The sequence below is a fragment of the Streptomyces sp. NPDC107471 genome, from assembly GCF_055582845.1.
In genome coordinates, this window is record NZ_JBVJPC010000007.1 from 56,474 (window position 1) to 112,697 (window position 56,224).

Here is a 56,224-nt window from a genome sequence, read left to right on the forward strand (position 1 = left end):
TGACCTGGGAAGGCGTGGTTCCGCCGGCCGGGGGCGAGCCGTCACTAGACTGGCGGCGCCCTGCCCGCCCGGCCCTCAGGAACACCGTGCACGACCTCGCCTTCCGGCTCCGCCGACTGCCCCCGTCCTGCGGCCCGGTCCGTCTGATCGGTGTCGACGGGTACGCCGGTTCCGGGAAGTCCACGTTCTGCGGGCAGTTGGCCGACGCCCTCGGTGGCGCGCCGGTGCTGCACCTCGACGACATCTCCGGCCACGACGAGCTGTTCGACTGGACGGGGCGGCTGCTGGGCCAGGTGATCACCCCGCTCGGCCGCGGCGAGACCGCGCACTACGCCGTCTACGACTGGCACGCCCGCCGCTTCGGGCCGTCCCGCGCCCTGCCGCCCGCCCCGGTGGTCCTCCTGGAGGGGGTCGGCGCGGGCCGGCGCGCGCTGCGGCCGCACCTCGCACACCTGCTGTGGATGGAGCTGCCCCGTGAGGAGTCCTGGGCACGCGGCCGCTCCCGGGACGGGGCGGCACAGCGGGAGTTCTGGGAGCGATGGGTCGTGGCGGAACAGCGGCATTTCGCCGAAGACCCCTCCCGGCCCTTCGCCGACCTCCTGGTACGGCAGCGCCAGGAGGGATATGCGGCCACCAAAGGGCCTGCCGGGACCATTGGACCGGACCGCGGAGTCACCCACGGTGACGGTCCAGCGGCGATGTGTTGAACCTGTGAAGACCCGCCAGTAGGAACTTGCCTCAGTCGCCCAACTCCGCTTGACCCAGGGGCCGTACAGGTCTTACGTTCTGAATGAGCGGCCGTTCGAGACCGCCCGCAGTCGCGAAGCCCCCGGTTGTTCCCCCGTGATCGGGGGCTTCGTTCTGCCCTCACCAGGTTTTCCGGACGCTGTGAGCCGCGATTCGCTCACCCTCGGTCACCACCCCCGGTGCGCCTCATCTGCTCCCACCTCGCCAAACGGCCTGTGCGGCACCCTACGGCGGGCGACACCACCGCAGGTACGATGCCCTCGGTGCGACCTACGGACGACTGCTCTGCGCACCGTTGCAACTCCGGTCCGCGGCACAGCGGTTGGACGAAGGCGGCCACCGGGCGTCGGCCCGGTGGTGAAACCACGGGGTCACGGTTTGTGGGGGACGTGATGGATTTCGGCACGCAGGGCCCCGAGGCCCCGGCCGACCTCGCCTGGCTGCGAGGTGTGGACGCCTACACGATGGGCGCCTATCCGCAGGCCGAGGAGGAGTTCCGGGCCGCGGTGCGGATCGATCCCGGGATGGCCGACGGCTGGCTCGGACTGCACGCGCTGCGCGTCGACACGACGACCGCGCTGCTCAGGATGTTCCGGCACCGCGAACGCTTCGGCGAACAGCGCACCCGGCACCGACGCACCCTCAACTCCTGGTACTGGCTGGGCTGGTGGGTGCAACCGGTGCTGGAGAGCCCGCGTGACCTGCTGCTCGCGCACGCCTCGCACTGGCTGGACGGACGCCATGTCCCCGAGCTGGACCGGGCCCTCGCGGGACTGCCTCCGGTGGACACCGACCACCAGGTCCGCTTCCTGCACGCCTGCCGGGCCTATCTGGTCAAGGACTGGGAGCAGTTGGTCCGGCACACCGACCCGCTGATCGACGACCCCATGCTCGGCATCGAGGCCGGCCTGTTCGGCGGCATGGCCCGGGTCCGCCTGGAGATGTACGGCCAGGCCGAGCCGCTGCTCTCGGCGGCCCTGATGCGCTGCCGCAGCGAACAGCCCCAGCGCAAGGAGCTGCGCTACTGGCTGGCCCGGGCGCACGAGGGCACCGGCCGCTCCGCCGCCGCGCTCCCCCTCTACCGGGCCGTGCACCGCGTCGACCCGGCCTTCATGGACACCTCGGCCCGGCTCGCCGCGATCGCCGAGGGCGACGGGTACGACGACCCCGCCGACCTCGCGGCGATCACCCTCACCGGCTTCGGCCAGGACGTGCTGGAGGGCCCGGACGGGATCGACCCGCTCTTCGGTGTCGAGGGACGCGAGCTGAAGCTATCCGACCCGGAGCCGCCGCCCACCGGTCCGCTGCCCTCGATGACCGACCCGGCCGGACGCGAGCGGTCCGGCGTACCCGCGGGGCCGCTGCCCGCGGGGCCCACGGATCCGGTCTTACTGGAGGAGGCGCTCACCGAACTGGAGCGCATGGTGGGGCTGGAGCCCGTGAAGCGCCAGGTCAAGGCGTTGTCCGCCCAGTTGAACATGGCCCGCCTGCGTGCCGGGCAGGGCCTGCCGGTCCAGCCGCCCAAACGTCACTTCGTCTTCTCCGGTCCCTCCGGCACCGGCAAGACCACGGTGGCCCGCATCCTGGGCCGCGTCTTCTACGCCCTCGGACTGCTCGGCGGCGATCATCTCGTCGAGGCGCAGCGGGCCGACCTGGTCGGGGAGTACCTCGGCCAGACGGCGGTCAAGGCGAACGAACTGATCGACTCGGCCCTCGGCGGGGTCCTCTTCGTCGACGAGGCGTACTCGCTCTCCAACTCCGGCTACGGCAAGGGCGACGCGTACGGCGACGAGGCGCTCCAGGTGCTGCTGAAGCGGGCCGAGGACAACCGGGACCACCTGGTCGTGATCCTGGCCGGTTACCCGGAGGGCATGGACCGGCTGCTGGCCGCGAACCCCGGTCTGTCGTCCCGCTTCACGACCCGCGTGGACTTCCCGTCCTACCGCCCCCTGGAACTCACCTCCATCGGCGAGGTGCTGGCGGCGGAGAACGGCGACGTCTGGGACGAGGAGGCGCTGGACGAGCTGCGCTCCATCGCCGGGCACGTGGTGGACCAGGGCTGGATCGACGAGCTCGGCAACGGGCGGTTCCTGCGGACGCTGTACGAGAAGAGCTGCGCGTACCGGGATCTTCGGTTGTCCGTGTATCCGGGGATGCTGACCCGGGACGACTTGTCGACACTGCGACTGCCGGATCTGATGCAGGCCTACGGGGAGGTCCTGTCGGGACGGGGACCACAGGATCCCTCGGCGATGTGAAGTGTTCGGCTGCGGGCCGGTGGGGGCCGGTCGCGCGGTTCCCCGCGCCCCTGAAGGCGGTGGGTGCAGCCAGAGCATCCTTGACTGCACCCACCCAGGGCCGCGGGCACCTACGACGCCAGTGCTTCCTCGCTGCTCCGGGGCTCGGTGACCCGGACCTCCGGCAGCTCCCGGTGCGCCGGGTCCCGTACCTCGCCGACCAGCAGCTCCAGCACGTCCTCCAGCGCCACCAGCCCGAGCACCTTGCCCGAGCCGTCCGCCACCTGGGCCAGGTGCGTGGCCGCCCGCCGCATCACGGTGAGCGCGTCGTCCAGCGGCAGGTCGGAGCGGAGCTTCGTCATCGGCCGCCAGATCTGCTGGGGCACCGCCCGCTGCGAGTCCTCCAGGTCCAGTACGTCCTTCACGTGCAGATACCCCATGAAGGCGCCGTTCTCCGCGGCGATCGGGAAGCGCGAGTACCCGGTACGGCCGGTGAGCTCGATGATCTGGCCCGGGGTCACCGAGGGCCGCACCGTCACCAGGGACTCGCGCTTGAGCAGGACGTCCGTCACCGGGCGCGAGCCCAGTTCCAGCGCGTCCTCCAGGCGTTCCTGCTCCTCGGGGTCCAGCAGGCCCGCCTGGCCGGAGTCCTCCACCAGCCGGTTCAGTTGCTCGCTGGTGAACACCGCCTCGACCTCGTCCTTGGGCTCGACGTGGAAGAGCCGCAGGATGGCCCGGGCGCAGGCACCGAGGGTGATGGTGATCGGCCTGCAGAAGCGGGCGAACCAGACCAGGCCGGGGCTGAGCCACAGCGCGACCTTCTCCGGGGCCGCCATGGCGAGGTTCTTCGGGACCATCTCGCCGATGACGAGGTGGAAGAAGACGACCGCGGCCAGGGCGATGACGTAGCCCAGCGGATGGATCATGCCGTGCGGCAGGTGGATCCACTCGAAGACCGGCTCCAGCAGGTGCGCGACCGTCGGTTCGGCGACCGCGCCGAGCGTCAGCGAGCACACCGTGATGCCGAACTGGGCCGCCGCCATCATCTGGGGGAGCCGTTCGAGGCCGTACAGAACCTGGCGGGCGCGTGCCGTGCCGAGCGGTTCGATCTGGCTGCGGCGCACGGAGACCAGCGCGAACTCGGCGCCGACGAAGAAGCCGTTGGCGAGCACGAGGAGCGCGGCGAAGAGGAGTTGGAGCACGCTCATCGGGCGGCCTCCATGACGTTGACCGCGGGGACGGTGCGTACCAGGCGGACCCGCTCGGCGCGGTAGTGCCCGACCTGGCGGACGGTGAGCCGCCAGCCGGGCAGCTCGGCCCGGTCGCCGACGGCGGGGATACGGCCGAGCAGGTCGGCGACCAGCCCGGCGACGGTCTCGTACGGCCCCTCGGGCACGTCGAGTCCTATGCGCTGGAGGATGTCGACCCGGCAACTGCCGTCGGCGTCCCAGGCGAGGCGGCCGTCCTCGGGCGGGGCGGCGGCCAGTTCGGGGACGTCCTGACCGTCGTGCTCGTCGCGGACCTCGCCGACGATCTCCTCGACGATGTCCTCCAGGGTGACCACGCCGGCCGTGCCGCCGTACTCGTCGACGACGACGGCGATGGGCTGCTCGCTGCGCAGCCGGGCCAGCAGGGGCTGGACCGGGAGCGTCTCGGGCACCAGCAGCGCCGGGCGGGCGATCCGGCCGACGGGCGTGCGCAGCCGGTCCTGGACCGGGACGGCCAGGGCGTCCTTGAGGTGGACCATGCCGACGATCTCGTCGATCTTCTCCCGGTAGACCGGGAAGCGGGACAGTCCGGTGGCGCGGGTGAGGTTGACGACGTCCTCGGCGGTGGCCGAGGCCTGGAGGGAGCTGACCTTCACGCGCGGGGTCATGACGTGCTGTGCGGTGAGCTCGCCGAGCGACAGGGTGCGGACGAAGAGGTCCGCGGTGTCCTGTTCCAGGGTGCCGGCCTGGGCCGAGTGGCGGGCCAGGGAGACCAGCTCGCCGGGGGTGCGGGCGGAGGCCAGCTCCTCGGCGGGCTCGATGCCGAGCGCGCGCACGAGACGGTTGGCGACCGCGTTCAGTGCGGCGATCACCGGCCGGAACAGCCGGGCGAAGGCGTGCTGCGGGCCCGCGACGAAGCGGGCGACCTGCATCGGCTTGGACACCGCCCAGTTCTTGGGCACGAGCTCGCCGATCACCATCTGCACGGCCGAGGCCAGCAGCATGCCGACGACGACGGCGACACCGGAGACCGCGCCCTCGGGGACGCCGACGGCCGTGAACGGGCCGTGCAGCAGTTCCGCGAGGGCCGGTTCGGCGAGCATGCCGACGACGAGGGAGGTGATGGTGATGCCGAGTTGGGTGCCGGAGAGCTGGAACGACAGCTCCTTCAGCGACTCGGCGACCCGGCGGGCCCGTCGGTCGCCTTCCGCGGCGGCCTTCTCGGCGTCGGTGGCCTCGACGGTGACGAGACCGAACTCGGCCGCCACGAAGAAGCCGTTGGCGAGAATCAGCAGGAACGCCGCTCCGAGGAGCAGCAGGGGGATGGTCATGCCGCCGCCTCGATATGCCGGGAGGGGGCGGCGCAGGTACTACAGGACGATCCGTCCATCGCTGGAGGGAGTCACTCCTCGGGTAGCAGGAACAACGAGAGGCGGAGGCGCGGTGAAAACGCCTCCGCCAACAGATTAATCAAGACACGGGCGACTGCGGCAGGGTGGAAGCCCCCGAGTCAGCCCTGATCTTCGTCGGAGCGGGCTGTGGAACGGGCCTCGGCGAGCGCGCGCAGGGCCTTCGCGTCACTGATGGCCTGCTGCTTCGCGATGCCCGGCTGGATGCCGAGCGCGGGCAGGCTGGTGCCGTCGCTGAGATTGAGGAACACCCACGGGTCGCCCGGGCGGAGGTTCACCTGGATGATCTCGGCCCACTCCAGATGCCGTCGGCCGGCGATGTTCTGGACGGTGACGCCGGACTCGTCGGCGACGACCTTCACCCTCGCCAGCAGGAACAGCACACCGGCGAGCAGGGCCGCCGTGAGGATGAAGCTCAGGCGCTCGCCGGGACCGAGTTGCTCCAGGAGGAGCGCGATCACCGTGATCGTCGCGAAGATCGCGAGACCCGCCGTGATCAGCACGACCCGGGTACGGCCCGGCCGGAAGGTGACGGGGAGGGTGGGCGGTTCGGAGGACATCTGCGGCACTTCCCTCAGAGACGGCAGGCGTGGATGGCCGTCGTCAGGATGGCCCGCGCGCCGATGTCGTACAGGTCGTCCATGATCCGCTGCGCCTCCTTGGCGGGGACCATCGCGCGGACGGCTACCCAGCCCTCGTTGTGCAGCGGGGAGACGGTCGGGGACTCGAGGCCGGGGGTGAGCGCGACGGCCTTCTCGAGCTGCTCGACACGGCAGTCGTAGTCCATCATCACGTACGTCCGTGCCACCAGGACGCCCTGGAGGCGGCGCAGGAACTGCTGGACCTTCGACTCGCTCTCCGACGAGGCGTCCGCGCCGGTGCGGCGGATGACGACGGCCTCGGACTTCATGATGGGCTCGCCGAAGACCTCCAGGCCCGCGTTGCGCAGGCTGGTGCCGGTCTCGACGACGTCCGCGATGACCTCGGCGACGCCGAGCTCGATGGCGGTCTCGACCGCTCCGTCGAGGTGGACGACGGCGGCGTCGACGCCGTTGTCGGTGAGGTGTCCGGCGACGATCCCCTCGTAGGAGGTGGCGACCGTCTTGCCCTTGAGGTCCTGGACGCCGGTCGCGGTGCCCGGCTTGGACGCGAAGCGGAAGGTGGAGCGGGCGAAGCCGAGCGGGAGGATCTCCTCGGCGTCGGCGCCGGAGTCGACCAGCAGGTCCCGGCCGGTGATGCCGATGTCGAGCTGCCCCGAGGAGACGTAGATCGCGATGTCCCGGGGGCGGAGGTAGAAGAACTCGACGTCGTTGACCGGGTCGACGATCCGCAGTTCCTTGGACTCGCGGCGCTGCTGGTAGCCGGCCTCATGCAGCATGTCCGCCGCAGGTCCTGACAGGGAACCCTTGTTGGGGACGGCGATGCGCAGCATGAGGTCGGCTTCCTTTGCTCTGGGGGTGGGTGCGGCGGGTGGCTTACAGGTGGGCGTAGACGTCGTCGAGGGAGATGCCGCGCGCGACCATCATCACCTGGACGTGGTAGAGGAGCTGCGAGATCTCCTCGGCGGCCGCCTCCTTGCCCTCGTACTCGGCGGCCATCCAGACCTCGGCGGCCTCTTCGACGACCTTCTTGCCGATGGCATGGACGCCCTTGCCGACCAGCTCTGCGGTGCGGGACGTGGCGGGATCGCCGTTGGCGGCCTTGTGCTGGAGCTCGGAGAAGAGCTCCTCGAACGTCTTATTGGACATGGTGGCGCCCACTTTACGCGTAAGCCCGCACCACCTAGTGCCACGGTTCAGATACTGAGCGGAGGGTGGCCGCCGTGGCCACCGCGGCGGTCACCGCCTCGTGCCCCTTGTCCTCGTTCGAGCCCTCCAGGCCGGCCCGGTCCAGGGCCTGCTCCTCGGTGTCGCAGGTCAGCACGCCCATGCCGACGGGGACGCCGGTCTCGACGGAGACCTGGGTGAGGCCCTGGACGACGCCCTGGCACACGTACTCGAAGTGCGGGGTGCCGCCGCGGATGACGACACCGAGGGCGACGATCGCGTCGTAGCCGCGGCCCGCGAGGACCTTGGCGACGACCGGGAGCTCCCAGCTCCCGGGGACCCGCAGGAGGGTCGGCTCGTCGATGCCGAGGTCGCGCAGGGCCCGCAGGGCGCCGTCGACCAGTCCGTCCATCACCTTCTCGTGCCACTGTGCCGCGATGACGGCGACCCGCAGGTCGCCCACGTTGCGTACGGACAGCTCCGGTGCACCCTTGCCGCTCACGTTCTCGAACTCTCCTCGAAGTGCTTACTGGTTGCCGCAGGTGGACACCGGGGCGGTGTCCAGCCAGGGAAGGTCGTGGCCCATCCGGTCCCGCTTGGTGCGCAGGTAGCGGAGGTTGTGCTCGCCCGCCTGCACGGGCATCGGCTCGCGGTCCGTGACCTTGAGGCCGTGCCGCAGGAGGGCGTCGGACTTGTCGGGGTTGTTGGTCATGAGGCGCAGGCTGTGGACGCCGAGATCCTGGAGGATCTGCGCGCCGGCGCCGTAGTCCCGGGCGTCGGCGGGCAGGCCGAGCTCCAGGTTGGCGTCGAGGGTGTCGTGGCCCTGCTCCTGGAGCTCGTACGCCCGCAGCTTGGACAGCAGGCCGATGCCGCGCCCCTCGTGGCCGCGCAAATAGACCACCACTCCCCTGCCCTCGGCCTGGATGCGCTCCAGGGAGGCGTCGAGCTGGGGGCCGCAGTCGCAGCGCAGGGAGCCGAAGACGTCGCCGGTGAGGCACTCGGAGTGGACGCGGACCAGGACGTCCTCGCCGTCGCCGATCTCGCCGTGGACGAGGGCGACGTGCTCGACGCCGTCGACGGTGGAGCGGTAGCCGTACGCCGTGAAGGTGCCGTGGGCGGTGGGCAGCCGGGTCTGGGCCTCGCGGCGGACCGTGGGCTCGCTGCTGCGGCGGTAGGCGATCAGGTCCTCGATGGAGATGATCGTCAGGCCGTGCTTGCGGGCGAAGGGGATCAGCTCGGGCAGCCGCAGCATCCTGCCGTCCTCGCCGGCGATCTCGACGATCGCGCCGGCCGGGCGCAGGCCCGCGAGCCGGGCGAGGTCGACGGCGGCCTCGGTGTGGCCGTTGCGGGTGAGGACGCCGCCGTCCTTGGCGCGCAGCGGGAAGATGTGGCCGGGGCGAACGAAGTCGGTGGGCTCGGCGCCGCCGCTCGCCAGGAGCCGGAGCGTGGTCGCGCGGTCGGAGGCCGAGATGCCGGTGGTCACTCCGTGGGCGCCGGAGGCGTCCACGGAGACGGTGAACGCGGTCTTCATCGACTCGGTGTTGTCGTCGACCATCTGCGGCAGTCGGAGCCGGTCCAGTTCGTCGCCCTCCATCGGGGCGCAGATCAGGCCGCGGCACTCGCTCATCATGAAGGCGACGATCTCGGGCGTGATCTTCTCGGCGGCGACGACCAGGTCGCCCTCGTTCTCGCGGTCCTCGTCGTCGACGACCACGATGGGGCGGCCGGCCGCGATGTCGGCGACGGCCTGCTCGACGGGGTCCAGCGCGAAGTCCTCGAACCCGTCGGTGCTGTACAGAATGGGTGCGGCGGTCATGCCGGCGCTCCTTCCATGACGGGCCGCGCGGACTCGCGGGAGCGCAGCCACCAGTCGCGCATGCCCCACAGGACGAGCGCGCCGTAGATGACGTAGACGAAGCCGGAGAAGGCGTAGCCGTTGGCGAAGTTCAGCGGGACGCCGACGAGGTCGACGAGGAGCCAGGCGAACCAGAACTCGACCATGCCGCGGGCCTGGGCGTACATCGCGACGACGGTGCCGACGAAGATGTAGGCGTCCGGCCAGGGGTCCCAGGACAGGCTCGGGTAGGCCTTGAAGAGCAGGGCGACGGCGACGGTCCCGACGGCGGCGGCACCGACGAGGGCCCCGCGCTCACGCCAGGTGGCGAACCGGGGGGTGATGTGTCCGTCCCCGCCGTCCTCGGCCCGGCCCTTGTTGCGGTTCCACTGCCACCAGCCGTACAGGGCGACGACCATCACGACGGCCTGCTTGCCGGCGCTGCCGGTGAGGTGGCCGTAGAAGGCGCCGAAGAGGATGAGGCCGGAGGCGAACTGCACCGGCCAGCTCCACAGGTTGCGCCGCCAGCCGAGGGCGAGGGCTATGAGGCCCAGGATGTTGCCGATCATGTCCGACCAGAGGATGTGCTGGCCGAACAGGGTGAAGGCCTCGGTGTTGAGGGAGTTCACTTCCCCGCCCCCTGACCGCTCGCGAGCAGGCGCTCGACGTACTTGGCGACGACGTCCACCTCGAGGTTGACCGGGGCGCCGGGCTGCTTGAGGCCGAGCGTGGTCAGGGCGAGGGTGGTGGGGATCAGGCTGACGGTGAAGTAGTCCGGGTCCGCGTCCACGACGGTGAGGCTGATGCCGTCGACCGTGATGGAGCCCTTCTCGACGACGTACCGCGAGAGGTCCGCGGGCAACGAGATCTTGATGATCTCCCAGTTCTCGGAGGGCTTGCGCTCCAGGATCTCGCCGGTGCCGTCCACATGGCCCTGGACGATGTGTCCGCCGAGACGGGCGCCGACGGCGGTGGGCCGCTCCAGGTTGACGCGCGAGCCGACGCCCAGGGCGCCGAGGCTGGAGCGGTCGAGGGTCTCGGCCATGACGTCGGCGGTGAACTCGTCGCCCTCGTGGTCGACGACGGTGAGGCACACGCCGTTGACGGCGATGGAGTCCCCGTGCTTCGCGCCCTCGGTGACGACGGGGCCGCGCAGTCGGAAGCGACAGGCGTCGCCGAGGTTCTCGACGGCGGTGATCTCGCCCAGCTCTTCGACGATTCCGGTGAACACTTCCCGGGTCCTCCCTGCCTCATTCGGGCACGGACTCCGGGGCTGTCGATGACGACAGAATGGACGAACGGGAACACCGGGGGCGACGCCGGACGCACTCGTCCCTCAGGACGAACGGATACGGCGGCGCGCACGAATGCCCGCCCGCCGCGCACTGCCTCCCATCCGGACTTTAACCGTCGGTCCAGGAATTTCACCTGGTCAACCGGCCGCTGGAAGCGGTCGGGTCGCGGACTGTAACCGCCGGTTCGGACTTTCACCGACCCCGGAGTGCGCTGCTTCTGGTACAGAGCCAGTCTGCCACGCCTGATCGACGTCCATACAGGCGAAGGATGTGGGGTGGCTCACAGACGGTGCCGGTGGACTTGTGCGACGGCCCGGATTCCCAACGGGCGGATGGCGCAGATCCATTGACGTAATGGTCTAGTCCTTTTTAGGGTCGCGGTGCGTGGAAACCCGTAGAGACGGGCCCGGCGGCGGTGACGACGGCCCTTGCCCGCCGCCGGGTCTCCTTCCCTCGTGGTCGCTCGCGATGATGCTGTACACCGCCGTTGAGGGCCACCACCCGCTCGCCGCAGCAGCACCCTCGCCACCCTCGCCGCCGTCCTCAACGACGACGTGCCGCCGCCGGCGCGGGCCGGTGCCCTGGGCGACGTACTCATGAGCACACTCGTACGGGATCCGGCGGCGCGTCCGTCGGCCGCCGTGCTGGACCGGCGGCTGGCCGGGATCGAGTCGGGGCGGGGCGGTCCGACGACGGCGCGGCAGCCGCCCACCGCTCCTCCGCACGGACACCCGCGAGGACGCGCGCGGGCGGCCGGGCACCGGGCGGATGTCACAGTCCGGGAGGGTCACTCGGTCTGTGGTGTCGAAGGGTGCTCCGGCGGGGAGCGCCCGACGTCCCGAGGGGATGGACGGATGACCACGATCCTGGTGACCGGCGGCACGGGAACGCTGGGGCGGCTCGTCACCGAGCGGCTGCGGGCGGACGGGCACGAGGTGCGGGTGCTGAGCCGGCACAGCCCGGAGCACCCGGTCGACCTGCGGACGGGCGGGCCCGCGCTGGACGCGGCCGTCTCGGGGGTGTCGGCGATCGTGCACTGCGCGACCACACAGCGGGGCGGCGACGAGCGGTCCGCCCGGAACCTGCTGGACGCGGCACGACGGGCCGGGGTGGAGCACCTCGTGTACATCTCGATCGTCGGGGTCGACCGGGTGCCGTTCGCGTACTACCGCAGCAAGCTCGCCGTGGAGCGGATGGTCGAGGAGTCGGGGCTCGGCTGGACGATCCTGCGGGCGACCCAGTTCCACGACCTGCTCGTGACGATGTTCCGGGGGCTGGCGAGGCTGCCGGTGCTGTTCGTTCCGGCGGGGGTGCGGGACCAGCCCGTGGAGGTGGCCGAAGTCGCCGCGCGCCTGGCCGAGTTGGGGGCGGCGGCACCCGCGGGGCGGGTGGCCGACATGGGCGGCCCCGAGGTGCGCACGCTCGCCGATCTGGCCCGTTCCTATCTGCGGGCCACCGGGCGGAGGCGGCCGGTGGTGAGTGTGCCGCTGTTCGGGAAGGCGTACGGGGCGTTCCGGACGGGCGCGCATCTCGCTCCCGAACGAGCCGTGGGGAAGGGGACGTTCGAGGACTACGTGCGGGTCGCCGGAGGCTGATCGGGCAGCGCTCCGAGCCCCTGGAGGGGCGCGAACAACTCGTCCTGGGCCCGCTCCCTCGCCGTGAGCAGGGCTCCGCGCAGGACCGCCCCGCCGCCCAGCGCGCTCGACCGCACCTCGGTGGGCAGCGGTGACATACGGCGGACCCGTCGCTCCACCCGCGCGGCGAGGTCCGCCCCGCCCGCCTGCCCCACCTCGCCGGCCAGGACCAGGCAGCCGGGGTCGAGGATGGCGACGACCGCGGCGACTCCCACGGCCAGGCGGTCCGCGAGGGCGTCGAGGAAGTCCGTGGCGGCGCCGGCCACCGCGTCCCTGACCACGCGCGCGGCCAGGGGCTCCGGGCCCTCCGCCCCGACCACCAGCCCGTGCCGCTCGGCCAGTTCGACGATCGCCGCCGATCCCGCCAGGGAGTGGAAGCCCCCCTCGCAGTCCAGCGCCGAGGGCAGCACCGCCGTGCCCGGCACCGGCAGGAACCCGATCTCCCCCGTGCCGCCCGACGCGCCCCGGCGCAGGGTGCCCTCCAGGACGACGGCCGCGCCGGTGCCGTGACCGAGCCACAGCAGGACGAAGGTGTCCCGGTCCCGGGCCGTGCCCTCGCGCTGTTCCGCGAGGGCCGCGAGGTTGGTCTCGTTCTCGACATGGACGCGGGTCTCGGGGAGCCGCTCCTGAAGGGCCAGCACCAGCCGCCGGTGCCAGGCGGGCAGGCCGCTGGAGTCCCGGAGTTCGCCGGTGGCCGGGTCGATCAGGCCGGGGGCGCCGATGCCGACGGTGTGCAGCTCGGGCACCCCCGCCTCCTTCGCGGCCCGTTCGACCAGTGCGACGGCCTGCTCGACCGCGGGCCCGGTGCCCGTGTCCTCGCCGATGGGCACCGACGCCTCGGCGAGCACCCGGCCCAGCAGGTCGGAGACGACGACGGAGACGCCCTCGGTGCGGACGTCGAGGGCCGCGAGGTGGGCGCGGCCGGCGACAATGCCGTACAGCTTCGCGTTCGGGCCGCGGCGCTGCTCCCCCGACTCCCCGACCACGTCGATCAGTCCGGCGGCGGTCAGGCGCTCGACGAGGTCGGCGACGGTCGGCCGGGACAGTCCGGTGAGCTGCTTCAACTGCCCTGCCGTCAGCGGGCCTTCCTGCTGGAGCAGTCGCAGGGCGAGCCGGTCGTTGATGGCCCGGGCGGTGCTCGGGGATGCGGGCATGCCGGGAATCCTCTCAGATCCGCACTGCCGAATACGCGCTATCTATCAGGCAGGGTTCCTGATAGTTTACGGCGGAAGCAACGGGATGACGAGGATCCGGGAGGGGCCCGACCATGAGCGAAGTGGTGTACGCGCCGGCAGAGGTACGGCGGGCCCGGTACGCCGTGGCCGCCGTGTTCGCCGTGCACGGGGCCGTGACCGGGTCGTTCGCGACCCGGGTGCCGTGGATCCAGGACCACTCCTCGGTCAGCGCCGGGCAGTTGGGCCTCGCGCTCGCCTTCCCCGCGCTCGGCGCGTCCGTGGCCATGCCGCTGGCGGGCAGCGTCAGCCACCGCTTCGGCGCCCGGAACGCCCTGCGCGGTCTGATCGCCCTGTGGACGCTGGCCCTGGTGCTGCCCTCCCTGGCCCCGAACCTCCTCACGCTCTGCCTGGCCCTCTTCGTCTACGGCGCCACGGCCGGCATGGCGGACGTGGCGATGAACGCGCTCGGCGTGGAGGTCGAGAACCGCCTGGGCCGCTCGATCATGTCCGGGCTGCACGGCATGTGGAGCGCGGGCGCCCTGATCGGTTCGGCGGCCGGCACGCTCGCCGCGCACCTGGGCTCGGACGCCCGTCTGCACCACGCGCTCGCGTCGGCCGTCCTCACCCTGCTCGGCCTGCTGTTCTGCCGTTGGGTGCTGGACCTCCAGCCCACCGAGGACGAGGAGCCGCCGCCCCGGTTCGCGCTGCCGCCGAAGTCGGCGCTGCTGATCGGCGCGGTGGGGTTCTGCGCGGTGTTCGCGGAGGGCGCGAGCCTCGACTGGTCGGCGGTCTACCTGCGGGACCAGCTCGACACCTCGGCCGGACTCGCGGCCGCGTGCACCACCGGCTTCACGCTCACCATGGCGATCGCACGGCTCGTCGGCGACCGGGTCGTGGACCGGTTCGGCTCGGTGCGCACGGTCCGGGTGGGCGGGGTGCTCGCCGTCCTCGGCGGGCTGCTCATCGTCGCCGGGGGCCATCCGGCCGTGGCGATGGGCGGGTTCGCGCTGATGGGTCTCGGCATCGCGGTGGTCGTGCCGCTGTGCTTCGCCGCGGCGGGCCGCACCGGCTCCAACCCCAGTCTCGCGATCGCCGGGGTCGCGACGATCACCTACACCTCGGGGCTGGTCGCCCCGAGCGCGATCGGCACGCTGGCCCAGGCCACCAGCCTGATGGTGTCGTTCGCCCTGGTGACCGTCCTGGCCGGCGGTCTCGTCGCCTTCGCGGGCGTGCTGCGCGCAGGCGACCGCGACCGGCCGAAGATCAGCCCGCCGGCCGCAGCAGTTCCCGACCGGCGCTCCTGAAGCCCTCGCTCCAGGGGGCCGGGCGCAGGGTCGCCGCGTCCAGCCTGACCAGCACCCGGGTGCCGCGCGCGTACGTCGTGCCCCCGTCCGCGGAACAGAACCGGAAGCCGTAGGTCAGACCGGTGCGGCCGAGGCGCTCCAGCCACAGGTGGACGGCGTAGGCGCCGCTCCGGGTGACGGGGGCGTCGTAGGAGATCTGCAGTTCCCTGACGACGTTGCAGGCGTCCCCGGCGCTCGCCCAGTCGCCGTCGAAGCGGATGCCGCGCTCCTCCCAGAACTCGGTCCAGGCCCGCTCGACGAGCAGCGGGTAGCGGGCGTTGTGGAGCATGCCCAGCGCGTCCAGGTCGTCGAAGTGGACGGTGACCGGGATCAGTCGGCCACAGGAGAGGGCGGGGGCGAGGGCGGCTTCGGCGGTCACGGGCGGAACTCCTGGATGTATAGGACAACGACCCCTATCCTAAGCGGTCGCTCACCCTCATGTCGGGGTGGCTCTAGGGGGCGGCCAGCTCGTAGGCGTACGACGGGCTGAAGGTGCCCGGTGTGCCCTTGCAGCCGTCCGACTCCCCCGGCAGCTTCACCCACAGGTAGGCGTCGATCCTCGGCTCACCGGTGTCCAGGGTCGGCGCCCGGCCGATCCTCCGGCCCGCCGGGTCGCACCACTCGCCGTCGGGCGGGGCGCCGTTGCCGTTGCGGCTGGTGTCGATGACGGCGCCCAGGCTCGACGGTCCGCCCAGCGCGGCGAGGACCCGACGGTCGTAGGCGATCTCGGCGGACGTGGTGTGGAAGTTGGAGACGTTGCTGAAGATCCCGTCGGAGGAGGCGGCCGACGCGGCGCCCGCCTGCCTCAGCAGGGCCGCCTGCTCGGCCGCCGGACGCCAGCCCGAGTGTCCGGCGTCGTAGTACACCCGGGCCCTGGGGTTCGCGGCCTTGAGGACACGGCCCGCGCGGGCCAGCGAGGCGAAGCGGTCGGCGCGCCGGGCGGCCGGGAGGCAGTCGGACTGGGCGATCGCGTCGGGCTCCAGCACGACGACGACCTCGCCGGAGCCGAGCCCCGCGGCGAACCGGTCGATCCAGGCGTCGTACGCGCCGAGGTCCGGCGCGCCGCCCTGGGAGGCGCCGCCGCAGTCGCGCTCCGGGACCGCGTACGCCACGAGCACCGGGACCCGGCCCTGCGCGGCGCCGCCCGACGTGACCGCGCGCACCCGGGAGGTGATGGTCGCGGGGGTGTAGTCCGCGAACCAGACCGCGGCCGGCCGGTCGGCGATGCGGGCCGCTATGACGTCGGCGCGCCGGTCGCCGGGGTGGTCCCGCACCCAGTCGAGCACCTGGGAGGAGGGGTGGCGGTAGAGGCGGCCGGCGGCGGTGGTCCGGGCCTTCGCCGAGGCACGGGCCGCCTTCCGGGGGGACGGGGACGCGCTCGCCTTCGCGGAGGGCCGGGCGGAGGCGGAGGAAGGGGCCGGCGCGGACGCCGACGGCACGGCCGACGGCGCACTCGGGCCCGGGTACGGGGAGCTGCTCACGAGTCCCGGCCGGGCCTCGTCGGAGCCGTCGCCGTCGCCGAGCGCGGTGAGCAACCCGGTCGCCGTGCCGACGGCGACCACCACGGAGGCCGCCGCGACCGCCACCCCGCGGCCCATGGCTCGCCTGCGTGCGGCGCGGCGCGCGGCCAGCCGCTGGGCACGTAAGCCTGACACCCTGTCGCTCCCCCCCTCGCACGACGGGTGCGTTCCCCCGTTCTGGGGAAGCGTCGGGCCCGCCGGCACCCCGGCCAGCCTAGGACTGGGACCCTGCCGCTATGGCGCAATGGGAACAGTTCACCACTTCTTTGGACGCGGTCGTCTCCCGTATGCGCGCCCTGGACGAGGCCCTGCCGGAGCGGGACGGCGTGGCCGTCTTCAACCGCGTCTACCTCGCCGTCACCGAGGCGGTCGACCGGTGTGTCGACGGGGGCCGGTTCCCGGACGCGCGGGCCGCGATCACGCTGGACGTGCGGTTCGCCGAGCGCTATCTCGCGGCGGTGGAGGCGGCCGCCCGCGAGGACCGTGCGCCGGCCTGCTGGCGGCCCCTGTTCCAGTTCCGCCGCCATCCCGGCGTACGACCCCTGCAGTTCGCGCTCGCGGGCATCAACGCGCACATCGGGCACGACCTGGCGCTCGCCGTGGTGGACACCTGTCGTAGCCTCGGCTGCGAACCCGCCGACGTCGAGGACGAGTTCGACCGCGTGGGCGATCTCCTCGTCTCGCTGGAGGAGCGCATCCGCGAAGATCTGATGCCGGGCCCCGACCTCCTCCAGATCGCCGACCCGCTCACCCATCTGCTGGGCTCCTGGAGCCTGGAGCGCGCCCGCGACGCCACCTGGACCGCGGCCCGGGCGCTGTGGGCGCTGCGCGGACTGCCCGACGTGGCCGGGGAGTTCACCGAGCGGCTGGACACGGCGGTGGGGTTCGCGGGCCGCATGCTGCTCACCCCGCTGCCGGACCGGCCCGACCTCCGCGCCCTGGGGTGACGCGGGCCGCCGGGGGCTAGTCCTCCGGCAGCTCGACCGGTGCGATCTCCTCGTACAGGTCCCCGGGGCCCGGGTTGGTCGCGTCGGTCTCGCCGCCGAAGTGGTGCATGACGCCCCACACGGCGTTCAGCGCGGTCTGGATCGCGCCCTCGGCCCAGCCCGCCGTCCAGGAGATGTCGTCGCCGGCGAGGAAGATGCCCCGCTTGTCCTCGGGCAGCCGGTCCTGCATGAAGTGCGTGAACAGGCGCCGCTGGTAGCGGTAGTGGCCGGGCAGGTTGGCCTTGAACGCGCCCATGAAGTAGGGCTCGTTCTCCCAGGAGACGGTCACCGGGCTGCCGATGATGTGCTTGCGGATGTCGACCTTGGGATAGATCTCGCCCAGCGACTTCAGCATGACCTCCATCCGCTCGTTCGCGGACAGCGGCAGCCACTTCAGGCTGTCGTCGCACCAGGTGTAGGAGAGGCAGATGACGGCGGGCCGGTCCGGGCCGTCGTCGAGGAGGTAGGTGCCGCGCGTCATGCGGTCGGTGAGGGTCATCGACATGACGTCCCGGCCGGTGTCCTCGTCCTTGTCCAGCCAGAAGGGCCTGTCGACCGGGACGAAGAGCTTCGACGACTCCATGTAGTGTGTGCGCTCGATCGCGGTCCAGTGGTCGATCGGGAAGAGCGAGTCGTCACAGCCGATCTTGGACAGCAGCATCCAGGACTGCGCGGTGAAGATCGCCGCCGGGTAGGTGCGGATGTCACCGTCGGCGTCGGTCACCGTGATCCGGTTGCCGGCCGTGCGGTGCAGCCGGGTGACCGCGGGGCGGGGCCGGCCGCCCCGGTGCAGCTTCGCGAGCGAGGTGCCGTAGGCCCAGTGCACGATCTTCTCCGGCTCGCGCTCCCACAGCCTGAGCGGCAACTGCTGCGAGCCGCCGACGATCCCGCGGTGGTGGTCGTCGGCCTCGGTGTAGACGACCCGCAGGATCTCCAGGATGGAGTTGGGGAAGTCGGTGTCCCAGCCGCCGGTGCCGAAGCCGACCTGGCCGAAGATCTCCCGGTGCCGGAAGGACCGGAAGGCCTCGGAGTCGCAGAGGAAGCCGTAGAAGGTCTGGTTGTCGAGCTTCTCGACGAGCTTCGCCCAGATCTCGCGGATGCGCGGCACGTCCCGCTCGCGCATCGCGCGGTTCATGTCGGAGAAGTCGGCGCCTTCTTCGAGGCACTTGTTCCAGGCGGCGGCGACATCGCGGTAGACCTGCGGGAGGTCGTCGATCGTCTCGGCGTAGTGGGACTCGCCCTTGAGGTCGACGACCGTCGAAGGGGTGGTCTCGGCAAGGGGGTTGGGGAAGGGGCGGGTCTCCAGACCGACGAGGTCGATGTAGTGCTGGAGGGCGGTGGAGGAGGGCGGGAAGCGCATCGCGCCCATCTCCGCGGTCAGCGCGGGATCGCAGCCCTCGAAGCCCACGGTCCGCAGCCGCCCGCCGATCTGGTCGGCCTCGTACACGACCGGCTTGAGACCCATCTTCATCAGCTCGTACGCGGCCACGATCCCGGAGAGACCGCCGCCGATCACCGCGACCTCGGTGCCGTGCTCGGTCGCCGGTATCTGGCCGATGCCCGCCGGGTGGGCGAGGAAGTCGTCGTAGGCGTACGGGAAGTCCGGTCCGAACATGGTGATCGGCGGCTGCTGCTCGTCTGCGTGCTCGACGGCGTTGGGCACGGTGGACGTCATGGGGTACGGACTCCTTGGCACAAAGGGGTGGTTCAGACGAGGGACCGGTAGAGACCGGGCCGCCGGTCCGTCAGGTACGGGTTGGCCGCGCGGGAGGCGGCGAGGAACGCGGGGTCGGCGTCGGCGAACACCAGCTCCTCGGCGCGTCCGGCACGGGCGCGGGCCACCCCGTCGGGGCCGGCCAGCGTGGAGAGTCCGACGAACTCGAACTCCCCCTCCGGGCCGACTCGGTTGACGTAGGCGACGTACATCTGGCTCTCCCAGGCGCGCACCGGCACGAGGGACTCGGCGACGAACTGGAAGGGGTGCATCTGGGCCGTCGGCACGATCAGCAGGTCGGTGCCGGCGAGGGCGTGGGCGCGGACGTTCTCCGGGAACTCCACGTCGTAGCAGATCATGAGGCCGACGGTGAGGCCGCCGACCTCGGCCTGGACCACCGGCTGTTCGCCCGGCTCGAAGTGGTCGCGCTCGAAGCAGCCGAAGAGGTGGGTCTTGCGGTAGTTGGCGAGCCGGGCGCCGTCGGCGGAGATGAGCTGGGCGGAGTTGTGGACCGTGTCGGCCCGGCGCTCGGGATATCCGTACGCGACGGCGATGCGGTGCCGCTCGGCGATCTCCGCGACCGCGTCCGCCGAGTCGCCGTCGGCCGGCTCGGCGAGGCGGGCGATGTCGTCGCCGATCGCGTACCCGGTGAGGAACATCTCGGGTGCGGCCAGCAGCGCGGCGCCCGCGGCGGCGGCCCGGCCCGCGGCCTCGTCGAGGACCTTGAGGTTCCCCTCGACGGAGCCGGGGCGGCCGGAGCTCTGGAGCAGGGCGGTACGCATGCGTGATCCTCACCGGGCGGAGGTGGATGTGGGGGCCACAGAGAAGGGCCACGTAGACGGTACGGGCGGCTGAGCAGGGCGGACAAGAAGGAGCCGTTGCGCGCTCGGGCGCGGTTCATTGCGTGCGGGGGCGGTCCCGCGGCGATTCGTTGCGCGGGCGTCCGCCGCCCCGGAAGAGCACGAGCGCCGTCGCCAGATACGGCAGGGACAGCGCCACGAACACCGTGCTGTGCGCCAGGGACGCCCCGAGCAGGGTGTATACGCCGAACACGGCGACGGTGACCAGTTCCGTGCCCAGGCTCGCCACCGAGGTGAGGGTGGCCCGGCGGGCGTCGTCGATACGGTGCTGGAGACGGACGTCGGCGAGCACCTCGGCCACCTGGAAACCGGCGAAGGCGAGGCCCACGAGGGCGATGCCGGCCGGGGTGCGGACCCCGGCGCCCACCGCCAGGGCGAGCGCGGCACCCGCGAGCAGGGCGGCGAGGCCCCGGCCGCCGAGGCGCTCGGCGGCCCCGGCGAACAGGCTGCCGACGGTCACGGTCGCCCAGACCAGCAGGACCAGCCAGGGCACGGTGGTGTCGGCCACGCCCAGGTCGCGGACCAGCAGCGAGACGTACTCGTCGAGGGCGCCCCACACCGCGGCGACCGCCGGCACGAGCAGCAGGGCGCCCTGGACCCGCCGGTCCCCGCGGGCCTCGGCGAGTCCGGCCCGCAGCGTCGCGGACCAGCGGGTGTTCCCCTGCTCGGCCGGTACCCGGTGCTCCGGCAGCAGGGTCGCCGTCAGTGCGGCCAGCAGACAGGCCAGGACGCTCGCCGCGCCCACGGCCGGGTAGCCGCCGAGGGCGAGGACCGGGCCGGCGAGCGCCATCGCCGCGACCGTGGCCAGCAGCCGTGCGGCCCTCGTCCGCCCCATCACGCGCGCGTACCGCCCGGCGGCCCCGAGCCGTTCCAGCTCGTCGTAGACCAGCGCCTCCAGCGAGCCGGAGCCGAGCGCGCCGCCGGCTCCCCACAGGACGAAGCCCAGCGCGAAGGCGCCGTACGACGGCACGGTCACCCACAGGGTGAAGCCGGCGGCCGTGAGCAGCGGGCCGAGCCACAGCAACCGGCGTCGCGAGACGGTGTCGGCCCAGGCGCCGGAGGGCACCTCCAGGACGACGGCCGTGAGGGACCACAGGGCGAACAACGAGGAGATCTGCCAGAGCGGCAGACCGGTGTCGGCGAACAGCAGCGCGTACACCGGGTAGAGCAGGACGAGGTCGTCGAGGAACGCGTAGCCGTACAGCGTGGTCGTCAGCCGGCGGACGCCGGTCGCGGGCACACGTGCGGGTGAGAGTGTCATGAGGCCTTCCCGGAAGGGCGGTTCGGACGTCGTCGGTACGGCGTCCGAGGCGGCCCTCGGGAGGCACGGCTGGGGGATCAATGTCGCCAGGTCATGTGCACGATGCTAGACAGTGCGGGGCCCGCTGCCCAGTGAAATAGCGGCCTGCGACGATCTGAGGTGAGCGGCCCCTGCGGTCGCCGGCACCCGAGACGGAGGTTCCCGTGGACATCGCCGCACTCCCCCGGATCGACGAGCACGCGACGCTGGTCGCGGCCCCGGCCGGGGAGGTCTGGGACGCGCTCGGCGAGGTCCTGGAGGAGTCCTTCGGCCGCCCCCGCTCCGCCCGCTACGCACGTCTCGTCGGGGTCGCCGACCGTACGGCGTCCGGACCGCGGCCCCTGGCCCGGGGATCGGCCTTCCCCGGGTTCCGGGTGGCCGAGGCGCTACGGGGACGGGAGCTCGTCCTCGTCGGGCGGCACCACTTCTCGACGTACGCCCTGGCCTTCCGCCTGGAGGAGGCCGAGGGCGGCCGGACGCGGCTGCGGGCGGAGAGCCGGGCCCGGTTCCCCGGACCCGGCGGTGCCCTCTACCGGCTGCTGGTCGTCGGCACGGGGGCGCACGCCCTGCTCACCGGGCGGCTGGTGGCCGCGGTCCGGCGCCGAGCCGAGCGGGTCAGGTCGGCGAGCCCGAGGAGAAGCGCCTGAGCAGCGGGGAGAGCACCAGGACCGACTTGGTGCGCTCCACGAACGGCTCACCGGCGATCCGCTCCAGGACCCGTTCGAAGTGCCGCATGTCGGAGGCGAAGACCTGCACCACGGCGTCGGCGTCACCGGTCACGGTGGAGGCGGCCACGACCTCCTGGTAGCGCTCGAGGCCCCGCTGGATGGTCTCCGGGGAGGTGTTGCGCCGGCAGTAGATCTCGACGAACCCCTCGGTCTCCCAGCCGAGGGCCGCCGGGTCCACCCGTACGGTGAAGCCGGTGATGGCCCCGGTGGCCCGCAGCCGGTCCACGCGCCGTTTCACGGCGGGCGCGGACAGGCCGACGATCTGCCCGATGTCCGCGTAGGAGCGGCGGGCGTCCTCGGCGAGGGCGTGCACGATGCGTTCGTCGAGATCGTTCAGCACGGTGGGTGGATCAGCTTTCGGGTGTTGCGAGTCGGGAACGGCGATGGCCGTACACGAAGTAGAACACGAGCCCGACGGCCATCCAGACCCCGAAGACCACCCAGGTGACGGTGGACAGGCTGCCCATCATCCACACGCAAAAGCCGAAGCCCAGCGCGGGGAAGACCGGCGAGAGCGGCACCCGGAAGGTGCGGGGCATGTCGGGGCGGGTCCGGCGCAGCACCACGACGGCGATGTTGACCAGGGCGAAGGCGAAGAGCGTGCCGATGCTGGTGGCGTCGGCGAGCTGGCCGAGCGGGATCGCCGCGGCCAGCACCCCGCAGAACAGGGAGACGATCACCGTGTTGGCGCGGGGCGCGCCGGTCTTCGGGTGGACCCGGGCGAGCACCTTCGGCACGAGTCCGTCCCGGGACATCGCGAAGAGGATGCGGGTCTGGCCGTAGAGCACGGTCAGCACGACGCTCGCGATGGCGATGACCGCGCAGAACGCCAGCAGGGTGCCCCAGAAGGTCTGTCCGGTGACCTCGCGCATGATCTGGGCGAGCGCGGCCTCCGAGTCGTTGAAGTGCTGCCAGGGCTTGGCGCCGACCGCGACGGCGGCGACCAGGACGTACAGCGCGGTCACGATGACCAGCGACAGCATGATCGCCCGTGGCAGGTCGCGCTGGGCGTTCTTGGCCTCCTCGCCGGCGGTGGAGGCGGCGTCGAAGCCGATGTACGAGAAGAAGAGCGTGGCGCCGGCCGCGCTGACCCCGGCCATCCCGAGGGGCATGAAGTGCTCGTAGTTGCCCGAGCGGAAGCCCTGGACGCCGATCGCGCAGAACAGCACCAGTGCGGCGATCTTCACGACGACCATCACGGTGTTGGCGCGGGCCGACTCGCGGGCGCCGCCCAGCAGGAAGGCCATCGCGAGGAGGACGACGATCAGCGCCGGGAGGTTGAAGACGCCGCCGTCGCCGGGCGGGGCGGACAGGGCGTCCGGGATGGTGACGCCGATGGTCCCGTCGAGGAGCTCGTTGAGGTACTCGCCCCAGCCGACGGCCACGGCGGCGACCGAGACCCCGTACTCCAGGACCAGGCACCAGCCGCAGATCCACGCGATCAGTTCGCCCATGGTTGCGTACGCGTACGAGTACGAGGACCCGGAGACCGGGATGGTGCCCGCGAGCTCGGCGTAGGACAGGGCCGAGAAGAGGGCGGTGAGGCCGGCTATGACGAAGGAGAGGGTGACGGCCGGGCCGGCCTTGGGGACCGCCTCGCCGAGGACGACGAAGATGCCGGTGCCGAGGGTGGCACCGATGCTGATCATCGTGAGCTGCCAGAGCCCGAGGGAACGCCGGAGGGCTCCTCCCTCGCCCTGGCCGCCCTCCGCCACCAGGCGCTCCACCGGCTTGCGCCGCATGAGGCGCGCGCCGAGCCCCGTCGCCCGGGGTGTGCGCTGTCGTGGGGGTGCGCCTTGGTCGAGCACGCGCTGACTCCTTCGTCGTTGCAGGTGAGTACAGCGAAGCACCCTACGAGCCCGGACGTCACAGCCGTAATGCAGCAACCTTGCACGCACTCGCAAGATCATTGCGTTCCGCGCCGCTGGGCGGGCGTTCGTTGCGCACACCCCCCTCCGGCACACGTCAGCCCTCGTCAGCGCCCCTCCGGCTCCCCTGTGACGTCCTGTGCCGTCGCGTCGAAGCTCACCTGACCTGCTTGCCACAGGAGACGGCCTGGGCGCCGGTGCACGCCCCTCGCCCCCCTCGGCGAAGCTTCGCCGGTCCAGCGTGTGTGCGCCTCCCACGCGGCCTGCTTGGCGGTGCCCGGTACGGCCGGCCGGGATCCGCGACCAGGAGGCCCCGCCCTCGCGCAGGCACAGCTCGTCGTGACTCCCGGATTCCGTCAGGCAGACCTGCCGTCACGGTGGCCTGAGGGGAGTTCCCTGACGAGGAACGTGCAGGCGTCGACGCATTCCCGGATCGAGCCGTCGTGGTCCTCGTACGTGTAGCGGTCCAGATAGTCGGTTACCGGCCGGTAGCCGAGCCGTGCGTACAGCGCGGCCGCGCGCGGGTTGTCCCGCCCGACCCCGATGCCCACGGTCGTCGAACCCCGCCCCCGGGCCAGTTCCTCGGCGGCCCGGACCAGCCCGGTGCCGATCCCCCGCGAGCGGAGTTCCGCAGGCCAGACCGCGAGGCCTCCGATCTCGGGGCAGTCCAGGGTGACCTCGGGCGCGGCACATCCGATCCAGCGCACCTCCGTGTGTCCCACGGGCCGCCCGTCCAGCCAGGCGACGAGATACGTGCACTCCCCCGCCTGCTGCCGCGCGAACCTCCGGGCATGGAAGGACGTGGCTCCCGGCGAGCCCATGTACCGGTCGAGCAGCGCGACGTCGACGCTCCGGCAGACAGTGATCTCCATACCAGGACCGTACGGCCGGGGAACGCGAACGGCCCCCGCTTTTCGGCGGGGGCCGCACGCGGCAGATCTAGCTCCAGCTCGCGTGCAGCGGCTTGCCCTCCGCGTAGCCGGCCGCGCTCTGGATGCCGACGACCGCCTTCTCGGCGAACTCCTCCAGGGAGCCCGCGCCCGCGTAGGTGCAGGAGGAGCGGACGCCCGCGATGATCGAGTCGATCAGGTCCTCGACGCCCGGGCGGGCCGGGTCGAGGAACATCCGGGAGGTCGAGATGCCCTCCTCGAACAGCGCCTTGCGGGCCCGGTCGTAGGCCGACTCGTCCGACGTGCGGTTGCGCACCGCCCGCGCGGACGCCATGCCGAAGGACTCCTTGTAGAGCCGTCCGCTCGCGTCCTGCTGGAGGTCGCCCGGAGACTCGTAGGTGCCGGCGAACCAGGAGCCGATCATCACGTTGGACGCGCCGGCGGCCAGCGCCATGGCGACGTCGCGCGGGTGCCGGACACCGCCGTCGGCCCACACGTGCTTGCCGTACTTCCTGGCCTCGGCCGCGCACTCCAGGACCGCGGAGAACTGCGGCCGGCCGACACCGGTCATCATGCGGGTGGTGCACATCGCGCCGGGGCCCACCCCGACCTTGATGATGTCCGCGCCGGCCTCGATCAGGTCCCGCACACCCTCCGCGGCGACGATGTTGCCCGCCACGATCGGGACCTGCGGGTCGAGCGCCCGGACCGTCCTGATCGCGGTGATCATCGACTCCTGGTGGCCGTGCGCGGTGTCGATGACGAGCGTGTCCACGCCCGCGTCGAGCAGTTGCTTGGCCTTCTCCGCGAAGTCCCCGTTGATGCCCACGGCGGCGGCGATGCGCAGCCTGCCCTGCGCGTCGACGGCCGGCGTGTACAGCGTGGCGCGCAGGGCGCCCCTGCGGGTGAGGATGCCGGCGAGACGGCCGTCCCGGTCCACGGCGGGGGCGTAGCGCCGGTTCGCCGCGTCGAGGCGGTTGAAGGCCTCCCGCGGGTCGATGTCCGCGTCGAGCAGCAGCAGGTCGCGCGACATGACCTCGGCGAGCTGGGTGAAGCGGTCGACGCCGGACAGGTCCTGGTCGGTGACGACACCGACGGGCCGGCCCGCCTCGTCGACGACCACACCGGCGTTGTGGGCGCGCTTGGGCAGCAGGGCGAGCGCGTCGGCGACGGTCTGGTGCGGGGCCAGCACGATCGGGGTGTCCAGGACGTGGTGGCGGCTCTTCACCCAGGAGACGACCTCGGTGACGACCTCGATCGGGATGTCCTGCGGGATGACGACCAGGCCACCGCGGCGGGCCACGGTCTCGGCCATGCGGCGCCCGGCGATGGCGGTCATGTTGGCGACGACCAGCGGGATCGTGGTGCCCGTGCCGTCCGGGGAGCTGAGGTCCACCCCCTGCCGCGAACCTACGGCGCTGCGGCTCGGGACCATGAAGACGTCGTCGTACGTCAGGTCGTACGGGGGCTGGATGTCGTTGAGGAAACGCACGTGCTGCACATCCCAGTCGATCAGAGGTGGCCCCCGGACAGGTCAGCCAGGGGGAAAGAGCACGTACTTCATTCTCCCATGCCGGACGGTTCGCCACCCACGGGCGAATCGTCCAGACCGGCCGCGGGGCTCCTAGGACGAACCTCCAAGGGCGAGCGCCACGGTGAGCGCGGACGCCTGCGCGAACACCTCGCGCGCGGTCGCCCACTCGTCCGGCCGCGCCCCGGCGTACCGGTCCCAGTGCCGTACGACCACGACGGTCTCCTCTCCAGCGACCTCCCCCGACCACAGGCCCGGGTCGGACAGGACGTCGGCCAGCGCGTCCCAGTTGCGGCCGAACCAGTTCGGCAGCCGCAGGTCCCGGGCGCAGCGGTCCATCAGGCCCGCCTTGTCGGTGACCCCGGCGAGGTCCAGCGTGACCACGCGTGCCGTCATCTCAGAACCGTCCTGAACGAGTCGTAGTGATCATCGGTGTAGTAGATCTCGCCGCCCTGACCGGTGACGATCCGCCGGGCTCCGCGGTCGCGCGAGCCCGGCGTGGGCACGGTGTACTCGTGGTAGTAACCGCGCTGGTGCGCGGGCAGCAGCCCCTCGAAGTTCCCGAAGACGGCGCCGTCCTTCTGGTAGGGGAAGGGACCGCCCCTGTCGATGAGTTCGAGGGTCTGCCGGGCCTCGGCCGGCAGCCGGGCCTCCTGGACGGTGGCCAGGTCGCCGCCCCGCGCGGGGTCGGGTGCGGCCGAGCAGCCGGCCAGCACGAGGACGCAGAGCAGAATCCGGGAGACGAACCGCAGCAGCATGCGTCGATGCTGCCACGGCCGTCCCCGTATGACCCGGCGTCAGGCCCCGTCCGGGTCCGCCCTGTTCAGCGCGGGCTTCGGCGGTGTCCCCGCCGTCATCAGGTAGTCCGCCGCGGAGGTGTCCGTCACCAGGCTGGTGACGAGACCGGACCGCAGCACGGCGTCGATCGCGGCCCCCTTCCGCTGACCGCCCGCGATCGCGACGACCTCGGGGATACGGCGGAGCTGCTCGGTCTTGACGGTGATGCACCGCTCGCCCAGGTCCCGGCCGACCCTGCGGCCCTCGGCGTCGAAGAGGTGCGCGGACATCTCGGCGGCGACACCGAGCGAGGCGTAGTGCGCCCGCTCCTCGTCGCTGAGCATGTCGTGCACCGTCGAGATGCCCGGCTCCCAGGAGCCGATGGAGACACAGGCGACCGTGACCTTGTCGAAGTACTCGAAGGCCCGGGCGATCCCGGTCTGGTTGCGCAGCGCGGCCGCGGTGGCCGCGTCCGGCAGCAGCATCGGCGCGTAGATGGGGTGGGCGTCCCCGCCGGACACCTGGGCGGCCCGGCGCACCGCCTCCACCGAACCGCGCTCGGCGGTCCCGGCGTCGTACACGCCCGTCAACTGCACCACCGTGCACGGCGGGAGCCGGTCGAGCGCGGCCGCCATGTGGATGGTGGAGCGACCCCAGGCCAGGCCCAGGATGTCGCCCTCGTCGACCAGTTCGCCGAGCAGGTCGGCGGCCACCTCTCCCAGGTTCTCGGGGTCGGGCGAGTCCTGGGCCTCGGCCGGGGACTCGACCACGACTGCGTGCCGCAGGCCGTAGCGGGCGCGCAGCGCGTCCGAGCGCTCGGCGTCCAGCTCGGCCGGCACCCGGATCTCGATGCGGACGAGATCCCGCTCCAGGGCGGTCTCCAGGACCCGGGCCACCTTGAAGCGGCTGACGCCGAACTCCTCCGCGATCTGGATCTTGGACTTGCCCTCCAGGTAGAAGCGGCGGGCCATGGCCGCCGCCTGCACCAGCTCAGCGGGTCCCATCCGCATGGCTGACCGGCCCGCCGACATACCCGACACGGCGTTCTCCTCACTGCTGTTCACACTCTGGATTCGCCGTTCATCCTTGCAGATCCGGCGCACTTGATCAGCCCTGATCGGAGCCGTTCACGTTCCTGACGCTCAGTGGTCGCACGCCCACGATGCCTTCGCGGTCGCCCCCTCCGCCTGGTTGCGCAATGCACGTACCGCTTCCGCCGGGTCGGACGCCCCGTACACCGCCGATCCGGCGACGAAGACGTCGGCCCCCGCGTCCGCGCAGCGCTCGATGGTCGACGCCGAGACCCCGCCGTCGACCTGGAGCCACAGCTCCAGGCCGTGCTTGCTGATCAACTCGCGGGTCCGGCGAATCTTGGGGAGCATGATGTCGAGGAACGCCTGTCCCCCGAAACCGGGCTCGACCGTCATGATCAGCAGCATGTCGAGCTCGGGGAGCAGGTCCTCGTACGGCTCGATGGGCGTCGCGGGCTTCAGCGCCATGGAGGCGCGGGCGCCCTTGGCCCGGATCTCCCGGGCGAGCCGGACCGGAGCGGCGGCCGCCTCCACGTGGAAGGTGACGGAGGAAGCCCCCGCCTCTACGTACTGGGGCGCCCAGCGATCGGGGGCCTCGATCATCAGATGGCAGTCCAGCGGAGTGTCCGTCGCACGGGCCAGAGACTCTACGACCGGCACCCCGAGCGTGAGGTTCGGGACGAAATGGTTGTCCATGACGTCGACGTGGAGCCAGTCGGCTCCCTCCACCGCCCGCGCCTCGTCCGCGAGGCGGGCGAAGTCGGCGGACAGGATGCTGGGATTGATCTGCGCGGCCATGCCCCAAGCCTCCCATGCCGGAGCCCTAAGGGGCGCGCCGGTCCGTACCTAAGCCGTTCATCGGATGTTATGGACAGGCCGTGCGTGCCATGCTGGGCGGCCGATCGGCTCGACTGGTGGCGCCGGGGGTGGCCATGACCGGGAATCGGGGCATCGCGCACTTCGTCTGCGGACGGCGTGCCAAGTGGGTGGTACTGGCGCTGTGGCTGGTGGTGCTGTTCCTGACGGCGCCCCTCGCCTCCAAGCTCACCGACGCCCAGGACAACGACGCGGCCTCCTGGCTGCCCGGCTCCGCGGAGTCGACCCAAGTCCTCCAGATCTCCGAGGACTTCAGGCCGGAGCAGATCCCCGCGGTCGTCGTCTACGCGCGCGAGAGCGGCCTCACCGCGCAGGAGCGGGCCACGATCGCCGAGGACGCGGCCGAGATCAGGCAGCTCACCGCGCACGGCATCCGCGGTGCGGAGACCCGGGGCCCGGTGTACGACCGGCAGAGCGACCCGCGCGCGGCCCAGATCCTCGTCCCGATCACCATGGACGAGAAGGGCTGGGAGGAGATCGCGCCCGCGGTCGACTCCATCCGTGACGTCGTCGGCGAGGGCGGCGACGGGCTCGCCGTGCACATCACCGGCCCGGGCGGCACCTCCGCGGACTTCTCCGAGGCGTTCGAGGGCATCGACTCGACGCTGCTGCTGTCCGCGATGGGCGTCGTGATCGTCATGCTGCTCATCACCTACCGCAGCCCCACCCTGCTCCTGGTCCCGCTGCTCTCGGTGGTCGCCGCGCTGTTCACCGCGCAGGCCTTCATCTACCTGCTCGCCGAGCACGCGGGCCTGACGGTCAACGGCCAGAGCGCGGGGATTCTGACGGTCCTCGTCTTCGGGGCGGGGACCGACTACGCCCTGCTGCTGGTGGCCCGCTACCGGGAGGAGCTGCACCGCCACGAGGACCGTCACGAGGCGATGGCCCTCGCCCTGCACCGCGCGGGCCCGGCGGTGATCGCCTCCGGCGCGACCGTCGTCCTGAGCATGCTGGTCCTGCTGGCCGCCGAGATGAACTCGACCCGCGGTCTCGGCCCGGTCGCCGCCATCGGGGTCACGGTCGCCCTGCTGGCGATGACGACGCTGTTCCCGGCCCTGCTGGTGATCTTCGGCCGCTGGATCTTCTGGCCGGTGACCCCGCGCGTCGGCGCCCCCGACCGCATCGAGACCGGCGTCTGGGCCCGCACCGGCCGGCAGATCGCCCGGCGCCCCCGCATGACCTGGATCATCACGGCCGTGGTCCTCGCGGTGTGCTCCCTGGGCCTGATCCAGTTGCGCGCCGAGGGCATCGGCAACGCGGACGCGTTCACCGGGAAACCGGACTCGATCGTCGGCCAGGAGGTGTCCGCGAAGTACTTCCCGGCGGGCAGCGGCGATCCCCTGGTCGTCGTGAGCAACCAGGCGCAGGCACGTCAGGTCGGCGAGGCGGTCGCGGGCACGCGGGGAGTGGTGCCCGAGTCGCTCGGCCTGCCGCCGGGCACGAAACCGTCGCACGAGGGCAAGGTCCTCTTCGAGGCGACGATGACCGCCCCGGCCGACAGCGAGGCCGCGAAACAGACGGTGGAGCGGGTCCGGGACGCCGTCCACGCGGTTCCCGACGCCGACGCCCAGGTCGGCGGCGGTACGGCCGCCCTGCTGGACATGGACCGGGCGACCACGCACGACAACATCCTGATCATCCCGCTGGTGCTGGTCGTGGTGATGCTGATCCTGTGCGCCCTGCTGCGCGCCCTGATCGCCCCGCTGCTGCTGATCGGGACGGTCATCCTGTCCTTCGCGGCGGCCCTGGGCATCAGCGCCCTGGCCTTCCGCCACCTGTTCGACTACGCGGGCGAGTCCACGGACTTCCCGCTGTTCGTGTTCGTCTTCCTGGTGGCCCTCGGCATCGACTACAACATCTTCCTGACCACCCGTATCCGCGAGGAGGCCGCCCATCGGGGCACCCGCGCGGGCGTCGTCACGGGTCTGGCCGCGACCGGCGCGGTCATCACCTCCGCCGGCCTGGTCCTGGCGGGCACCTTCGCCGCCCTCGGCACCCTCCCGATGGTCGCCTTCGCGGAGATCGGCTTCGCGGTGGCCCTGGGCGTCCTGCTGGACACGTTCATCGTCCGGTCGGTGCTGGTCACGTCCCTGTTCCTGGACGTGGGCGCCAAGGTGTGGTGGCCGCACGGCCTGGCCAAGGAACGGGTGGCCGACTCAGAGGCGCGGGGAACCGCGCGGCCGGCCGGGAAGGCGCAGCAGGCACGCGACTAGCTCACCCGGTCCGGCGAATGACCGCCAGATACATCGCATCGGTCCCGTGCACATGCGGCCACAACTGCACGTCCGGCCCCTCCCCCAGGTCCGGCACACCGGGGAACAACGGCCGCGCGTCGACCAGTTCGGCAGCCGGCCACTGCTTGAGCACGTCCTCCACGACGGCCCGCGTCTCCGCGAGATGAGGCGAACAGGTCGCGTACCCAACCACCCCGCCCACCCGGACGGAGTCCAACGCGGTGCTCAACAGGCCGCGCTGCAACGGCCCGAACCCCTCCAGGTCCTCGGGCCGACGCCGCCACCGGGCCTCCGGCCGGCGCCGCAACGCCCCGAGCCCCGTGCACGGCACGTCCATCAGCACCCGGTCGAAACTCTCCGGCCGCCACGGCGGCCGGGTCCCGTCCGCGGCGATGACCTGGTACGGCCCCGGGTTCCCGGCGAGCGCCTTGGCCACGAGCCCGGCGCGGTGCGGCTGCTTCTCGGAGGCGAGCAGCACGGCACCCCGCTCGGCGGCGAGCGCGGCGAGCAGGGCGGCCTTGCCACCGGGCCCCGCGCACCCGTCGAGCCACTTCTCGTCCCGCCCGTCGAGGGGCGCGTTCGCCAGCGCCAGCGCGACGAGCTGACTGCCCTCGTCCTGCACCCCGGCCCGGCCTTCCCGTACGGCGTCGACGGCTCCGGGCTCCCCGCCCTCGGCCAGCCGCACGGCGTACGGCGACCAGCGGCCCGCCACGGCCGACTCCTCGCGCAGCAGCTCCTCGGTGGTGGCCCGCCCGGGCCGGGCGACGAGGGTCACCTCGGGCCGTTCGTTGTCGGCCTCCAGCAGCCGCTCGATGCCGGCCCTGCCGCCGCCGAGGGAGTCCCACAGCGCGGAGACGACCCAGCGGGGGTGGGAGTGCACGACGGCGAGGTGGTCCTCGGGGTCGTCGTCGTAGGGCGGCGCGACCTTGGCGACCCACCCGTCGAGGTCGTCCTGCGCGACCTTGCGCAGCACGGCGTTGACGAACTTGGCCCGGCCGTCGCCGAGCACGACCCGGGCGAGCTCGACGGAGGCGGACACCGCGGCGTGCGTCGGGATGCGGGTCCCGAGGAGCTGGTGCACCCCGAGGCTCAGCACGTCGAGCACCGGCGGATCGACCTCGCGCAGCGGCCGGTCGACACACTCGGCGATGATCGCGTCGTACGTCCCCTGCCGGCGCAGCGTGCCGTACACGAGCTCGGTGGCGAGCGCCGCGTCCCGCGCCTCGAAGCCGCCCTTCTCCCGCGCCTTCCGCAACAGCGGCGGCAGGACGAGGTTGGCGTACGCGTCACGCTCGTCCACGGCCCGCAGCGCCTCGAAGGCGAGGATGCGGACGGGGTCTTTCTGGGGCCGACGGTACGGCTTGGCGGGCTTACCGGCCCGCCGGGGCTGCTCGCTCACGAAAAAGGTGCTCCGGGTTCAAGGTCTGGATACGCCCCCAGCGTACGTCCAGCGGGGCCCACGCCACCCGCCGAGGGCCACCTGCCGCGACCCGCCCGTCATCCGCCGAGGGCCGGGGCGCAGCCATCGTGCCGGGACCCGTCATCCGCCGAGGGCCGGGGGCGCGGGCCACCCTGCCGGCTTCGTCACCCGCAGGGGGCCAGGGCGCGCGCCGCCCTGCCGAGACCGGTCACCCACCGAGGGGCCGGGGGCACAGCCACCGTGCGGCGGCCCGTCATCCGCCGAGGGCCGGGGGCACGGGCCACCCTGCCGGGACCCGTCACCCGCGGAGGGGCCGGGGCGCAGCCACCATGCCAGGGCCCGTCATCCGCCGAGGGCCGGGCCGGGGGCCACCCTGCCAGGTCCCCTCACCCACCGAGGGCCTGGGGCACGGGCCACGCTGCCAGGTCCCCTCACCCACCGAAGGCCCGGGGCGCGAGCCACCCTGCCGAGACGGTCACCCACCGAGGGGCCGGGGCGCGGTCACCCCGCCGGGAACCGTCGCACACTGAGAGGCCAGGGCGCAGCCACCTGCCGGGAACCGTCAACCGTCGAGGGCCCGGGGCGCCGGCCACCCCGCCAGGTCCCGTCACCCGCCGACGCTCTCCCCCTCCGCGATCCTGACGCCCCGCGCCCAGTCCGCGGCCTTCATCGGCTTCTTGCCCTGCGCCTGCACCCACAGCAGTTCCACGCCGTACGACCCCGTGCCCACGTGGACGCTGTTCTTGCCGACGGACAGCGCGCCGGGCGCGAGGTCCGTGCGGTCCGGAACCGGCTGGACCTGGATGAGCTTGAGCCGCTCGCCGCGGAAGGTCGTCCAGGCGCCGGGCGACGGGTGGCACCCCCGCACGAGCCGGTCCACCCGCAGCGCCGGCGCCGCCCAGTCGACCCGGGCGTCCTCGACGGTGATCTTCGGGGCCACGGTGATGCCCTCGGCCGGCTGCGGTACGGCCTTCAGCGTGCCGTCCGCGATGCCGTCCATCGTGGCGGCCAGCAGCCCCGCCCCGGCGAAGGCGAGCCGGGTCAGCAGGTCACCGCTGGTGTCGGTGTGCCGGATCTCCTCGGTGACGGTGCCGTAGACCGGCCCGGAGTCCAGCCCCTCCTCGATGAGGAAGGTCGAGGCGCCCGTGATCTCGTCCCCCGCCATGATGGAGTGCTGCACGGGAGCGGCCCCGCGCCAGGCGGGCAGCAGCGAGAAGTGCAGGTTGACCCAGCCGTGGGCAGGGATGTCGAGGGCGACGCGGGGCAGGAGCGCGCCGTAGGCCACGACGGGGCAGCAGTCCGGGGCGATCTCCCGGAGCCGCTCCAGGAAGTCCGGGTCCCGCGGCCTGACCGGCTTCAGCACCTCGATCCCGGCCTCCTCGGCCCGCTCCGCGACCGGGCTCGCGACCAGCCTGCGCCCCCGCCCGGCCGGCGCGTCGGGACGCGTGACGACGGCGGCGACCTCGTGCCGCCCGGAGGCGATGAGAGCGTCCAGAGCGGGAACGGCGACCTCGGGGGTACCGGCGAAGACGAGCTTCATGGGTGGGCAGGGCCTCTCGGACGGGTGACGACGGGCAGCACACAAGTCTATGGCGGGGCACCACGGCCGCACCGCCGGAGCGCGTCCCGCAGACCGGACCGGCCCGTCCGGCCAAGGCGTGAACCCCCCACCCCCGGCGCACGCATATGCCGGTACGCCCCCAATGCGTGACCAGCGGAGCGTAGACGCGTTGGTCAAGAAAGAGTTGACCACAACGGGCCGCTGTCGCGGCCCCGTCCTTTTCAACGCCGGTTCGAGAGGCTTGTTCATGGCCGACCACGCAACCCACGACGCCCAGGCTCGGGCCAGCCTGCAATTGCTGGTGCGGGACATCGAGCGGGTCCGCCGGCAGGTGGACGCACTGCGCACCCTGACCGCCCAGTTGGGCAACGTCTACCGCCCGCGCCGCTCCGGTCCCTCCACGGGCTTCGTCGTCTACGGGCGTGCCCCCGCCCCCACGGTCCGTCTCGCGCAGGAGCTGCGGGACAGCGTCGAGACCCTGGTGACGGCCGCGGTCGACTTCGACCGCTCGCTCGGCTTCTCGTGGGACGCGGTGGGTTCCGCCCTCGGCGTCACCAAGCAGGCGGTCCACCGTCGTTACGGCGCCCGCCGCGCCGCCGCCCAGGCGACGGCCGAGGCCGAGCGCGCCACCGAGCCGTCGGGAAGCCGCACGGTCAGCGTCAACACCGGTATCCCCACGGTGCCGTCGGTCCCCACGGTCCCCGCGGCCCGCTCCATGCCGACCCAGCCCACCGCGGGCAGCCCCGCCCTCCGCGAGGAGGCAAGACCCACAGCCTTCCCCGGCCCCCGCAACGGCTGAGCCGCCTCCACCGTCCCCCTCTCTGCCCTCCCACCCCACGACCGGGAGGGCAGACGCATGCCCGGACCCGCCCCGGTTCCACACCGAATCCGACAGCGCGGAGGCCGCCCCTCCCACGGCCGAACAATCCGGCGGCACCCCATCTCCCCACGCCCTCACCGACCCCGTCAGGGCCAGATGCACATCCGAACACGACCCCGGTCCGCAACAGAACCTGACAACGCGTGAGCCCATCCCGAGATCGGCCGATCCGGCGGCACCCCCTCAGCACACGCTCCCACCCGCATCCGTCAACGGCCGACGCACATCCGGACACGGCCCCCACCCCCCACCGAGACCCGCCAACGCGTCAGCCCATACCGAGAGATCCGGCGGCGCCCCCAGCGGCACCCCCACCCACACCCGTCAAGGGCAGACACCCATCCGGAAACGACCCACCCACCCCCCACCGGGACCTGCCAACGCGTCAGCCCATCCCGTGGCCAGAAGATCCGGCGGCTCCCCTCAGCACACGCCCCCCCACACCCGTCACCCAATGTCAGGCGGATCGATCCGTACCCAGACCGCCCCCTCGCCCCCGCTTCCCCCACTCCGAGCCATCCGCGAAGCCTGCGCGGCCTTGAGGGAAGCGGCCAACGCTGCCCCCCTCCCCGGCGGCACCCGCACCAGCATCCGCTCCCACCGCTCCCCGACCGGCGGCGCGCCCACCCGGCGAGGTCCTCCCGCCATCGTCACCGGCAACGGCACGGGCCCCAACAGCTCTGCCTCATCCGGCAGTTCCACAGCCGCGAGGAACTCGGCGAGCGCCTCCCCCGTCCCCGACACCGAGGCCATCCGCGACACCGGCGGGAACCCCAACTCGGCCCGCTCCCCCAGCTCCCGCACCGCGTGTCCCACCGGGTCCCACCGCACCAGCGCCTGCACCGGACGCAGCGTGGGCTCGGCGACCACCACCACGGTGCCTCCGGCTCCCTGCGGCCGCACCAGCGCCGACGCCGCGATCCAGCGCCGCAGCGCGTCCTCCCCGGCCCGCAGGTCGGGCCGACCGAGCATGGCCCAGCCGTCCAGCAGCAGCGCCGCCGCGTACCCGCCCTCGGCGACCGGCTCGGCACCCGGCGTGCTCACCACCAGCGCCGGCGCCCCCGGCACGGTGTCCAGCACGTGCTCACGCCCGGACGTCCGCACCGGAACGGCGGGAAACGCCCGCCCCAGCTCCTCCGCGGTCCGCCGGGCCCCCACGACCTGCGCCCGCAGCCGGAACCCCCCGCACTCCTGGCAGTGCCAGGACTCCTCCTCGCGCCCGCACCACCCGCACCGCAGCGCCGCCGCGGACTCCTGCCCCTCCAGCGGCCCGGCACAGTGCCGACAGCGCGCGGGGGCCCGGCAGTTGGCGCAGGCCATCCGCGGTACGTACCCCCGCCGCGGCACCTGCACGAGCACCGGACCGTGCCGCAGGCCCTCCCTGACGGTCTGCCAGGCGAGCGTCGGCAGCCGGGCCGCCCGCGCGGCCTCGTCCCGCGCGAGGTCCTGGTCCCCGACCGTGCGCACCAGGGGGGCCACGGCACGCACCTGCTCCCGCGAGGCCACGAGCGGCCGGGCCCACCCGCTCTCCACGAGCTGCGCCGCCTCCACCGTGCAGCTCCAACTCCCCAGCAGGAAAGCGCACTTGTCCTGAGCGGCCCGCAACAGCAACACCTCGCGCGCATGCGGCTGCGGGGCATGCGGCTCACTGTGGCTGTCGTCGCCGTCGTCCCAGAGGGCCACGAGACCGAGGTCCTGGACCGGCGCGAACATGGCGGCCCGCGTCCCGACCACGGCCCGTACGGCACCCCGCCGCACGGCCAGCCACTCCCGGTACCGCTTCTCGGGCCCGGCGTCGGCGGTGAGGACCGCGTGCCGCCCCTCCCCCAGCACCGATGTCAGCGCGGCGTCGACGCGGGCGACGGCCCGTCCGTCCGGTACGACGACGAGCGCGCCGCGTCCCGAGGCCAGGGTCGCGGCGACGGCCCGCGCCAGCTCCTCGCTCCACTGCGGCCCGGGCAGGGCGTTCCACACCGCGCGGGGCGCACCCCCCGACGCCAGCGACTCCAGGAACGCGCCCCCGCGTTCGTACCGCCCCCACGACCCCGTCTCCGGCGCGGCCGGCGGCGGCAAGGGCTCGGGCGAGGGCCGCTGTTCGGCGCGGGCGCTACGGGGCGGCACGGCGAGCTGGAGCACATCGGCGAGGCTCCCCGCATACCGGTCGGCGACGGCCCGCGCGAGCCCCAGCAGCTCCTCGCTGAGCACCGGCTCCGGCGAGACGACCTGGGCGAGCGCCGCCAGCGGCCCGGAGTAGTCCGACTCGGCGAGCCGCTCGACCAGGAACCCGTCGATCAGCCCCCCGCCCTCACGCCGCCCCTCGCGGACGCGCCCGCGCCCGGCGCCGAACCGCACCCGCACCCGCACCCCGGGCTGCGCCTGCGCGTCGAGTTCCTCGGGCACGGCGTAGTCGAAGTAGCGGTCGAGATGCAGCACGCCCTTGTCGACCAGCACCCGCGCGACCGGAAATTCCTTGGCCAGCGCGGCCCCCCGCCACGTCCGCGGCTTGGCCCGCGGCACCTTGGCCTTGCGCACGCTCTCCCGAATGAGCGCCAACTGCTCGGGCTGCGCTCCTTCGGCGCCCTCGTCCACCGAACCGTTATCGCTGCTCACAGCATCATTGGTACCAGACCCGACTGACAGCGGGCCGTGCTGTCCCCGATGCGGTGAGCCGGTCGCCGGACAAGCCCGAGGCCCGGCCCCCCGAAGGGGACCGGGCCTCGTACGGGACGGGGCGGACCTACAGGCCCGCGGCCTTCCGCAGCGCCTCCACGCGGTCCGTCTTCTCCCACGTGAACTCCGGCAGCTCACGGCCGAAGTGGCCGTACGCCGCCGTCAGGGAGTAGATCGGGCGCAGCAGGTCGAGGTCGCGGATGATGGCGGCCGGACGGAGGTCGAAGACCTCGTCGATCGCCTTCTCGATCTTGTCGGTGTCGATCTTCGCGGTGCCGAAGGTCTCGACGAACAGGCCCACGGGCTCGGCCTTGCCGATCGCGTAGGCGACCTGGACCTCGCAGCGCGAGGCGAGACCCGCGGCCACGACGTTCTTGGCGACCCAGCGCATCGCGTACGCGGCGGAGCGGTCCACCTTGGACGGGTCCTTGCCGGAGAAGGCGCCGCCGCCGTGCCGGGCCATGCCGCCGTAGGTGTCGATGATGATCTTGCGGCCGGTCAGGCCGGCGTCACCCATCGGGCCGCCGATCTCGAAGCGGCCGGTGGGGTTGACCAGGAGGCGGTAGTTCTCCGTGTCGAGCTTGATGCCCTCGTCCAGGAGCGCCTTGAGCTCCGGCTCCACCACGAACTCGCGGATGTCGGGGGCCAGCAGGGAGTCCAGGTCGATGTCGGACGCGTGCTGCGAGGAGACCACGACCGTGTCGAGGCGGACGGCCTTGTCGCCGTCGTACTCGATGGTGACCTGCGTCTTGCCGTCGGGGCGCAGGTAGGGGATGGTGCCGTTCTTGCGGACCTCGGAGAGGCGCTTGGCGAGGCGGTGCGCCAGGAAGATCGGCAGCGGCATCAGGGTGGGGGTCTCGTCCGTCGCGTACCCGAACATCAGGCCCTGGTCGCCCGCGCCCTGGCGGTCCAGCTCGTCCTCGTCGCCCTCGACCCGGTTCTCGTAGGCCGTGTCGACGCCCTGCGCGATGTCCGGGGACTGGGCACCGATCGACACCGAGACACCGCAGGAGGCGCCGTCGAAGCCCTTCTTGGAGGAGTCGTAGCCGATCTCCAGGATCTTGTCGCGGACGAGCTGCGCGATCGGCGCGTAGGTCTTGGTGGTGACCTCACCGGCCACGTGCACCAGACCGGTGGTGATCAGGGTCTCGACGGCGACCCGGGAGGTCGGGTCCTCCTTGAGGAGCGCGTCGAGGATGGTGTCACTGATCTGGTCAGCGATCTTGTCGGGGTGGCCCTCGGTGACGGACTCCGAGGTGAACAGACGACGGGACACAACGCTCCCTGGGGTTGCAGCGGCTGCTGGCTGATCATTGGCGGACGGGCTCGGGGGCTGCGCCCGGCATCGTCCGAGAACAGTTTATCGGTCGTGCTCTGCCACGGGCCCCCCTGTCTCGCCTCTCGGGAGTGCTGTGACCTGCGGCACGGGCATTGTGCCCAATTCCGAGCGGACTTGGCCAGGGGCGCCACGCCTTAGCGGCAGAGGTTCCTGGGGGCCGAGACGCGCCTGAGCACTCAGGGCAGACGCCTCACCACCAGGTCCCAGACGGTTTCGGCCAGGAACTCCTTCGGGCCGTGCGGGACCGGGGTCTCGCTGCCGTCGGCGCCCAGGACCACCGCCTCGTTCTCCTCCGACCCGAAGGTCTTGCGCTCGCCCACCTCGTTGACGACGAGGAGGTCGCAGCCCTTGCGCCGCAGCTTCGTACGGCCGTTGGCCAGCACGTCGTCGGTCTCGGCGGCGAATCCGACGATCACCTGGCCGGGGCGGGCGCGCTCGGCCGAGATCTCGGCGAGGATGTCCGGATTCCGCACCAAAACGACGGGCTCGGGCTCCTGGCCGTCCTTCTTCTTGATCTTTCCGGCCGCGTAGGTCTGCGGCCGGAAGTCCGCGACCGCCGCCGCCATGACGACGGCGTCGGCGTCGGCCGCCGCCTTCAGGACCGCTTCGCGCAGTTGTACGGCCGTCCCCACGGGGACGACGTCCACACCGGCCGGGTCCGGCATGCCGGTGTTGGCCGCGACCAGGGTGACCCGGGCACCCCGCGCGGCCGCGGTGCGGGCGAGGGCGTACCCCTGCTTGCCGGAGGAGCGGTTGCCGAGGAACCGGACCGGGTCGAGGGGCTCGCGGGTGCCGCCGGCGCTGACGACGACGTGCCGGCCCGTGAGGTCGGGCTCGGTGACGCCGCGGGCCAGCACGCGGCGGCAGACCTCGAAGATCTCGGCCGGGTCGGGCAGTCGGCCCTTGCCGGTGTCGACGCCGGTCAGCCGGCCGACGGCCGGCTCGATCACGACGGCACCGCGGCGGCGCAGGGTCGCCACGTTCTCCTGGGTGGCCGGGTGCTCCCACATCTCGGTGTGCATGGCGGGCGCGAAGACGACCGGGCAGCGGGCGGTCAGGAGCGTGTTGGTGAGCAGGTCGTCCGCGAGGCCGTGCGCCGCCTTGGCGAGCATGTCGGCGGTGGCCGGGGCAACGACCACGAGATCGGCGTGCTGCCCGATGCGGACGTGCGGGACCTCGTGGACCTCGTCCCAGACCTCGGTCGAGACCGGGTTGCCGGACAGCGCGGACCAGGTGGCGGCGCCCACGAAGTGCAGGGCGGAGGCGGTGGGGACGACGCGGACGTCGTGACCGGACTCCGTGAGCCTTCTCAGCAGCTCGCAGGCCTTGTACGCGGCGATGCCGCCACTGACCCCCAGCACGACCTTCGGCTTGTCCACCGTCTCTCCCCGGCTCGGCAACGTACGTGTGCGACGTACGGGTCCATCACACACCACAGGCCCGACAGTCGCGCTGTCGGGCCTGTGGATAAGTCAGCGAAAAGCTGAAAGTACTACTGCGATGCCTGCTACTGCGCGGGGCCCTCGACGGCCTCGGACGTCAGCAGACCCGCGTTGATCTCGCGCAGGGCGATCGAGAGCGGCTTCTCGTGGACGTGGGTGTCCACCAGCGGACCGACGTACTCGAGGAGGCCCTCGCCGAGCTGCGAGTAGTACGCGTTGATCTGGCGGGCCCGCTTGGCCGCGTAGATCACGAGGCTGTACTTCGAGTCGGTGGCCTCGAGGAGCTCGTCGATCGGCGGGTTGATGATGCCCTCGGGCGCGGAGATGGAAGAGGACACGCTCTACCTTCCGATGGATGGGAAAGAATCGGTGTGCGTGATCACGCCTCTACGAGCAGGAACGATCACACGACATCCATCAAGGCTAGCAGCTCGCGCGCCACGTCCTCGACGGAGGTGTTGACCAAGGTCTCGTCGAACTCGGGTTCAGCCGCCAGTTCGACCTTCGCCGCCTCCAGGCGGCGCTCGATCACCTCGGGCGGCTCGGTGCCACGACCGGTGAGTCTGCGCACGAGCTCCTCCCAGGAGGGCGGAGCCAGGAACACGAGCTGGGCGTCCGTCATGGACTCACGGACCTGCCGGGCACCCTGGAGGTCGATCTCCAGGAGGACGGGCTCACCCGCCTCCAGCCGCTCCAGCACGGCCGCACGCGGCGTGCCGTAGCGGTTGCCGGCGAACTCGGCCCACTCCAGCAGCTCGCCGTTGGCGATCAGCTTGTCCATCTCGTCGTCGGTGACGAAGAAGTACTGGACGCCGTGCTTCTCGCCGGGGCGGGGCCTGCGGGTCGTCGCCGACACCGAGAGCCAGACCTCGGGGTGTTCCTTGCGCATATGGGCGACGACCGTGCTCTTGCCGACCCCCGAGGGGCCGGAGAGCACGGTCAGCCGCGGACGTACGTCCGGGGGCTCGGGGGTCGTCCCCCGGAATGTTGCAGCCATGCAGCGATTATTCCAGCAATCCCGGAGTGCCCGGGACTCCCTGTCCGGAGTGACCCCGGTTCAGGAGCCGGTGCTGCCGAACTCACGCTCCAGCGAAGCGATCTGGTTGGAACCGAGGCCGCGTACACGACGGCTCTCGGAGATGCCGAGTCGCTCCATGATCTGCTTGGCGCGGACCTTGCCCACGCCCGGCAGGGACTCGAGCAGGGCGGAGACCTTCATCTTGCCGATGACGTCGTTCTCCTGGCCCTGCTTGATGACCTCGTGGAGAGAGGCGCCGGAGTGCTTGAGTCGATTCTTGACCTCGGCCCGCTCCCGGCGAGCCGCGGCGGCCTTTTCGAGCGCGGCTGCGCGCTGTTCAGGGGTAAGGGGCGGAAGAGCCACGCCTACGTCACCTCGGATGTCGAACTGTCGGATACGGACCGGTGAGGAACCTAGTCGCCCCACACCTGGGGAGCCACGAGCAACACGCTCGCCCGTTGACTCTGCGTCGGAGACTAGCGGGCAAGTCCGCCAGAGTCAGCGAGAACAGCGGAAAAGTCCTGGTCAGCCTCCGTCAGGCCGGACATTTCAGACATACTGCCCCGGATTTGAGGATGTATTCAGACTCAAGCGGGCCTCGAACCTTCCGCCGGAGGACTCGAACGGGGGTCTCGAACATCCGCTCCGACCGTCGGAAACGTCTCGTCCGGTCCTTGTCCGGTCGTCGTCCGGTCCTCCGGCACCCGACTCAGCCGGTCGGCAGTGCCGCCCGGACCTCCTCCGCGAACCGGTCGGAGGCCGTGCGCAGCGCACCGGTGTCGGGGCCGTGCCGCAGCACTCCCCGGCTGACATTGGGCACGACATTGCGGATCGCCGTCCCGAAGACCCGGGGGAGGTCCGCCGGGGTGGCCCCCTGGGCACCGACGCCGGGCGCGAGGAGCGGACCGTTGATGTCCAGGTCGTAGGTCGACAGGTCGCCCAGCGTGGCCCCCACGACGGCGCCGAAGGACCCCAGGGGCTCCTCGCCGGTGTTCTCGGCCGCCAGGTGGGCCAGCATGGTCGCGCCGACGTTCCGGCCGTCCGCGCGGACCGCGTGCTGGACCTCGCCGCCCTCCGGGTTGGAGGTCAGCGCGAGCACGAACAGGCCCGCGCCGCTCTCGCGCGCCAGCGCGAACGCCGGTGAGAGAGAGCCGTAGCCGAGGTACGGCGACACGGTCAGGGCGTCCGAGAACAGCGGGGAGTCCTTGCGCAGGAAGGCCTCGGCGTACGCGGCCATGGTCGAGCCGATGTCACCGCGCTTGGCGTCCATCAGGACCAGCGCACCGGCCGCACGGGCCTCCTGGACGGTCGTCTCCAGGACGGCGACCCCGCGCGAGCCGAAGCGCTCGAAGAACGCGCTCTGCGGCTTGAACAGGGCGACACGGTCGGACAGCGCCTCGACGACCGTGCGGCTGAAGCGCTCCAGGCCGGCCACATCGTCGTTCAGTCCCCACTCGGTGAGCAGGGAGGCGTGCGGGTCGATCCCCACGCACAGAGGGCCGCGCTCGTCCATGGCACTGCGCAGACGGGCGCCGAAGGGCTCGGTCATACCGTGGTCTTCCTCACGTCGGCGCCGACCGCGTCGGCGAGGGTGGCGTAGGGGCTCGTGCGCAGGCGCGCGGCGAGGCCCTTGTGGACGGCACGGGCCCAGAACGGCCCTTCGTAGACGAAGGCGCTGTAGCCCTGGACCAGGGTGGCACCCGCCAGGATGCGCTGCCAGGCGTCCTCGGCGTTCTCCACGCCGCCGACGCCCACCAGGGTGATCCGGTCGCCCACGCGCGCGTACAGGCGCCTGAGGACCTCCAGGGAGCGCTCCTTGAGGGGTGCCCCGGACAGGCCGCCGGTCTCCCTCACCAGGGCGGGTCCTGACTTCAGACCGAGTCCCTCGCGCGCGATGGTGGTGTTGGTGGCGATGATGCCGTCCAGGCCGAGCTCCACGGCCAGGTCGGCGACCGCGTCGACGTCCTCGTCGGCGAGGTCGGGCGCGATCTTCACCAGGAGCGGGACGCGGCGGTGCGCGACGATCCGGTCGGCGGCCTCACGGACGGCGGTCAGGAGCGGGCGCAGCGCCTCGGTGGCCTGGAGGTTGCGCAGTCCGGGCGTGTTGGGCGAGGACACGTTCACGACGAGGTAGTCGGCGAAGGGCGCGAGGCGTTCCGTCGACTTGACGTAGTCGCCGATGGCCTCGGCCTCGGGGACGACCTTGGTCTTGCCGATGTTGACGCCCACGACGGTCTTGAAGACCGGCTCCCGGGACGCCAGCCGGGCCGCGACGGCCAGCGAGCCCTCGTTGTTGAAGCCCATGCGGTTGATGAGCGCGCGGTCCGGCACGAGGCGGAACAGCCGCTTCTTGGGGTTGCCCGGCTGGGCCTCGCCGGTCACGGTGCCGATCTCGACGTGGTCGAAGCCCAGCATGGCCATGCCGTCGATCGCGACCGCGTTCTTGTCGAAGCCCGCGGCGAGACCGAAGGGACCGTGCATGCGCAGCCCGAAGGCCTCGGTGCGCAGCTCCTTGTGGCGGGGCGCGAGGGCGGCCGCGACGAAGGTGCGCAGCACGGGGACGCGGACGGCGAGCCGGATCCAGCGGAAGGCGAGGTGGTGGGCCTTCTCGGGGTCCATGCGCCGGAAGACGAGATTGAAGAAGATCTTGTACATGGTGTCCTCATGAAGAGGGGGACACCGTTTCCGGTGTCCCCCTCAGGGCTGCTAGTCGCGGGCCGCGGTCAGGTGTTCCGCGTGTTCCTGGAGCGAACGGACGCCCACGTCGCCGTGGTTGAGGGCGTCGATGCCCTGGACGGCGGCGGCGAGCGCCTGGACCGTCGTCAGACACGGGACCGACCGCGCCACGGCCGCCGTACGGATCTCGTAGCCGTCGAGGCGGCCGCCGGTGCCGTACGGGGTGTTGACGATCAGGTCGACCTCGCCGTCGTGGATGAGCTGGACGATGGTCTTCTCGCCGTTCGGGCCGGTGCCCTCGGACTGCTTGCGCACGACGGTGGCGTTGATGCCGTTGCGCTTGAGGACCTCGGCGGTGCCGGAGGTGGCGAGCAGTTCGAAGCCGTGGGCGACGAGCTCGCGCGCCGGGAAGATCATCGAGCGCTTGTCGCGGTTGGCGACCGAGATGAAGGCACGCCCCTTGGTCGGCAGCGGCCCGTAGGCACCCGCCTGCGACTTGGCGTACGCCGTGCCGAAGACGGAGTCGATGCCCATGACCTCGCCGGTGGAGCGCATCTCCGGGCCGAGGACCGTGTCGACGCCGCGGCCGTGGATGTCGCGGAAGCGCGACCACGGCATGACGGCCTCCTTCACGGAGATCGGCGCGTCCAGCGGGAGTTCGCCGCCGTCGCCGTTGGCCGGGAGCAGGCCCTCGGCGCGCAGTTCGGCGACGGTCGCGCCCAACGAGATGCGGGCGGCGGCCTTCGCGAGCGGTACCGCGGTCGCCTTCGAGGTGAAGGGGACGGTGCGGGACGCGCGCGGGTTGGCCTCCAGGACGTAGAGGATGTCGCCGGCCATCGCGAACTGGATGTTGATCAGTCCGCGCACCCCGACACCCTTCGCGATGGCCTCGGTGGAGGCCCGCAGGCGCTTGATGTCGAAGCCGCCCAGGGTGATCGGCGGCAGCGCGCACGCCGAGTCGCCGGAGTGGATGCCGGCCTCCTCGATGTGCTCCATGACTCCGCCCAGGTAGAGCTCCTGGCCGTCGTAGAGGGCGTCGACGTCGATCTCGATGGCGTCGTCGAGGAAGCGGTCGACCAGGACCGGCCGCGAGGGGCTGATCTCGGTCGACTCGGCGATGTAGGACTCCAGGCGGGTCTCGTCGTAGACGATCTCCATGCCCCGGCCGCCGAGGACGTACGAGGGCCGTACGAGGACCGGGTAACCGATCTCGTCCGCGATGGCCTTGGCGCCGGCGAAGGTGGTGGCGGTGCCGTGCTTGGGGGCCGGAAGGCCCGCCTCGGCGAGGACACGGCCGAAGGCGCCGCGGTCCTCGGCGGCGTGGATCGCCTCGGGCGAGGTGCCCACGACCGGTACGCCGTTGTCCTTGAGCGCCTGCGCCAGACCGAGCGGGGTCTGCCCGCCGAGCTGCACGATGACGCCCGCGACCGGTCCGGCCTGCTGCTCCGCGTGGACGATCTCCAGGACGTCCTCCAGGGTGAGCGGCTCGAAGTACAGCCGGTCGGAGGTGTCGTAGTCGGTGGAGACGGTCTCCGGGTTGCAGTTGACCATCACCGTCTCGTACCCGGCCTCCGACAGCGCGAAGGAGGCGTGCACGCAGGAGTAGTCGAACTCGATGCCCTGGCCGATGCGGTTGGGGCCGGAGCCCAGGATGATCACCGCGGGCTTCTCGCGGGGCGCGACCTCGCTCTCCTCGTCGTAGGAGGAGTAGAAGTACGGCGTCCGCGCGGCGAACTCGGCGGCGCAGGTGTCGACGGTCTTGTAGACCGGGCGCACGCCGAGCGCGTGCCGCACCTCGCGCACCACGTCCTCACGCAGCCCGCGGATCTCGGCGATCTGCTGGTCGGAGAAGCCGTGCCGCTTGGCCTCGGCGAGCAGGTCCCGGGTGAGTTCGGGCGCCTCGGCCAGCTCGTCCGCGACCTCCTTGATCAGGAAGAGCTGGTCGACGAACCAGGGGTCGATCTTCGTGTACTCGAAGACCTCCTCCGGCGTGGCACCCGCGCGGATGGCCTGCATGACGGCGTTGATACGGCCGTCGGTGGGCCGTACGGACTCCTCCAGGAGGGCCGTCCGGTCGCCGGGCTCGCCCACGAAGGTGAACTGGCTGCCCTTCTTCTCCAGCGAGCGCAGCGCCTTCTGGAAGGCCTCGGTGAAGTTGCGGCCGATCGCCATGGCCTCGCCGACCGACTTCATGGTGGTCGTGAGGGTGGAGTCGGCGGACGGGAACTTCTCGAAGGCGAACCGCGGGGCCTTGACCACGACGTAGTCGAGCGTCGGCTCGAAGGAGGCCGGGGTCTGCTCGGTGATGTCGTTCGGGATCTCGTCCAGCGTGTAGCCGACGGCGAGCTTCGCGGCGATCTTGGCGATCGGGAAGCCGGTCGCCTTGGAGGCGAGCGCCGAGGAGCGCGACACGCGCGGGTTCATCTCGATGACGATCACCCGCCCGTCCTCGGGGTTCACCGCGAACTGGATGTTGCAGCCGCCGGTGTCGACGCCGACCTCGCGGATGATCGCGATGCCGACGTCCCGCAGGACCTGGTACTCGCGGTCGGTGAGCGTCATGGCGGGCGCGACGGTGATCGAGTCGCCGGTGTGCACGCCCATGGGGTCGAAGTTCTCGATGGAGCAGACGACCACGACGTTGTCGTGCTTGTCGCGCATCAGCTCCAGTTCGTACTCCTTCCAGCCGAGGATGGACTCCTCCAGGAGCACCTCGGTGGTCGGCGAGAGGGTGAGGCCCTGGCCCGCGATGCGGCGCAGCTCCTCCTCGTCGTGCGCGAAGCCGGAGCCGGCGCCGCCCATGGTGAAGGAGGGGCGCACCACGACCGGGTAGCCGCCGAGCGTCTCGACGCCCTGGAGGACGTCGTCCATGGAGTGGCAGATGACCGAGCGGGCGGACTCGCCGTGCCCGATCTTCTTGCGGACCTCCTCGACGACGTCCTTGAACAGGTCTCGGTCCTCGCCCTTGTTGATGGCCTCGACGTTGGCGCCGATCAGCTCGACGCCGTACTTGTCGAGGGTGCCGGCCCCGTGCAGCGAGATCGCCGTGTTGAGGGCCGTCTGGCCGCCCAGGGTGGGCAGCAGGGCGTCGGGGCGCTCCTTGGCGATGATCTTCTCGACGAACTCCGGGGTGATCGGCTCGACGTAGGTGGCGTCGGCGATCTCCGGGTCGGTCATGATCGTCGCCGGGTTGGAGTTCACGAGGATGACGCGCAGGCCCTCGGCCTTGAGCACGCGGCATGCCTGGGTGCCGGAGTAGTCGAACTCGGCGGCCTGGCCGATGACGATCGGGCCGGAGCCGATGACCAGGACGGACTGGATATCGGTGCGCTTAGGCACGCTGGCCCTCCATCAGGGATACGAAGCGGTCGAACAGGTAGGCGGCGTCGTGCGGGCCCGCTGCCGCTTCGGGGTGGTACTGGACGGAGAAGGCCGGCTGGTCGAGGAGCTGGAGCCCTTCCACGACGTCGTCGTTCAGGCACACGTGGGAGACCTCGGCGCGGCCGAACTTGGTCTCGCTGACCTTGTCGAGCGGCGCGTCCACGGCGAAGCCGTGGTTGTGCGCGGTGACCTCGACCTTGCCGGTGGTGCGGTCCTGCACGGGCTGGTTGATGCCCCGGTGCCCGTACTTCAGCTTGTAGGTGCCGAAGCCGAGGGCCCGCCCGAGGATCTGGTTGCCGAAGCAGATGCCGAACAGGGGCGTCCTGCGCTCCAGTACGGCGGTCATGAGCGCGACCGGGCCGTCGGCGGTCGCCGGGTCGCCGGGGCCGTTGGAGAAGAACACACCGTCCGGCTCGACGGCGTAGACCTCGTCGACGCTCGCCGTGGCCGGCAGGACGTGCACCTCGATGCCCCGCTGGGCCATGCGGTGCGGGGTCATGCCCTTGATGCCGAGGTCGATCGCGGCGACGGTGAACTTCTTCTCGCCGACCGCGGGGACGACGTACGTCTCCTTGGTGGCGACCTCCTCGTACAGCGAGGCGCCCTTCATCTGCGGCTGGGCCTGCACGCGCGCGACGAGCTCGGAGTCGGCGGGGATCGCCTCGCCGGAGAAGATCCCGGCGCGCATGGAGCCGCGCTCGCGCAGGTGGCGGGTGAGCGCGCGGGTGTCGATGCCGGAGATCCCGACGATGTCCTGCGCGACCAGTTCGTCGTCCAGGGAGCGCTGGGCGCGCCAGTTGGACGGCACGCGCGCGGGGTCGCGCACGACGTAGCCGGAGACCCAGATGCGGCGGGACTCGTCGTCCTCGTCGTTCCAGCCGGTGTTGCCGATCTGCGGGGCGGTCGCGACGACGATCTGGCGGTCGTACGAGGGGTCGGTCAGGGTCTCCTGGTAGCCGGTCATGCCGGTGGAGAACACGGCCTCGCCGAAGGTCTCCCCCACGGCCCCGTAGGCACGGCCGCGGAAGATCCGGCCGTCCTCCAGGACGAGTACCGCGGGGACCTTCGAGGCCCCCCTTGTGGAGGTCGTCATCGTGCGCCTTCCGTTTCCGTCTTGTTGATCATGGAGTTGATGGCGTCGACCCACTCGGTGTGCTCGGCCGCGTGGTCCGAGCGGAACCCCGAGTCGATCAGTCGCTCGCCGTGCGCCCAGGTCACGAGGAGGAGTCCGCCCTCGGTCAGGACCTTGCCGGCGATGCCCTTGCCGAGCACGGCCTCCCGCAGGGCCTCGCGCGGGATGAAGAAGTCGGTCGCCCCGGGGCGTACGACGTCCACTCCCGCGTCCGTCAGGGTGAGCTCGACCCGGCTGCGGGTGCCGAGGCCGTGCGCCACGATCCGGTCGAGCCACTGACCGGCCGTGGTGGAGCCGTGGTAGCGGCCGCTCATGCTCAGTCTCGCCGGGCCGGGGTCGTCCGGCGCGCCGGGCAGTTCGGGCAGGTCGCCCTGGAGCGTGCCGCGCCACTTCCAGCCCTCGCGCATCAGCCAGTAGACGAGCGCGACGAACAGGGCGAGGCCGACGAGCCAGCCGACGCGGGCGGCCCAGTCGGTGACCTCGGCCGACTTCTTCTCGGCTGCGAGACCGGCGGCCAGCAGGATTTCAGATGTCACGTGAGCTTCCCGTCGACGAGCGTGGCCTTGCCCCGGAGCCACGTGTGCGTGACACGGCCCGGCAGCTCACGCCCCTCGTACGGAGTGTTGCGGCTGCGGGAGGCGAAGCCCGCGGGGTCCACCGACCCACGGTATTCCGTGTCGACCAGCGTGAGGTTGGCGGGCTCACCAGCCGAGACGGGGCGGCCGTGTCCGGCGGCCTGCCCGATGCGGGCGGGCTTGAAGGACATGCGCTCGGCGACCCCGGCCCAGTCGAGGAGCCCGGTGTCCACCATGGTCTCCTGCACCACTGACAACGCGGTCTCCAGGCCGACCATCCCCATCGCGGCGGCGGCCCACTCGCAGTCCTTGTCCTCGTGCGGGTGCGGGGCGTGGTCGGTGGCGACGATGTCGATGGTGCCGTCGGCGAGGGCCTCGCGCAGGGCGAGCACGTCCCGCTCGGTGCGCAGCGGCGGGTTCACCTTGTAGACCGGGTTGTAGGTGCGCACCAGCTCGTCGGTGAGGAGCAGGTGGTGCGGGGTGACCTCGGCGGTGACGTCGATGCCGCGGGACTTGGCCCAGCGCACGATCTCGACGGACCCGGCGGTCGACAGGTGGCAGATGTGGACGCGGGAGCCGACGTGCTCGGCGAGCAGGACGTCCCGGGCGATGACCGACTCCTCGGCCACCGCGGGCCAGCCGCCGAGGCCCAGCTCGGCGGAGACGACGCCCTCGTTCATCTGGGCGCCCTCGGTCAGCCGCGGCTCCTGGGCGTGCTGGGCGACGACCCCGCCGAAGGCCTTCACGTACTCCAGCGCCCGGCGCATGATCACGGCGTCGTCGACGCACTTGCCGTCGTCGGAGAAGACGGTGACCCCTGCGGCAGACTCGTGCATGGCGCCCAGCTCGGCGAGCTTCCTGCCCTCCAGGCCGACGGTGACGGCGCCGATGGGCTGCACGTCGCAGTAGCCGTGCTCCTGGCCGAGCCGGTACACCTGCTCGACCACACCGGCGGTGTCGGCCACGGGGAAGGTGTTGGCCATGGCGAACACGGCCGTGTAGCCGCCGCTCGCCGCCGCGCGCGTGCCGGTCAGCACGGTCTCGGAGTCCTCGCGGCCCGGCTCGCGCAGATGGGTGTGCAGGTCGACCAGGCCCGGCAGGAGCACCTTGCCGGCCGCCTCGACGACCTCGGCGCCCTCGGCCGCGAGGCCCGTGCCGACCGCCTCGATGACGGAGCCGTCGATCAGGACGTCCTGCGGCTCGCCGCCGAGGACCTTCGCACCACGGATCAGGATCTTGCTCATGTGACTTACTTCTCCTCGATGCGGGTGTGGGAGGCGGCGGGTTCGTTCCCGCCGAGCAGCAGGTACAGCACGGCCATCCGGATGGAGACGCCGTTGGCGACCTGCTCCACCACGGTGCAGCGGTCGGAGTCGGCGACCTCGGCGGTGATCTCCATGCCGCGGACCATCGGACCGGGGTGCATCACGATGGCGTGCTCCGGCATCCGCGCCATGCGCTCGCCGTCCAGGCCGTAGCGGCGGGAGTACTCGCGCTCGGTGGGGAAGAACGCGGCGTTCATGCGCTCGCGCTGCACGCGCAGCATCATCACCGCGTCGGACTTGGCGAGCGTGCTGTCGAGGTCGTACGAGACCTCGCAGGGCCAGGTCTCGACGCCGACCGGCACCAGGGTGGGCGGGGCGACGAGCGTGACCTCGGCGCCGAGGGTGTGCAGCAGGTCGACGTTGGAGCGGGCGACGCGGCTGTGCAGGACGTCCCCGACGAGCGTGATGCGCTTGCCCGAGAGATCCTGGCCGATCCCCGCGTCCCGTCCGACGAGCCGGCGGCGCATGGTGAACGCGTCCAGCAGGGCCTGCGTCGGGTGCTGGTGGGTGCCGTCACCGGCGTTGATGACGGCCGCGTCGATCCACCCGGAGTTGGCCAGGCGGTACGGCGCCCCGGAGGCGCCGTGGCGGATGACGACGGCGTCGACGCCCATGGCCTCCAGGGTCTGGGCGGTGTCCTTGAGGGACTCGCCCTTGGACACGCTGGAGCCCTTGGCGGTGAAGTTGATGACGTCCGCCGAGAGACGCTTCTCGGCGGCCTCGAAGGAGATACGCGTGCGCGTGGAGTCCTCGAAGAAGAGGTTGACGATCGTGCGGCCGCGCAGGGTCGGCAGCTTCTTGATCGGCCGGTCGGCGACCCGGGCCATCTCCTCGGCGGTGTCGAGGATCAGGACGGCGTCGTCGCGGGTGAGGTCGGCGGCCGAGATGAGATGACGCTGCATCTGTCAGGCTCCGTAAGGCAGTTCAGGGGAGATTCCGGGCAAGCGAGGGCGCGCCGAGGGCAGGCGTGCCCCAGAGGGCTCGCTAGTGGGCCGGCTTCACACCGAGCAGCACGGTGTCGCGACCGTCCTCCTCGACGAGCTGGACCTTGACCGTCTCCCGCAACGACGTGGGGAGGTTCTTGCCGACGTAGTCGGCGCGGATGGGCAGTTCGCGGTGGCCTCGGTCGACGAGGACCGCGAGCTGCACCGCGCGGGGACGCCCGATGTCGTTCAGGGCGTCCAGGGCGGCGCGGATGGTGCGGCCGGAGAAGAGCACGTCGTCGACGAGGACGACGAGGCGGCCGTCGATGCCGTCACCGGGGATCTCGGTGCGGGCCAGCGCACGCGGCGGGTGCATGCGCAGGTCGTCGCGGTACATGGTGATGTCGAGCGAACCGACCGGGATCCTGCGGTCGGTGATCTCCTCAAGCTTCGCGGCGAGCCGCTGGGCGAGGAAGACGCCCCGGGTCGGGATCCCGAGGAGCACCACGTCGTCGGCGCCCTTGGCGCGTTCGACGATCTCGTGGGCGATGCGGGTCAGCACGCGCGCGATGTCCGGGCCTTCGAGAACGGGCCGGGCATCGGACGCCTGGATATCGGAAGTGTCCTGCTTGTCCATACGAAACGGACCTCCTTCTCCGCCTCACGGGACGGACCTTAAAGGACGTCGGATTTGCGCCATCCACCGTAGCAGGCCGGAACGAGGTCCCGATTCACCCCCTTGGCCCAATCGACCTCCACTCTCACGGAAGCGTCGGTGTGGACCATTCGGCTTGACGCACAAGAGTCACGCTGCGTAACCTCACAGTGAGTTACCAGACGCGCGGCTCGAAACCACTGCGGCCGCGTCGATCCAGTGTCCGGGGAGCTATATGTCCAGCGAATACGCCAAACAGCTCGGGGCCAAGCTCCGGGCCATCCGCACCCAGCAGGGCCTTTCCCTCCACGGTGTCGAGGAGAAGTCCCAGGGACGCTGGAAGGCGGTCGTGGTCGGTTCGTACGAGCGCGGCGACCGCGCGGTGACCGTGCAGCGTCTTGCCGAGTTGGCGGATTTCTACGGCGTTCCGGTGCAGGAGCTGCTGCCCGGCACCACTCCGGGCGGGGCCGCCGAGCCCCCGCCGAAGCTGGTCCTGGACCTGGAGCGGCTGGCCCACGTCCCGGCCGAGAAGGCCGGCCCCCTCCAGCGCTACGCCGCGACGATCCAGTCCCAGCGCGGTGACTACAACGGCAAGGTGCTCTCGATCCGCCAGGACGACCTGCGCACACTCGCCGTCATCTACGACCAGTCCCCCTCGGTCCTGACCGAGCAGCTCATCAGTTGGGGCGTGCTGGACGCGGACGCACGTCGCGCGGTGTCCCACGAGGAGAGCTGAGCCGCTCCCAGCCTCAGCAGAAACGTGCCGCCGGGGTGGCCGGAACTTCACCGTTCCGACCGCCCCGGCGGCTTTCTGCGGGCCTCGTGGGGCTCTCGCGCCCCGACGTACGCCTGAGGGCCCGCAGCGATCGTGCTGCGGGCCCTCAGGCGATTGTGCGTCCCGGTCGAGCCGCGGCGGCGCCTCGGCCTACGCCTCGTCCCGGCGCAGCGACGGCTTCAGGTCCTTGAGCCGGCCCAGCAGGCCGTTCACGAACGAGGGCGACTCGTCCGTGGAGAACTCCTTGGCCAGTTGCACCATCTCGTCGAGCACCACCGCGTCCGGGGTCTCGTCGACCCAGATCAGCTCGTAGGCGCCCAGACGCAGGATGTTGCGGTCGACGACCGGCATCCGGTCCAGCGTCCAGCCGACCGCGTACTGCGCGATCAGCTCGTCGATGCGCTTCGCGTGCCCCGTGTAGCCCTCGACGAGCTGCATCGTGTACTCGCTCACCGGCGGCTGCCTGGTGTCCTCACGGGACAGCCGGATCCAGTCCGCCAGGACCGTCAGGACGTCGACGCCGCGCTGGTCGCCCTCGAAGAGGATCTGGAAGGCGCGCTTGCGGGCCGTGTTGCGGGCAGCCACGGTTAGCTGTTCACCCGGCCGAGGTAGTCGCTCGTGCGGGTGTCGACCTTGATCTTCTCACCGGTGGTGATGAAGAGCGGGACCTGGATCTGGTGACCGGTCTCCAGGGTGGCGGGCTTGGTGCCGCCGGTGGAGCGGTCGCCCTGCAGGCCCGGCTCGGTCTCCTGCACGACGAGCTCGACGGCGGCAGGCAGCTCGACGAAGAGCACCTCGCCCTCGTGCTGCGCGACGGTGGCCGTGAAGCCCTCGATCAGGAAGTTGGCGGCATCGCCGACCGCCTTGCGGTCGACCATGAGCTGGTCGTAGGTCTCCATGTCCATGAAGACGAAGTACTCGCCGTCCATGTACGAGAACTGCATGTCGCGCTTGTCGACAGTGGCCGTCTCGACCTTGACGCCGGCGTTGAACGTCTTGTCGACGACCTTGCCGGACAGCACGTTCTTGAGCTTGGTGCGCACGAATGCGGGGCCCTTGCCGGGCTTGACGTGCTGGAACTCGACGACGGACCAGAGCTGGCCGCCTTCGAGCTTGAGCACCAGGCCGTTCTTGAGGTCGTTCGTGGAAGCCACGGTTGCGGAATCTCCTGGACTGACGTGGACGACCCCGGCGCACGCACGTTGCCTATAGTGCGAGCAGCTCCTTGGTCGTGATGGTGAGTAGCTCGGGTCCGCCGTCCGCCTCGGGGCGTACGACGAGCGTGTCATCGATCCGGACGCCGCCCCGTCCCGGGAGGTGGACCCCCGGTTCGACGGTGACCGGCACGCAAGCGTCCAGTTTACCCATGGCCGCGGGGGCCAACTGCGGGTCCTCGTCGATTTCGAGTCCCACCCCGTGTCCGGTGAGGCTCGGCAGCCCCTCGTGATGCCCCGCGGACTCCAGTACCTGGCGTGCCGCACGGTCCACGTCACGGTAGGCGGCGCCGGGTGCCAGCGACTCCCGTCCGGCCCGCTGAGCGGCGAAGACGAGGTCGTAGAGCTCGATCTGCCAGTCCGCCGGAGACGTACCGATGACGAAGGTGCGGCCGATCTCGCAGCGGTAGCCGCGGTAGCTCGCGCCCAGACAGACGGAGAGAAAGTCGCCCTCCTCGACCCGGCGGTCGGTGGGCCGGTGGGCCGGGCGGCCGGAGTTCGGACCGGTGCCGACGGAGGTGGCGAAGGCCGGGCCGTCGGCGCCGTGGTCGACGAGGCGGCGCTCCAGTTCCAGGGCGAGGTGCCGCTCGGTGCGGCCCACGAGGATGGACTCCAGGAGTTCGCCCAGGGCCTGGTCGGCGATCTCGGCGCCGATGCGCAGGCAGGAGATCTCCTCCTCGTCCTTGATGACGCGGAGCTGCTCGGCCGCGCCGCCGAGGTCGGCGAGGCGCAGCCGGGGGGCGACCGAGCGGATCGCCCGGTGCCGGGCCACCGTGAGGTGCTTCTCCTCCACGGCGAGCGACTCCGCGCCCTGAGCGGTGGCGAGGTCGGCCGCGGCGACGGCCGGGTCGCCCCCGGCGCTAGGAAGGTGGTGCGGTCGCAGGGCCTCGTCGGGACGCCCGACGCCGGGACGGTCGTCCGGGGGGCCGGCGCACACCAGGAGGTCCTCGGTCCTGCCGAGGAGCAGCACGCTGCCCCGCGGGGCGGCACCCGCGAGGTAGCGGACGTTGGCCGGACGGGAGATCAGCGCGGCCTGGCTGCCGCCGGCCTGGCAGCGGTCGCGTAGGCGGGTTCTGCGGGTGGCGTACACCTCTGACATGACTTGAGCGTAGGAGCTTCGCAGGTTGAGCGCCGTTCGGGCGAGGCCGAGTGGGGGTCGGCCGTCGTCCGCGGGACCGGTGGCGCCCGCGCGGCGGACCTCCGGGGCCCTCGGTCCGTCCGGCGGTCCTCGCCTACCAGCTCGGCGGGCTCGCGATCGACCGCGCCAGGACGTCGTCCAGCACCTTCGCCGTCTGCACCACGTCCATCTGGCTGTTGTCGATGATCGGCAGGCCCGAGCCGTACCAGCCGGCCATCCGGCCGTGGATCCGGGCCACCTCCTCGTCGGTCAGGCGGCGGTTTCCGGAGCGCTCCGCGTTGCGCTCCAGGACGATCTCCAGGCCGGGCAGCAGGACCACCGGGAGCAGTCCCGGGCCCACGTGCCGCTTCCAGCCGCCGAGGCCGACCACGGGCCGGTCCGGGAAGACCGCGTCGTCGAGGATGCAGGAGATGCCGTTGGCGAGGAAGTTGCGGGCGGCGAAGCCGCAGGTGCGGCGGGCGAGCCGGTACTGGGCCTCGGAGTGGTCGTTCCAGCCGGACTGCGGGTCGGCGAAGCCCGAGCGCACCCACTCGCGCACGTCGTCGAGGCTGATGTGGGCGGTGGGGACCCGGCGGTGGTCGGCCCAGTACTTGGCGACGCTCGTCTTGCCGGCGCCCGCCGGGCCGATGAGCAGCACCGCGAGGGTGGTGCCGGCGGGGTCGGGCGCGGCGACGGGCGGGGTGCTCGGGGCGCCCACGGGTGCGCCGGGCGGCAGGGGCACATGGCCGGTGGTGTCGGGTACCGGACCCGGCGAGTGCTGCGGCGCGGGCGGGACCGGTGAGTGCGGCGGCGTCGGGGGTACGGGACCCGGGGTGAAGCTCGGCGGCGTCGGCGGTACGGGAGCCGGGGTGAAGCCCGGTGCCGACGGCGGCGGGGGCACCGGGGCGGAGCCCTGGTGGGCACCCGGGTGATGCGGTCCCGGGTGGTGTGCGGCCGACGACCAGCCGGCGGCCGGTCCGTGCCCCGGCTGATGGGGCGGCGGCAGCGGAGAACCCACTGCGTGCTGCATCCGGTGCCACTCCGTCTCGTCTTTTTCGGCTTGCTCGCCGCGGGGTGCTCGCGTCGGTGCCGGGAGCCCGAGCGGAGGTGGCCCGAAAGCCCGTGCCCGCTCGTCCTCACGGCTCCGACGCGCCCCTC

The 56,224-nt window shown here is 71.9% G+C and carries 52 protein-coding genes, 1 pseudogene and 1 riboswitch; of the genes and pseudogenes, 10 read left to right on the forward strand and 43 right to left on the reverse strand.

The features are described 5' to 3' along the window. The first annotated feature begins 86 nt into the window (after positions 1-86). Together ACZ66S_RS23740 and ACZ66S_RS23745 are read left to right on the forward strand one after the other, a co-directional pair. Positions 87-707: a uridine kinase family protein gene (locus ACZ66S_RS23740; RefSeq protein WP_469903534.1), complete on the forward strand. Its 621-nt coding sequence runs from the start codon at positions 87-89 to the stop codon at positions 705-707. Between the two features lie 432 nt (positions 708-1,139). Beyond that, positions 1,140-3,005, forward strand: a complete 1,866-nt coding sequence (locus ACZ66S_RS23745) for an AAA family ATPase (RefSeq protein ID WP_469903535.1) — start codon at positions 1,140-1,142, stop codon at positions 3,003-3,005. Positions 3,006-3,115: 110 nt separating this feature from the next. Here ACZ66S_RS23745 and ACZ66S_RS23750 read toward each other — a convergent pair whose 3' ends face one another. The 9 genes from ACZ66S_RS23750 to ACZ66S_RS23790 all read right to left on the reverse strand — a co-directional run bounded on the left by ACZ66S_RS23750 (position 3,116) and on the right by ACZ66S_RS23790 (position 10,432). Next, entirely contained in the window at positions 3,116-4,192 is a 1,077-nt protein-coding gene (locus ACZ66S_RS23750; protein WP_469903536.1) for a hemolysin family protein, read from the reverse strand. Then, positions 4,189-5,523 (reverse strand): hemolysin family protein, encoded by a 1,335-nt coding sequence (locus ACZ66S_RS23755; protein ID WP_469903537.1) that lies wholly within the window; start codon positions 5,521-5,523, stop codon positions 4,189-4,191. Before ACZ66S_RS23755 ends, ACZ66S_RS23750 begins: the two co-directional genes overlap by 4 nt. A gap of 179 nt (positions 5,524-5,702) precedes the next feature. Beyond that, positions 5,703-6,161 carry a PH domain-containing protein gene (locus ACZ66S_RS23760; protein WP_469903538.1) on the reverse strand — a complete coding sequence of 153 codons (459 nt, stop codon included), beginning with the start codon at positions 6,159-6,161 and terminating at the stop codon, positions 5,703-5,705. A gap of 14 nt (positions 6,162-6,175) precedes the next feature. After that, on the reverse strand, positions 6,176-7,033 hold the full coding sequence (gene hisG / locus ACZ66S_RS23765; protein WP_469903539.1) for an ATP phosphoribosyltransferase: 858 nt from the start codon (positions 7,031-7,033) through the stop codon (positions 6,176-6,178). A gap of 43 nt (positions 7,034-7,076) precedes the next feature. Continuing rightward, entirely contained in the window at positions 7,077-7,349 is a 273-nt protein-coding gene (locus ACZ66S_RS23770; RefSeq protein WP_469903540.1) for a phosphoribosyl-ATP diphosphatase, read from the reverse strand. 34 nt (positions 7,350-7,383) lie between these two features. Next, positions 7,384-7,869, reverse strand: coding sequence for a 6,7-dimethyl-8-ribityllumazine synthase (gene ribH / locus ACZ66S_RS23775; protein ID WP_469903541.1), 486 nt, complete (start codon positions 7,867-7,869; stop codon positions 7,384-7,386). Between the two features lie 24 nt (positions 7,870-7,893). Beyond that, complete coding sequence (locus ACZ66S_RS23780; protein WP_469903542.1) at positions 7,894-9,183, reverse strand: bifunctional 3,4-dihydroxy-2-butanone-4-phosphate synthase/GTP cyclohydrolase II; 1,290 nt, start codon at positions 9,181-9,183, stop codon at positions 7,894-7,896. Next, the gene (locus ACZ66S_RS23785; RefSeq protein ID WP_280843456.1) at positions 9,180-9,830 is read right to left on the reverse strand and encodes a nicotinamide mononucleotide transporter family protein; all 651 of its coding nucleotides are present in this window, start codon (positions 9,828-9,830) and stop codon (positions 9,180-9,182) included. Before ACZ66S_RS23785 ends, ACZ66S_RS23780 begins: the two co-directional genes overlap by 4 nt. Next, positions 9,827-10,432 (reverse strand): riboflavin synthase, encoded by a 606-nt coding sequence (locus ACZ66S_RS23790; protein ID WP_469903543.1) that lies wholly within the window; start codon positions 10,430-10,432, stop codon positions 9,827-9,829. Before ACZ66S_RS23790 ends, ACZ66S_RS23785 begins: the two co-directional genes overlap by 4 nt. 147 nt (positions 10,433-10,579) lie before the next feature. Then, positions 10,580-10,710: riboswitch (FMN riboswitch) on the reverse strand. A 242-nt stretch (positions 10,711-10,952) separates the two neighbouring features. Here ACZ66S_RS23790 and ACZ66S_RS23795 point away from each other — a divergent pair. Together ACZ66S_RS23795 and ACZ66S_RS23800 are read left to right on the forward strand one after the other, a co-directional pair. Continuing rightward, positions 10,953-11,218 (forward strand): annotated as a pseudogene (locus tag ACZ66S_RS23795) (serine/threonine protein kinase); the annotation flags it as partial. A gap of 132 nt (positions 11,219-11,350) precedes the next feature. Beyond that, positions 11,351-12,091, forward strand: coding sequence for an SDR family oxidoreductase (locus tag ACZ66S_RS23800; RefSeq protein ID WP_469903890.1), 741 nt, complete (start codon positions 11,351-11,353; stop codon positions 12,089-12,091). Here ACZ66S_RS23800 and ACZ66S_RS23805 read toward each other — a convergent pair. Continuing rightward, the gene (locus ACZ66S_RS23805; RefSeq protein WP_469903544.1) at positions 12,067-13,284 is read right to left on the reverse strand and encodes an ROK family transcriptional regulator; all 1,218 of its coding nucleotides are present in this window, start codon (positions 13,282-13,284) and stop codon (positions 12,067-12,069) included. The two genes, ACZ66S_RS23800 and ACZ66S_RS23805, sit on opposite strands and share 25 nt — an antisense overlap. A 113-nt stretch (positions 13,285-13,397) precedes the next feature. On the opposite strand from ACZ66S_RS23805, the gene ACZ66S_RS23810 reads away from it, so the two are divergent. Continuing rightward, positions 13,398-14,609, forward strand: coding sequence for an MFS transporter (locus ACZ66S_RS23810; RefSeq protein ID WP_469903545.1), 1,212 nt, complete (start codon positions 13,398-13,400; stop codon positions 14,607-14,609). On the opposite strand, the gene ACZ66S_RS23815 is transcribed toward ACZ66S_RS23810, so the two are convergent. Further along, positions 14,569-15,027 carry an acyl-CoA thioesterase gene (locus tag ACZ66S_RS23815; protein WP_469903546.1) on the reverse strand — a complete coding sequence of 153 codons (459 nt, stop codon included), beginning with the start codon at positions 15,025-15,027 and terminating at the stop codon, positions 14,569-14,571. The genes ACZ66S_RS23810 and ACZ66S_RS23815 overlap by 41 nt on opposite strands. A gap of 73 nt (positions 15,028-15,100) precedes the next feature. Beyond that, entirely contained in the window at positions 15,101-16,246 is a 1,146-nt protein-coding gene (locus tag ACZ66S_RS23820; RefSeq protein WP_469903891.1) for a glycoside hydrolase family 6 protein, read from the reverse strand. Positions 16,247-16,404: 158 nt separating this feature from the next. On the opposite strand from ACZ66S_RS23820, the gene ACZ66S_RS23825 reads away from it, so the two are divergent. Next, the gene (locus tag ACZ66S_RS23825; RefSeq protein WP_469903547.1) at positions 16,405-17,115 is read left to right on the forward strand and encodes a DUF5995 family protein; all 711 of its coding nucleotides are present in this window, start codon (positions 16,405-16,407) and stop codon (positions 17,113-17,115) included. 16 nt (positions 17,116-17,131) lie between these two features. On the opposite strand, the gene ACZ66S_RS23830 is transcribed toward ACZ66S_RS23825, so the two are convergent. From ACZ66S_RS23830 to ACZ66S_RS23840, 3 genes are all read right to left on the reverse strand, one after another. Beyond that, on the reverse strand, positions 17,132-18,829 hold the full coding sequence (locus ACZ66S_RS23830) for a flavin monoamine oxidase family protein (protein ID WP_469903548.1): 1,698 nt from the start codon (positions 18,827-18,829) through the stop codon (positions 17,132-17,134). 32 nt (positions 18,830-18,861) lie between these two features. Beyond that, positions 18,862-19,650 (reverse strand): carbon-nitrogen hydrolase family protein, encoded by a 789-nt coding sequence (locus ACZ66S_RS23835; protein WP_469903549.1) that lies wholly within the window; start codon positions 19,648-19,650, stop codon positions 18,862-18,864. Between the two features lie 115 nt (positions 19,651-19,765). Further along, complete coding sequence (locus tag ACZ66S_RS23840; protein WP_469903550.1) at positions 19,766-20,989, reverse strand: MFS transporter; 1,224 nt, start codon at positions 20,987-20,989, stop codon at positions 19,766-19,768. A 203-nt stretch (positions 20,990-21,192) separates the two neighbouring features. On the opposite strand from ACZ66S_RS23840, the gene ACZ66S_RS23845 reads away from it, so the two are divergent. Continuing rightward, complete coding sequence (locus ACZ66S_RS23845) at positions 21,193-21,675, forward strand: hypothetical protein (RefSeq protein ID WP_469903551.1); 483 nt, start codon at positions 21,193-21,195, stop codon at positions 21,673-21,675. Here ACZ66S_RS23845 and ACZ66S_RS23850 read toward each other — a convergent pair. The 8 genes from ACZ66S_RS23850 to rpe form a co-directional block, all read right to left on the reverse strand. Continuing rightward, entirely contained in the window at positions 21,644-22,096 is a 453-nt protein-coding gene (locus ACZ66S_RS23850) for an Lrp/AsnC family transcriptional regulator (RefSeq protein WP_020117426.1), read from the reverse strand. The genes ACZ66S_RS23845 and ACZ66S_RS23850 overlap by 32 nt on opposite strands. A gap of 10 nt (positions 22,097-22,106) precedes the next feature. Next, positions 22,107-23,564 (reverse strand): amino acid permease, encoded by a 1,458-nt coding sequence (locus tag ACZ66S_RS23855; protein ID WP_469903552.1) that lies wholly within the window; start codon positions 23,562-23,564, stop codon positions 22,107-22,109. Positions 23,565-23,980: 416 nt separating this feature from the next. Further along, a complete protein-coding gene (locus ACZ66S_RS23860) occupies positions 23,981-24,496 on the reverse strand; it encodes a GNAT family N-acetyltransferase (protein WP_469903553.1) in 516 nt (171 codons plus the stop codon). Positions 24,497-24,563: 67 nt separating this feature from the next. Beyond that, complete coding sequence (locus tag ACZ66S_RS23865; protein WP_469903892.1) at positions 24,564-26,006, reverse strand: GuaB1 family IMP dehydrogenase-related protein; 1,443 nt, start codon at positions 26,004-26,006, stop codon at positions 24,564-24,566. 132 nt (positions 26,007-26,138) lie between these two features. Next, a complete protein-coding gene (locus ACZ66S_RS23870; RefSeq protein ID WP_469903554.1) occupies positions 26,139-26,441 on the reverse strand; it encodes a barstar family protein in 303 nt (100 codons plus the stop codon). Beyond that, complete coding sequence (locus ACZ66S_RS23875; protein WP_469903555.1) at positions 26,438-26,803, reverse strand: guanyl-specific ribonuclease; 366 nt, start codon at positions 26,801-26,803, stop codon at positions 26,438-26,440. Before ACZ66S_RS23875 ends, ACZ66S_RS23870 begins: the two co-directional genes overlap by 4 nt. A gap of 39 nt (positions 26,804-26,842) precedes the next feature. After that, complete coding sequence (locus ACZ66S_RS23880; protein WP_469903556.1) at positions 26,843-27,886, reverse strand: sugar-binding transcriptional regulator; 1,044 nt, start codon at positions 27,884-27,886, stop codon at positions 26,843-26,845. A 78-nt stretch (positions 27,887-27,964) separates the two neighbouring features. Then, positions 27,965-28,651: a ribulose-phosphate 3-epimerase gene (rpe, locus tag ACZ66S_RS23885; protein ID WP_031056490.1), complete on the reverse strand. Its 687-nt coding sequence runs from the start codon at positions 28,649-28,651 to the stop codon at positions 27,965-27,967. A gap of 134 nt (positions 28,652-28,785) precedes the next feature. Between rpe and ACZ66S_RS23890 the strand changes: the two genes are divergently transcribed. Beyond that, on the forward strand, positions 28,786-30,942 hold the full coding sequence (locus ACZ66S_RS23890; protein ID WP_469903557.1) for an MMPL family transporter: 2,157 nt from the start codon (positions 28,786-28,788) through the stop codon (positions 30,940-30,942). A 1-nt stretch (position 30,943) separates the two neighbouring features. Here ACZ66S_RS23890 and ACZ66S_RS23895 read toward each other — a convergent pair whose 3' ends face one another. Together ACZ66S_RS23895 and fmt are read right to left on the reverse strand one after the other, a co-directional pair. Then, on the reverse strand, positions 30,944-32,362 hold the full coding sequence (locus ACZ66S_RS23895; protein ID WP_469903558.1) for an RsmB/NOP family class I SAM-dependent RNA methyltransferase: 1,419 nt from the start codon (positions 32,360-32,362) through the stop codon (positions 30,944-30,946). A 628-nt stretch (positions 32,363-32,990) separates the two neighbouring features. Next, positions 32,991-33,923, reverse strand: coding sequence for a methionyl-tRNA formyltransferase (fmt, locus tag ACZ66S_RS23900; protein ID WP_469903559.1), 933 nt, complete (start codon positions 33,921-33,923; stop codon positions 32,991-32,993). Between the two features lie 268 nt (positions 33,924-34,191). Here fmt and ACZ66S_RS23905 point away from each other — a divergent pair, with 268 nt between their 5' ends. Next, positions 34,192-34,743 (forward strand): hypothetical protein, encoded by a 552-nt coding sequence (locus ACZ66S_RS23905; RefSeq protein WP_469903560.1) that lies wholly within the window; start codon positions 34,192-34,194, stop codon positions 34,741-34,743. A gap of 528 nt (positions 34,744-35,271) precedes the next feature. Here the strand turns inward: ACZ66S_RS23905 and ACZ66S_RS23910 are convergent. The 14 genes from ACZ66S_RS23910 to pyrR form a co-directional block, all read right to left on the reverse strand. Beyond that, on the reverse strand, positions 35,272-37,434 hold the full coding sequence (locus ACZ66S_RS23910) for a primosomal protein N' (protein ID WP_469903561.1): 2,163 nt from the start codon (positions 37,432-37,434) through the stop codon (positions 35,272-35,274). A gap of 127 nt (positions 37,435-37,561) precedes the next feature. Then, positions 37,562-38,770, reverse strand: coding sequence for a methionine adenosyltransferase (metK, locus tag ACZ66S_RS23915; protein WP_469903562.1), 1,209 nt, complete (start codon positions 38,768-38,770; stop codon positions 37,562-37,564). Between the two features lie 239 nt (positions 38,771-39,009). Continuing rightward, positions 39,010-40,212 carry a bifunctional phosphopantothenoylcysteine decarboxylase/phosphopantothenate--cysteine ligase CoaBC gene (gene coaBC / locus ACZ66S_RS23920; protein WP_469903563.1) on the reverse strand — a complete coding sequence of 401 codons (1,203 nt, stop codon included), beginning with the start codon at positions 40,210-40,212 and terminating at the stop codon, positions 39,010-39,012. 128 nt (positions 40,213-40,340) lie between these two features. Beyond that, complete coding sequence (gene rpoZ / locus ACZ66S_RS23925) at positions 40,341-40,613, reverse strand: DNA-directed RNA polymerase subunit omega (protein WP_003988945.1); 273 nt, start codon at positions 40,611-40,613, stop codon at positions 40,341-40,343. A 65-nt stretch (positions 40,614-40,678) separates the two neighbouring features. After that, on the reverse strand, positions 40,679-41,272 hold the full coding sequence (gene gmk, locus ACZ66S_RS23930) for a guanylate kinase (protein WP_469903564.1): 594 nt from the start codon (positions 41,270-41,272) through the stop codon (positions 40,679-40,681). Between the two features lie 60 nt (positions 41,273-41,332). Further along, a complete protein-coding gene (locus ACZ66S_RS23935; RefSeq protein WP_003977346.1) occupies positions 41,333-41,656 on the reverse strand; it encodes an integration host factor in 324 nt (107 codons plus the stop codon). Positions 41,657-42,002: 346 nt separating this feature from the next. Continuing rightward, complete coding sequence (gene pyrF, locus ACZ66S_RS23940) at positions 42,003-42,842, reverse strand: orotidine-5'-phosphate decarboxylase (RefSeq protein WP_469903565.1); 840 nt, start codon at positions 42,840-42,842, stop codon at positions 42,003-42,005. Further along, positions 42,839-43,948 (reverse strand): quinone-dependent dihydroorotate dehydrogenase, encoded by a 1,110-nt coding sequence (locus tag ACZ66S_RS23945; protein ID WP_469903566.1) that lies wholly within the window; start codon positions 43,946-43,948, stop codon positions 42,839-42,841. The genes pyrF and ACZ66S_RS23945 overlap by 4 nt, the downstream gene beginning before the upstream one ends. 51 nt (positions 43,949-43,999) lie before the next feature. Next, the gene (gene carB / locus ACZ66S_RS23950; RefSeq protein ID WP_469903567.1) at positions 44,000-47,308 is read right to left on the reverse strand and encodes a carbamoyl-phosphate synthase large subunit; all 3,309 of its coding nucleotides are present in this window, start codon (positions 47,306-47,308) and stop codon (positions 44,000-44,002) included. Continuing rightward, entirely contained in the window at positions 47,301-48,443 is a 1,143-nt protein-coding gene (gene carA / locus ACZ66S_RS23955) for a glutamine-hydrolyzing carbamoyl-phosphate synthase small subunit (protein ID WP_469903568.1), read from the reverse strand. The genes carB and carA overlap by 8 nt, the downstream gene beginning before the upstream one ends. After that, entirely contained in the window at positions 48,440-49,018 is a 579-nt protein-coding gene (locus ACZ66S_RS23960) for a PH-like domain-containing protein (protein ID WP_469903569.1), read from the reverse strand. Before ACZ66S_RS23960 ends, carA begins: the two co-directional genes overlap by 4 nt. Continuing rightward, positions 49,015-50,301 carry a dihydroorotase gene (locus tag ACZ66S_RS23965; RefSeq protein WP_469903570.1) on the reverse strand — a complete coding sequence of 429 codons (1,287 nt, stop codon included), beginning with the start codon at positions 50,299-50,301 and terminating at the stop codon, positions 49,015-49,017. The genes ACZ66S_RS23960 and ACZ66S_RS23965 overlap by 4 nt, the downstream gene beginning before the upstream one ends. Before the next feature lie 5 nt (positions 50,302-50,306). Next, the gene (locus ACZ66S_RS23970) at positions 50,307-51,284 is read right to left on the reverse strand and encodes an aspartate carbamoyltransferase catalytic subunit (protein ID WP_469903571.1); all 978 of its coding nucleotides are present in this window, start codon (positions 51,282-51,284) and stop codon (positions 50,307-50,309) included. Between the two features lie 82 nt (positions 51,285-51,366). Beyond that, positions 51,367-51,942 carry a bifunctional pyr operon transcriptional regulator/uracil phosphoribosyltransferase PyrR gene (pyrR, locus tag ACZ66S_RS23975; protein WP_053852070.1) on the reverse strand — a complete coding sequence of 192 codons (576 nt, stop codon included), beginning with the start codon at positions 51,940-51,942 and terminating at the stop codon, positions 51,367-51,369. Between the two features lie 253 nt (positions 51,943-52,195). On the opposite strand from pyrR, the gene bldD reads away from it, so the two are divergent. Beyond that, complete coding sequence (bldD, locus tag ACZ66S_RS23980) at positions 52,196-52,696, forward strand: transcriptional regulator BldD (RefSeq protein ID WP_003956405.1); 501 nt, start codon at positions 52,196-52,198, stop codon at positions 52,694-52,696. Positions 52,697-52,885: 189 nt separating this feature from the next. Here bldD and nusB read toward each other — a convergent pair whose 3' ends face one another. The 4 genes from nusB to ACZ66S_RS24000 all read right to left on the reverse strand — a co-directional run bounded on the left by nusB (position 52,886) and on the right by ACZ66S_RS24000 (position 56,096). Next, complete coding sequence (gene nusB / locus ACZ66S_RS23985; RefSeq protein ID WP_469903572.1) at positions 52,886-53,320, reverse strand: transcription antitermination factor NusB; 435 nt, start codon at positions 53,318-53,320, stop codon at positions 52,886-52,888. A 2-nt stretch (positions 53,321-53,322) separates the two neighbouring features. Then, entirely contained in the window at positions 53,323-53,889 is a 567-nt protein-coding gene (gene efp / locus ACZ66S_RS23990; protein ID WP_020117452.1) for an elongation factor P, read from the reverse strand. A 52-nt stretch (positions 53,890-53,941) separates the two neighbouring features. After that, on the reverse strand, positions 53,942-55,048 hold the full coding sequence (locus ACZ66S_RS23995; protein ID WP_469903573.1) for an aminopeptidase P family protein: 1,107 nt from the start codon (positions 55,046-55,048) through the stop codon (positions 53,942-53,944). Positions 55,049-55,181: 133 nt separating this feature from the next. Next, a complete protein-coding gene (locus tag ACZ66S_RS24000) occupies positions 55,182-56,096 on the reverse strand; it encodes a Pro-rich N-terminal domain-containing protein (RefSeq protein WP_469903574.1) in 915 nt (304 codons plus the stop codon). Positions 56,097-56,224 lie beyond the last annotated feature (128 nt).

Coding starts and splice junctions, on each gene's coding strand:
- ACZ66S_RS23830 (WP_469903548.1), bottom strand. CDS start 18,829: ATGACGTCCACCGTGCCCAACGCCGTCGAGCACGCAGACGAGCAGCAG.
- pyrR (WP_053852070.1), bottom strand. CDS start 51,942: ATGGACAAGCAGGACACTTCCGATATCCAGGCGTCCGATGCCCGGCCC.
- ACZ66S_RS23780 (WP_469903542.1), bottom strand. CDS start 9,183: ATGACCGCCGCACCCATTCTGTACAGCACCGACGGGTTCGAGGACTTC.
- ACZ66S_RS23745 (WP_469903535.1), top strand. CDS start 1,140: ATGGATTTCGGCACGCAGGGCCCCGAGGCCCCGGCCGACCTCGCCTGG.
- ACZ66S_RS23825 (WP_469903547.1), top strand. CDS start 16,405: ATGGCGCAATGGGAACAGTTCACCACTTCTTTGGACGCGGTCGTCTCC.
- ACZ66S_RS23770 (WP_469903540.1), bottom strand. CDS start 7,349: ATGTCCAATAAGACGTTCGAGGAGCTCTTCTCCGAGCTCCAGCACAAG.
- ACZ66S_RS23750 (WP_469903536.1), bottom strand. CDS start 4,192: ATGAGCGTGCTCCAACTCCTCTTCGCCGCGCTCCTCGTGCTCGCCAAC.
- ACZ66S_RS23995 (WP_469903573.1), bottom strand. CDS start 55,048: ATGTCAGAGGTGTACGCCACCCGCAGAACCCGCCTACGCGACCGCTGC.
- ACZ66S_RS23760 (WP_469903538.1), bottom strand. CDS start 6,161: ATGTCCTCCGAACCGCCCACCCTCCCCGTCACCTTCCGGCCGGGCCGT.
- ACZ66S_RS23800 (WP_469903890.1), top strand. CDS start 11,351: ATGACCACGATCCTGGTGACCGGCGGCACGGGAACGCTGGGGCGGCTC.
- ACZ66S_RS23875 (WP_469903555.1), bottom strand. CDS start 26,803: ATGCTGCTGCGGTTCGTCTCCCGGATTCTGCTCTGCGTCCTCGTGCTG.
- bldD (WP_003956405.1), top strand. CDS start 52,196: ATGTCCAGCGAATACGCCAAACAGCTCGGGGCCAAGCTCCGGGCCATC.
- ACZ66S_RS23810 (WP_469903545.1), top strand. CDS start 13,398: ATGAGCGAAGTGGTGTACGCGCCGGCAGAGGTACGGCGGGCCCGGTAC.
- ACZ66S_RS23870 (WP_469903554.1), bottom strand. CDS start 26,441: ATGACGGCACGCGTGGTCACGCTGGACCTCGCCGGGGTCACCGACAAG.
- carA (WP_469903568.1), bottom strand. CDS start 48,443: ATGACGACCTCCACAAGGGGGGCCTCGAAGGTCCCCGCGGTACTCGTC.
- ACZ66S_RS23890 (WP_469903557.1), top strand. CDS start 28,786: ATGACCGGGAATCGGGGCATCGCGCACTTCGTCTGCGGACGGCGTGCC.
- fmt (WP_469903559.1), bottom strand. CDS start 33,923: ATGAAGCTCGTCTTCGCCGGTACCCCCGAGGTCGCCGTTCCCGCTCTG.
- ACZ66S_RS23905 (WP_469903560.1), top strand. CDS start 34,192: ATGGCCGACCACGCAACCCACGACGCCCAGGCTCGGGCCAGCCTGCAA.
- ACZ66S_RS23860 (WP_469903553.1), bottom strand. CDS start 24,496: ATGGAGATCACTGTCTGCCGGAGCGTCGACGTCGCGCTGCTCGACCGG.
- hisG (WP_469903539.1), bottom strand. CDS start 7,033: ATGCTGCGCATCGCCGTCCCCAACAAGGGTTCCCTGTCAGGACCTGCG.
- pyrF (WP_469903565.1), bottom strand. CDS start 42,842: ATGACCGAGCCCTTCGGCGCCCGTCTGCGCAGTGCCATGGACGAGCGC.
- ACZ66S_RS23970 (WP_469903571.1), bottom strand. CDS start 51,284: ATGCAGCGTCATCTCATCTCGGCCGCCGACCTCACCCGCGACGACGCC.
- ACZ66S_RS23965 (WP_469903570.1), bottom strand. CDS start 50,301: ATGAGCAAGATCCTGATCCGTGGTGCGAAGGTCCTCGGCGGCGAGCCG.
- ACZ66S_RS23805 (WP_469903544.1), bottom strand. CDS start 13,284: ATGCCCGCATCCCCGAGCACCGCCCGGGCCATCAACGACCGGCTCGCC.
- ACZ66S_RS24000 (WP_469903574.1), bottom strand. CDS start 56,096: ATGCAGCACGCAGTGGGTTCTCCGCTGCCGCCGCCCCATCAGCCGGGG.
- rpe (WP_031056490.1), bottom strand. CDS start 28,651: ATGGCCGCGCAGATCAATCCCAGCATCCTGTCCGCCGACTTCGCCCGC.
- ACZ66S_RS23945 (WP_469903566.1), bottom strand. CDS start 43,948: ATGTACAAGATCTTCTTCAATCTCGTCTTCCGGCGCATGGACCCCGAG.
- ACZ66S_RS23755 (WP_469903537.1), bottom strand. CDS start 5,523: ATGACCATCCCCCTGCTGCTCCTCGGAGCGGCGTTCCTGCTGATTCTC.
- ACZ66S_RS23820 (WP_469903891.1), bottom strand. CDS start 16,246: ATGGGCCGCGGGGTGGCGGTCGCGGCGGCCTCCGTGGTGGTCGCCGTC.
- ACZ66S_RS23840 (WP_469903550.1), bottom strand. CDS start 20,989: ATGACACTCTCACCCGCACGTGTGCCCGCGACCGGCGTCCGCCGGCTG.
- ACZ66S_RS23835 (WP_469903549.1), bottom strand. CDS start 19,650: ATGCGTACCGCCCTGCTCCAGAGCTCCGGCCGCCCCGGCTCCGTCGAG.
- gmk (WP_469903564.1), bottom strand. CDS start 41,272: ATGGCTGCAACATTCCGGGGGACGACCCCCGAGCCCCCGGACGTACGT.